Below are 57671 nucleotides of genomic sequence, written 5' to 3'. Positions count from 1 at the left end.
ACAAAGCTGTTGAAATTATTGACTTCGTTCAATTAGACGATATCGATCCCATCTACTTTAGTAAAAGCTACTACTTATCCCCTAATGAAGGTGGATCAAAAGCTTATGCGTTACTAAGAGAGGCGCTTAAAGACACTCAAAAAAATCGGCATCGCCAAAATGATGATCCGATCAAAAGAGCAACTTGCTGTTATCCGTGTTTATCAAGGCGCTCTCGTTGTCGAAACCATTCACTTCCCTGATGAAGTGCGGTCTACAAAAGACGTCCCTAACATTCCTGAACAAAGTGAAGAGATCGGAAAGAAAGAACTCGATACAGCGAAATTACTCATTGAACAACTCACCACAGAATTTGAACCAGAAAAGTATCAAGACGATTACAGAATCAAATTAGAAGCACTAATTGCAGAAAAGCTTTCCGCTGAAGAAGTAACTGTATCAGAAGAACAAAAATCAACACCTGATAACGTCACCGATATCATGGAAGCACTCGAGAAGTCCATTAATCGAGCAAAGAAGAATCAACCGAAACCAAAAACAAAGAAAAAAAGCCGCTGCCAAAAAGCCAGCGACTACAAAGACATCAACAACGAAGAAAAAAAAGCAACATCTTAAAGTTGAACACAAAAAAACAGCCAGTAAGGAGAACCCTTTCTGGCTGTTTCGAGTCGGTTGCTTAACGTTTTGAGAATTGTGGTGCACGACGTGCAGCTTTAAGACCGTATTTTTTTACGCTCTTTCATTCTTGAATCACGAGTTAAGAAGCCTTTTTCTTTAAGTGTACTGCGGTATTCTGGGTCAACTTCAAGAAGTGCGCGTGAAAGACCGAGTTGGATCGCTCCCGCTTGACCTGTGAATCCACCACCATGAACATTAACTTTAATGTCATATTGGTTCTCTGTTCCTGTTTCAACAAATGGTGCGCGAACAACCATCTTGAGTGTTTCGTAATCGAAGTACTCATCCATGTCACGCTTGTTGATCGTTACTTTACCGCTGCCCGGTGTGACGAATACACGAGCAGTTGAGTTCTTACGACGGCCTGTACCGTAATATTGCAAAGCTGTCAATTCAAACCCTCCTCTTAATTATCCACGTAGCTCGTAAGCTTCTGGTTTTTGTGCTTCGTGCTTATGCTCTGGTCCTGCGTATACGTGAAGCTTCTTGATCGTTTGACGACCGAGTGCGTTCTTTGGAAGCATTCCGTGTACTGCAAGTTCAATAATCTTCTCTGGCTTGCTTTGACGCATGTCGATCGCGCGAGTTGATTTAATCCCTCCGCGATAGCCACTGTGACGATAGTAAACTTTGTCTGTCCACTTCTTACCTGTAAGTTCGATTTTCTCAGCATTGATGATGATGACATTGTCACCTGTGTCAACGTGTGGAGTGAACTCAGGTTTGTTTTTACCGCGTAGGATTGAAGCAACTTCACTAGCCAAACGTCCGAGAGTTTGACCTGCAGCATCAATCACGTACCATTTACGTTCGATTTCATTTGCTTTAGCCATATAAGTTGTACGCATGGTGGAACCTCCTCGTTCAAGATCATTCATTTATTTAACAATCAGTTTGTTGTTCTCGTTTATTTCATTCTCCGGGGCAGTGGAGTTTGAAATGCCAACTAACATCATATAATAGTTCTGGCCCAAAGTCAATTATTATAAGCAAAATTGACAAAGAAAAACCACCTCTTATGAGATGGCTCAAAACCCGTTTCTATAAAGGCTTCACGCTGATTGGTTGACCCTTAAAAACTCGACTTGGGTTTCCTGTAAAGATCTGGTTTAATGTCTTAACTGAAACACCGGACTGTTGTAAGTCTGGTAAGATCTTTTCGAATAGATGACTTACATGCCACTTTTCTAAAACTTTCATCATGAAATCGCTTTCAGGAAATCGTCTACCCCGCCAATAATTCACGGTATCATGGGAGAGAATGATTTGATCTTCATAGCCCATCGCAAGTAACCCTAAAAGAGTCGCTTTTCTTTCCTCATCACGAGGTGTACCTACTAGACCTTCCAAGCCAAAACGATCAAATCCAATTGTCACGCCCCGCTCTAATACTCGCAAATGATCACGAATGTTCGTCGTACCATCCATATGACCAATTACAATCTTTGCAGGATCTGCTCCGTGCGCAACAAGAAGCTCGATTTGCTCATAGCCCATTGTTCCCTCTTGCGTATGCGTCATAATCGGAATGCCGGTTTCCTTTTGAATTCGTGCGGCTTGCCTGAAAAACATCTGCTCATATTCTGTAATCACACCTCGACTGGAACCTACCTTAATAACTCCTGGCTTGATACCAGTCCCAGCGATGCCATCTGTGACTTCCTCATAGAACATCTCGTAAATCTCTTCTTCGGCATTGCTTAATCCCACTCGTGCTTTGAAGTAGCTGCGCCCCTTCACCTTCATAATAATAACCACTTGCACAGACGATGTTCATTCCTGTGCGCAGAGAAATTTCTTTAAGCATCTCTGGATCACGCCCACAATCGTTTGGCGTCGGATCCACCACGGTGTTCACCCCAAATTGTTGCAACTTCTCACATACCTCAATACCAACTCGTAATGCTTCTTCACGGTCGTAACGCCCGAGCGTCACGTCACCCTAAAAGCCTGGGTAGCCAAAGATGAAATGTTCATGCATCATCGTCTTACCTAGATCTCCAATTGCCAATCGACCTGTGACCGTTTCTACATGTGAATTCATCACTACTCCCCTTTTCGATTACGACTTTGATTTTTGAAGTTCAGCGTCTTGCAGTTTTCTCCAAAGAATCTTTCCGCTGCCTGAAACGGGCAGTTCTTTTGTGAATTCAATAACTCGAGGGTACTTATAGGCTGCCATCTTTTCCTTCGCCCAATCAATGATCTCTTGCTCGGTCGTTGATTCATAACCGTCATTTAAGATAATGACCGCTTTCACCGTTTCTCCTCGTCTTGCGTCAGGTGTGCTGATAATGCAGCATTGTTGCACCGCTGGATGAGCGTACATTTTGGACTCTACTTCTGCAGGCCAGACTTTGAATCCCGAAGAATTAATCATCCGCTTTACACGATCGACAATATAGAAGTATCCATCTTCATCGTACGTCACAATGTCACCTGTTCTAAAAAAATGTCTTGCCATCAAGTTCGACAAAGACTTGAGCCGTATCTTCTGGCCGATTCCAATACCCTTTAAACACTTGAGGGCCATTCACGAGAAGTTCGCCTTCTTGTCCTGGACCTAATTCTTGTAATGTAAGTGGTTCGACAACTCGACTATCGACATCAAAGCTCGGAATGCCTAGGCATTGTAACTTCGCTTTACCGATCGGATTCGAATGCGTCGTTGAGATCGTCTCAGTAAGACCATACCCTTCTGCATAACGCAACCCAGTTACTTCAAAGAGCTTCTCACCGACAGCTTTCGGAAGCGCTGCACCGCCTCCATTCACTGCTAACAAACTACTTAAGTTATAATTTGATAAGTTGGGGTTGGCTAAAAAATCAACGACCATCGTCGAGATATTCGTCCAGTTTGTACACTCGTGTTTCTCAATTAACCTCCCAGCAACGTCTCGGTTCCAACGGGTCATCAACACGACTGTTCCCCCTAAATGAATCGGAACAAACATACAATGAACGAGTCCTGTTACGTGGAACAACGGTAGTCCACCTAGTGCTACTGCCTCTGGTGATCCATTGCCCCAATGGCTACCTGACATGACATTCGCTTGTACGGTTTTGTGTGTATGCTTGCAGCCTTTTGGCAATCCCGTCGTTCCCGACGTATAAGGGAGTACGGCCAAATCACCTGATTCACCTTTATATGCAAGAGGTGCTTGATCGTACCTCAGTACTTCTTGCCAAGAAATATGGTTCGTGTCCTTCCCAATCGGTGGTGCCTTTACAACATCAGGCAACTCATACTCGCAAGACTCTGGTAAATACTCAGAATAAGCAGCAAGAATGACGTGCTTTAAAGGCGTCATGTTAAGTAGTGGTTTAATACGCTCAAACAACTCCTGACCGACAAATGCAACGGTCGCCTCACTATCTTCGATCGGAAACTTCACTTCTTCTGTTACCATCATCGGATTAATTGGCACTGCAATCGCCTCTGCACGCAAAATAGCGTGGATCGCAATGACATATTGCGGGCTATTCTGCATGTAAATCAGAACACGATCACCTTTTTTTCACACCGAGCTCGTGTTGCAAATAACCCGCTACTCGCTTTTGCTCTTCGTACAGCTGTTGATAGGTAATTTCTTGATCGTAGTAAATAATTGCTCGTTTATTCGGGTAACGCCTCGCACTAATAGCTAGATTATCCAAAAGAGTTGTTTCAGGAATGCTCAAGCGCTTTGGTGTACGTTCTGGCCAGTGATCATAGTGTCTAGTAAACATAAAATGAACCACCTCACCCTAAATTAGATTATAATCTTACGTAAGTAACCAACCACCATCAACGAGTAAATCGCTACCTGTCATATAAGAAGCTTCACTTGAAGCGGCAAAAGCAATGACATTCGCAATTTCATCAGCCGTTCCGACTCGTGAAAGGGCAGTGTTCTTCTCAATTGCTTTAACAAAGCGATCATTCGTTAACCCTGCACTCGTAAGGTCTGTACGAGCAAAACCTGGAGATACACTGTTTACTCGAATTTGATAAGGAGCGAGTTCATAAGCAAGTGCTCTTGAGAAATTCATGACCGCAGCTTTCGCAGCACTATAGTGTGGAATGTGCGCACCCGCTTTATGCCCAGACAAAGACGCCACATTGACGATCGCACGATCTTTCTGATCATCATTGTTCTTCATAAGTTGTCCGATGCTCTTCGATACGAGGAACACACTCTTTAAGTTTACATCTTGGGATTTCACCCAATCGTCTTCACTCATTTCAAAGATGTTCGTCTTGTTTGATGATCCACCTGCATTGTTAACGAGCACATCAACTGAACCATATCGCTCTTGCAAAACGGACGTTAACGCTCAATGTCTTCTGACTTCGTGACATCTGCTCGATGCACTACTGCACGACCCTCACCTACTTCTTCGCGAATGGCGTTGGCCACGTTCTCAAGCTTAGACTCTGTACGTCCAACTAGTACGACCGTCCCCCCGTCTCTCGCAATAATCTTAGCTAATGCTCCCCAATTCCACTTCCTGCTCCCGTTATGACTGCAACTTTATGATTAAATCGTGACACACGGACTCTCTCCCTTCCTTGTGAGCGCTTACAATTTTATATTTATATAAGACTAAATATTCTAATATCTAAATTATATACTACAGTTCTCTACTCCACAACAGAATCAACAAAAAAACAGACTGTTCGACAGCCTGTTTTTGCTATACATCTTTATAGTAAACATCCCATAAATAAAGACCGTGACCTGGTGCTGTCTTTCCAGCAAACCTTCGATCCCGTGCATTACGAATCGTAACCATCTCACCTGCATCTTTTTCACCCGTACCAACGGCTAACACAGTTCCGGTTATAATCCGCACCATGTTATACAAAAACCCGTTGCCCCGAAAAACGAACACAAGCTGATCGTCTGCATTGCGCTCAACCCTCGCCTCAAAGAGGGTACGAACTTTGTCGACGACATTCGTATTGCTCGCGCAAAAAGAAGAGAAATCAAACGTCCCAACTAAATGATCCAATGCTGATTGCATCGCTCTTTCATCAAGCTGTTTGTAAACGTGGTGAGCATAGTGTCGCGAAAATACATCCCGCTCTTGACCACATCGCACAAAATAACGATATTCCTTTGCGGCCGCATCAAAGCGCGCGTGAAAACCCGCAGATACCGGGACAGACTCGATGATTTGAATATCATCTGGTAAGTGGGCTCCCAATGCTTTTGACCAGCGATCAGCCGGTATTTGTAACGGAGAATCAAAGTGAATGATTTGTCCTTTAGCGTGCACACCGGCATCTGTTCGTCCCGATGCCGTGACGTTCACCTGCTGACCTTGATGAATACGTGCCAATGCTTGATTGATTTCCCGTTGAACCGTTCGCTTTTCAGGTTGCACCTGCCATCCAGAGAATTCGGTGCCGTCATAAGCGATTTTCACTTTCCATCTTTGCATCTTTTTCTCACCTCTTACACGTAACGGAGCATACCAAGGTACACCCGAATAACACAATCAAAACAATGGCAACTGTATCTTTTCCTTGCCATTTGAGAACACGCAGCTTCGTGCGCCCCTCGCCACCTCGATACCCCCGAGCATCCATCGCTGTCGCCATGTCTTCTGCACGTTTGAATGAACGGACAAACAGTGGAATGATAAACGCTGTCATCGTATTTAACCGCGTTTTTAAAGAACCTTTCGTAAAATCTGCTCCTCGAGCAGATTGCGCTTTAAGGATCCGATCCGCTTCTAACAATAACGTCGGAATCAGTCTTATGCTAATCGCCATCATCAATGCGATTTCGTGCGAAGGTACTCCAAACCGTTTGAATGGTCTCAAGTAAGCTTCAAAACATCGGTCAAATCGATGGGAGACGTCGTTAATGTTAACAGTGATGCAATGACGACGAGTGCTCCTATACGAATCGCAATAAACAAACCTTGGATGACTCCCCCGCTATAGACAGAAAACCCAAGTACCGTAAAGAGAACTTCTCCTTCATTCGTAAATAACGCATGCAAAATGAATGTAAAAGCAATCAATATGAAAATGGGGAGCATGCCTTTTATGAAGAATCGAAGAGGTACTTTGGATAACAAGACGAGCAAACTCACAAATGTAACGAGAATCGCATTTGTCATCACATCATTGGCTAAAAAGACAACAACGGCCATGAGTAGGACCGCTAAAATCTTTGAGCGAGCATCCAACCGATGAATCGGGGACTCAACAGGAACATATTGACCAATTACGATATTTTGGAGCACACTAATGTCCCCCTTTTTCTGGCCAATTTGTCATCAACTGCTCAGCGAGTTGTTCTGACGATTGGTTTGTAACATCTATCGACCAGTTGGAACGCCGAAGCGCCATCCCAATTCGAACAGCAGGTGGTACTGCTAAGTTCATAGCCGTAAGCGATTCAACTTCTCGGAACACATCGATTGGTTTTCCTTGTAACTTTACGCTGCCTTCATTCATGACAATGACGTCATCCGCATAATTCGCTGCATCTTCCATGTCATGGGTAACGAGTACCGTCGTTAATCCGTGTTCCTCATGCCAACTTCTAAACAATTGTAATAACGCTCGGTGACCCGAAGGATCAAGCCCAGCAGCTGGCTCATCTAATATTAATACCTCAGGTTCTGTTGCGAGCACACCTGCAATGGCTACCCGTCTCATTTGCCCACCACTTAATTGAAATGGAGACTCGTGAAGATAATCTTCGTGTAATCCGACCAAGTTTAAGAGCTCCGGAAGTCGCCTTTTTACCCGCTCTACCGACATCCCATGTTGAATGGGACCGAAGAGAATATCCTCTTCAACCGTTGAACCGAACAATTGGTGTTCTGGGTATTGAAATACCATTCCGACTTTTTTTTCGTAGTGGCTTAATTACTTTTCGCTTTACTCCTGGTTGCAAGACCGTAGAGCCTACGGTAACTTGTCCGCTCGTTGGGACAAGAAGACCATTGATATGTTGCATTAACGTCGACTTTCCAGATCCTGTGCTACCAACGACCGCAGTAAAGGAGCCTGAAGAAATGGAGACGTCAACGCCATTAAGTGCTCTCTTCTCAAACGGAGAGCCAAGCATATATGTATACGTTACATCCTCGAATTTGATGTGCACAGTGACTTCACCCACTCGTCTTCATCTAACAAATAGTTCGTTTGAAAGCCGTTCTCTACAAGATGTTTTTGAACTTGTAAGAAGTAAGGCAAATGAAAATCACGTTCAACGAGAAATTCTGGCTTTTGAAAGAACTCCTCTGCCTTAGAATCATTGATAATTTTCCCATGTTCCATGAAGACGACCCGGTCCGATTTGAGTGCTTCTTCAAGCTCATGAGTAATCATTAAAATCGTGATACCTCGTTCATGCAACTGCTTCATCGTTGCCATCACTTCTTTACGTCCTTTAGGATCAAGCATCGCAGTTGCTTCATCAAAGATCATAATATCCGGTTGTAAAGCAAGCACACCTGCAATAGCGGCTCGTTGCTTTTGTCCACCTGATAAACGATGAGGTTCCGCGGAAAGCAGTTCATCGACACCTACACGCTCACTAGCTGAGGCAATACGCTTAAGCATTTCATCACGATCAACTCCAGCATTCTCTAAGCCAAAAGCAATGTCATCTCGAACAGTCGCTGCAACAAATTGATGATCCGGATTTTGAAAAACCATACCGGCTTTCTGACGAATATTCCATATTTCACCTTCATCGTCTGTTGATTTACCTGCTACAGTAACCGCCCCTGAGGTAGGAGTTAAGAGTGCGTTGATCAACCTAGCTAGCGTTGATTTTCCCGAACCATTCGTACCTAAAATTGATACCCATTCTCCTTGTTTAATTGTAATGGAGAGATCTTGAATAATCCAATCTTGCTCGTCTGTATATTTGAAAAAAAACATTCTTACACTCAATTGTAGACAAACACTAATCCCCCCTTTTGTAATCAATAAAGAAAGTGTATCGATAAAAACGGTGCGAAGCAATCATGAACCCAAAGTAAATAAAAAAAAGGCAGTGACGAAGTGGTCCCCGTCCTGCCCCAAAACGAATGTTATACGAGTTCGATGACTGCCATCGGTGCACCGTCACCTTTACGTGGTTCCATCTTAACAATACGAGTGTAACCACCTTGACGATCTTCGTAGCGTGGACCAATTTCGCTGAACAATTTCTGAACTGCGTTTTGGCTATCACTTTCTTCGCTAACGTTCTCATTACGAATGAATGATGCCGCTTGACGACGAGCATGAAGATCTCCGCGTTTACCAAGTGTAATGACTTTCTCTACAATCGGGCGTAAAGCTTTCGCCTTCGATTCAGTCGTAACAATCTTTTCGTTGATAAGCAAATCGGTTGCAAGATCGCGGAAAAGAGCTTTACGAGCAGAGCTGTCACGTCCTAGTTTTGCGTATGCCATAATCGTTTCCCTCCTTCAACTGAGCCTATATCTTCTGTTTAGAAAGAGTTAAGCATTGCCCAATACTTTTACTCATTCTAAACAACGTGGATCCTTAATCTTCGTTACGTAAACCGAGACTAAGTTCACCAAGCTTTTCTTGTACTTCTTCTAGAGACTTACGTCCAAGGTTACGCACTTTCATCATGTCTTCTTCAGACTTCTGAGTGAGCTCTTGAACCGTATTGATGCCAGCACGCTTCAAACAGTTGTATGAGCGAACAGACAAATCGAGTTCTTCGATTGTCATTTCTAGCACTTTCTCTTTTTGGTCTTCCTCTTTTTCCACCATAATCTCCGCATTCTGTGCTTGATCGGTCAAGCCAATGAAGATGTTAAGATGCTCGTTCATAATCTTCGCACCTAGAGAAACGGCTTCTTCAGGACGGATGCTACCATCTGTCCAAACATCAAGTGTCAATTTATCGTAGTTGGTAATTTGACCAACACGAGTGTTTTCAACTTGATAGTTTACACGAGATACCGGTGTAAAAATCGAATCAATCGGAAGGACTCCGATTGGTAAATCTTCATGATTGTTTCCTTCAGCAGGAACATAGCCGCGTCCGCGTTTTGCTGTCATACGCATATGCAACTGTGCACCCTTTGTTAAAGTAGCAATGTGAAGATCCGAATTTAAGATATCTACGTCGCTGTCATGGTTGATGTCACGTGCAGTGACGACACCTTCTCCATTTGCGTCAATTTCAAGCACTTTTTCTTCATCCGAATGAATGTTCAGAGCTAGTTTTTTTCAAGTTCAAAATGATTGTTGTGACATCTTCAACAACGCCCTCAATCGTTGAGAACTCGTGAAGAACACTGTCAATTTGAACATTGGTAATCGCAGACCCTGGGAGGGAGGATAATAGGATTCGACGTAAGGAGTTCCCTAATGTCGTACCATAGCCACGTTCCAAAGGCTCCACAACGAATTTGCCGTATTTAGCATCCTCGCTGACTTCGATCGTTTCAATGCTTGGCTTTTCGATTTCAATCATATTATTTCCTCCTTAAAAACGTCGGAATCCGAAAAGGCGTGCATCGCACGTCTCTTCGCTTTTTCCTGAAAAGGCAGTGATTAACACTGTACACCATGCTTGTGGTTCCCACATCTAACCATTATAGTCACATTCCGGTTATTTAAACCTCTATGGTGTTAAACTCTCCGACGTTTCGGGGGACGACAACCGTTATGAGGTACCGGCGTCATATCACGGATGACATTAACTTCAAGTCCAGTTGCTTGTAAAGAACGAATTGCTGCTTCACGTCCAGCTCCAGGTCCTTTAACGGCAACCTCAACACTCTTCATACCGTGCTCCATCGCTGATTTCGCAGCGCTTTCTGCAGCCATTTGTGCAGCAAAAGGTGTTGACTTACGAGAACCTTTGAAACCAAGGTTACCCGCGCTTGCCCAAGAAAGTACATTTCCTTGAAGATCCGCGATCGTTACAATCGTGTTGTTAAATGTTGAACGAATGTGCGCAACTCCAGCATCTACTTGCTTACGTTGACGACGTTTGCGAGATGTTGTCTTAGGTTTAGCCATTTTAGTTTACCTCCTTATCCATTACTTCTTCTTGTTTGCGATCGTCTTACGAGGACCCTTAACCGTACGTGAGTTGTTCTTCGTTCGTTGTCCACGAGCAGGAAGACCACGACGGTGGCGGATTCCACGATAAGATCCGATCTCAATTAAACGCTTGACGTTAAGTGACTTTTCACGACGAAGGTCACCTTCTACGTTGTAGTTACCTACGACAGTACGAATACGTCCAAGCTCTTCATCAGTAAGATCACGTACACGTGTCTCAGTAGAAACTTCTGCTTCTTCAAGTACTTTTTCAGCAGTAACTTTACCGATACCGTATACATAAGTGAGTGAAATCACAACGCGTTTATCGCGAGGGATATCGACACCAGCTATACGTGCCAAATTCAAGCACCTCCTTGATATTTATCCTTGTTTTTGTTTGTGCTTCGGATTTGAACAGATCACCATAACCGAACCGTTACGGCGGATGACCTTACAGCGTTCACAGATCGGTTTGACGGACGGTCTGACTTTCATCCTGTTTCCCTCCTTCATGATCGGCATCCTTTGGGAGGCCCACGTCTGCTAAACTGTGACGTTTATTTATAACGATACGTAATTCGCCCACGTGATAAGTCATACGGAGATAACTCCACAGTGACTTTATCTCCAGGCAAGATACGAATAAAGTGCATTCGAATTTTACCAGATACGTGCGCGAGGATCTTGTGTCCATTTTCTAACTCGACACGAAACATCGCGTTTGGTAGCGGCTCAATGACTGTGCCTTCTACTTCGATAACATCATCTTTGGCCATGGATTACTCTCCTTCCTTTATTATAACAGGTTTCTCCCTGCAATACTGAATCAACCCGTGACGGATTTTGGCATTGGTCACTGAATCTGTCTGCTCGAGGCTTTTCTTAACCTCAGAAGAGATATACCCCATCTTCCGTAAATGGCGTACGTTCTTCTTCTTTGCAGTCTGAAACCTACGACCATCACCATCTGCGACACGAACAAAGTGAACATCGAGAATCGACACGACAATGTAATGATTGCCAGCATCTTTTCCTTTCAAGGCGCAAACAACCTCACCGAGATGATAAGCTGTTTCGTCCATCATGAACTCCTTTGTTAGGCTAGAGTCAATATCTCATAGCCTGTATCTGTAATAGCAATGGTGTGCTCAAAGTGTGCGCAATTCGCACCATCTGAAGTGACCACGGTCCATTGATCGTCGAGGGTATGAACATAACGTTCTTGCATGTTAATCATCGGTTCTACTGCCAACACCATACCAGGCTTAAGACGAGGTCCTTTACCTGGTGGTCCGTAGTGTGGAATTTGCGGCTCTTCATGCAAGTTTTGCCCAACACCGTGTCCCACATACTCTCTGACTACCGAGAACCCATGCTTTTCGACGTATCTTTGAATTGCATGAGAGATATTGGAGAGCCTTTCCTTGGGTTTTGCTTCTGCAAGACCCTCGTACAAGGCATCCCGGGTGACATCCAAAAGTTTTTGGTCTCGCTCATTGATCGTACCTACTGGGTACGTCCAAGCAGAGTCACCATGATACCCTTGGTATTTCGCACCAATGTCGATGGAGATAATGTCTCCATCTTTCAAAACACGCTTTCCCGGAATCCCGTGAACGAGTTCTTCATTGACAGAAGTGCATATACTCCCAGTAAACCCATGATACCCTTTAAATGATGGTTCTGCATCACGTGAACGAATGTAAGAATCGGCAATTCTATCCAACTCGGCAGTGGTAATTCCAGGTTGGATATGCTCTTTCAGTACAGCATGTGTTTCAGCAACGATTTGACCAGCAATTCTCATGATGCCAATCTCACGTTCAGTCTTCGTTATAATCATGCACGAAGACCTTTCAAGAGCTTATCGATTTGTTCATAGACAACATGAATGTCTTGATCGCCATCGATGTCCTTAAGGTAGCCCTTATTCGTGTAGAAATCTTTCAATGGTTGTTGCTGTTCAATGTTCACATCAAGACGTTTTTCAACCGTTTCCGGTTTGTCGTCTTCACGTTGAATCAATTCACTGCCGTCCACATCACAAACGCCATCGACTTTCGGTGGGTTGTAGATCACGTGATACGTTCTCCCTGAAGTAGGTGAAACACGACGACCCGCAAGACGCTCAACGAGCTTTTCTTTAGGGACATCAATGTTTAGAACGTAGTCGAGCGACCGGCCAAGGTCAGAAAGAATGTCTTCAAGCGCTTGTGCCTGTACTGGCGTACGTGGAAAGCCGTCAAGAAGAAATCCATCTTTGCAATCGTCTTGAGAAAGACGTTCTTTTACAATACCGATCGTCACATCATCGGGAACCAATTCCCCAGCATCCATAAAACCTTTTGCCTTCACTCCAAGTTCAGTTTGCTCTTTAATAGCAGCGCGGAACATATCACCAGTTGAAATATGAGGAATGTCATATTCACTCTTAATTCGATCGGCTTGTGTTCCTTTTCCTGCACCTGGAAGACCCATTAAAATTAAATCCATACTACCTCTCCTATCCGCTTGTCACTCTATACTTATTTAATGAAGCCTTTATAACTTCGTTTAATAAGCTGACCTTCAATTTGCTTCATCGTATCAAGGGCAACGCCCACGACAATGAGAAGCCCTGTTCCTCCAATTTGAATCTGCTGTGGTAAACCGAGCTGATTCGTAAAGAAGATCGGTATAATCGAAACTGTGGCCAAAAATAGAGCGCCGACGAAAGTGAGACGGTACAAGATTCGACGAATCGTAAGTTCCGTAGCTTTACCAGGCCGTACTCCAGGAATATAGCCACCTTGCTTTTTCAAGTTCTCGGCCATCGTTTCAGGATTCACTTGTACAAACGTATAGAAATACGTGAATGCAATAATGAGTCCTACATAAAAGATGAGCCAATTGGGTTATTATAGTTGAAGTTTTCAACGACCCATTGTGCAGCACCATTGCTGTCTGCAAAAAAAGCCAGCAACAGTAGGCGGGAAAATAAACAAAGCCATCGCGAAGATGACCGGTATTACCCCGGCAGAGTTAACTTTTAAAGGTAAGTGGGTAGACTGAGCTCCAGCAGTATTGCCTTGCCCTACAACCCGTTTAGCATACTGAATCGGTACTTTTCGAATCGCCTGTTGTACGAACACAACACCAACGATAATGAGTAAAACGCTAGCGCCAATAGAAGAATCGTGACGATCCCCATAAACATCTGATCGCCTTGATCTTGAATCTGCGTTGCGTATATCATGTTCACGCCATTTGGTATCCCCGCAGCAATACCTGAGAAAATAAGAATCGAGATTCCGTTTCCAACGCCTTGTGCAGTGATTTGCTCACCAAGCCACATCAAGAACGTTGTACCAGCCGTCATAATCAACGCAATCATTAAGTACGTTGTAATACTAGGATCTGGTATTAATCCAGGAAACTGTGTGTTGAAACCAATAGACATGGCCAATGCTTGGACAAAGGCTAACACAACGGTAAAATATCGTGTAAACTGCGCAAGCTTCCTACGCCCTGCTTCACCTTGCTTCGACCACTCTGTGAATTTCGGAACGACGTCCATCCTAAGAAGTTGAACGACGATCGACGCAGTGATGTATGGAAATACACCCATCGCGAAGATCGAAAAGTTCCCGAGCGCCCCGCCCCCGAACGTATCGAGGAAGCCAAAAGCACTTGCTTCGTCCTGAAACGATAACACATCACTATCTGCCCTGGTACAGGAATAAAAGTTCCCATACGATAGACGACAAGCATCAACAAGGTGAAAAGAATCTTACGGCGCAGATCAGCGACTCGAAATATATTGGCGAGCGCCTTAAACATTAGACCACCTCTGTTGTACCGCCGGCTCCTTCAATCACCTTAGTTGCAGATGCAGAGAACTTGTTGGCCTTTACGGTAAGTTTTTTTATCTAGACTACCGTTACCAAGAACTTTGATCCCATCGTTAGCTTTCTTTACGATTCCTTCTTCAATAAGAAGTTCCGGAGTTACTTCCGTACCTTCAGCAAATTGATTCAGGCTTTCTACATTAACAATGCTGTAAGTTTTACGAGTAGGGTTTGTGAATCCACGTTTAGGCAAACGCTTGTAAATCGGATTCTGACCACCTTCAAAACCACGTCTTACGTTACCGCCAGAACGAGATTTTTGACCGTGCTCACCACGACCCGCTTTGTTTCCACGTTTAGCACTGTATCCGCGACCAACGCGAATGCCAGATTTACGTGAACCCTCAGCTGGTTTTAACTCATGTAGTTTCATCCATGCGCACCTCCTGTCTTATCACCTGTGATTTATTGGTTGATCTCTTTAACGCTCAAAAGGTGGGATACTTTGTTAACCATCCCTCTGATCGCTGGATTGTCTTCTTGAACGACAGTATGATTGACTTTACGAAGTCCAAGCGTCTTTACCGTTACACGTTGGTCTTCAGGACGTCCGATCAAACTACGCTTGAGGGTGATTTCTAGCTTATTTGCCATGTCATTTCCCTCCTTATCCTAGCAATTCTTCGACGCTTTTACCTCGAAGCTTCGCTACATTTTCTGCTGTTTTAAGAGAAGTTAAACCTTCTAACGTCGCACGAACCATGTTAATCGGGTTGTTAGAACCGTGTGATTTAGAAAGAATATCTCCAACTCCACCTAGCTCGAGTACTGCACGTACAGGACCCCCTGCAATGATTCCAGTACCTTCGCTCGCTGGCTTAAGAAGTACTTTACCTGCGCCAAAACGTCCGATTAATTCGTGAGGAATTGTTGTTCCAACACGTGGCACGCTTACTAAGTTTTTCTTTGCGTCTTCAATCGCTTTACGGATCGCTTCTGGTACTTCGAGAGCTTTACCCATACCAAAGCCTACGTGTCCATTACGGTCTCCGACAACAACGACAGCTGCAAAGCGAAAACGACGACCACCTTTAACAACCTTCGCAACACGATTGATCGCTACTACTTTTTCTTCAAGATCCAGTTTGTTCGGATCGATCATAAATTTTCCCTCCTTCGACCTTTAGAATTTCAGACCTGCTTCACGTGCTGCATCTGCAAGAGCAGCTACACGTCCGTGGTATACATAACCGCCGCGGTCAAAAATGACGTTTTCGTATCCTTTTTCAATGGCACGCTTTCCTACAAGTGTTCCGACTTCTGTAGCAGCTGTAACGTTTCCACCGTGGTCAACGTTCACATCTTTATCAAGCGTAGAAGCAGCAACAATTGTTTCGCCCTTCACATCGTCGATCAATTGAGCGTAGATGTGGTTTGAAGAACGAAATACGTTTAAACGAGGACGCTCAGTCGTACCTTTGATCTTCAAGCGGATGCTTTTTTTGACGACGTTGACGTGCAACGTTTTTTGATGTTTTCGCCATGAGAATGTATCCTCCTTTCGTGCCGTTCGATCCATGAGTACGAGTCTTTCCAAAAGAAAGATCAAGTACCATTTACATTTACTTACCAGTTTTACCTTCTTTACGACGCACTTGTTCGCCAGTGTAACGAATTCCTTTACCTTTGTAAGGCTCAGGCTTACGTACTGAACGAATGTCAGAAGCGATCGCTCCAACTTTTTGCTTATCGATTCCACGAACGATTACTTTGTTGTTCGCTGGAACTTCGATTTCAATACCTTCGATTGCATCGAATTCAACTGGGTGAGAGTAACCAACGTTAAGAACGAGTTTGCTACCTGACTTTGAAGCACGGTAACCAACACCGACAAGTTCTAATGACTTTTCGAAACCTTGAGTTACACCTTCAACCATGTTACCGATCAAGCTACGCGTAGTACCGTGAAGTGAACGGTGTTCTTTATGATCAGAAGGACGGCTTGTTGTAAGCACATCATCTTCGATTTTAATTGCGATAGCTGGGTTAAATGTGTATGACAATTCGCCTTTAGGACCTTTAACGTTCACATGACTTCCGTCTAAAGTGATTGTTACATCTTTAGGAATTTCTAAAGGACTTACACCGATACGTGACATTCTGTCGCACCTCCATTCATGTCTAGCTTTTTTACCAAACGTAAGCGAGTACTTCGCCTCCGACTTTCTTTTGACGAGCTTCTTTGTCAGTCATAACACCGTTAGATGTTGAAATAACTGCAATACCAAGTCCGTTTAATACACGTGGAACTTCATCTGCTTTCGCATAAACACGAAGTCCTGGCTTACTAATACGCTTCAAGCCTGTGATTACACGTTCGTTTTGCTCTCCGTACTTCAAGAAAATGCGAAGAACTCCTTGCTTTTTATCATCAACGAATTCTACGTCGCGTACGAAACCTTCACGTTTAAGAATCTCCGCTACCTCACGTTTAACGTTAGAAGCAGGAAGTTCCAATTTATCGTGGCGCACCGTGTTCGCATTGCGAATTCTTGTTAACATATCTGCAACCGGATCTGTCATTACCATAATGTTGGACCTCCTTCCTTATCTAAGGATCTTACCAGCTGGCTTTTTTTTCACACCAGGAATCTGGCCTTTATATGCAAGCTCTCGGAAACAAATCCGGCAAAGCTTAAATTTACGAATAACCGAATGTGGTCTTCCACAACGTTCACAACGAGTATATTCACGAACTTTATACTTCTGAGTGCGTTGTTGTTTTGCGACCATTGATTTTTTTCGCCAAGAGTATTTCCCTCCTTCGACTTTTGTGACGCTATCCTCGTTACTTTTGGAAAGGCATGCCGACTTCTTTAAGAAGTGCGTGCGATTCTTCGTCTGTCTTAGCAGTTGTAACGATAACGATATCCATACCACGTACTTTATCTACTTTGTCGTACTCAATCTCAGGGAAAATTAATTGTTCTTTAACGCCAAGTGTGTAGTTTCCACGTCCGTCAAACGCTTTGTTTGAGACACCGCGGAAGTCACGTACTCGTGGTAAAGAAACGTGAACCAATTTCTCGAGGAAGTCATACATACGCTCACCGCGTAGTGTAACTTTCGTTCCGATTGGGTTTCCTTCACGAAGTTTGAAACCAGCGATTGATTTCTTAGCTTTAGTAATAACTGGCTTTTGACCAGCGATTTGAGCAAGCTCTTCAACCGCGCTATCAAGTGATTTCGGGTTGTTTACAGCTTCACCGACACCCATGTTGATGACGATTTTCTCGATCTTAGGCACAGCCATGACCGACGAATAGTTAAACTGCTCGTGTAAACGAGGCACGATTTCTTGTTTATAACGATTTCTTAAAGCGTTCATGATCAAAGACCTCCTTTCAGCAGGTGTTACTTATCGATGACTTCACCTGATTTTTTCGCAACGCGTACTTTCTTTCCGTCTTCTACTTTGTATCCAACGCGAGTTGTTCGCCGCTTTTCGGATCGATAAGCATAACGTTTGAAACGTGAATTGCTGCTTCCTCGTTAAGAATTCCACCTTGTGGGTTTTCTTGTGTAGGTTTCGCATGCTTTTTCACAACGTTGACACCTTCAACGATCACCCGCTCTTTAGCTGGAAGAGACTTAAGGATTACGCCTTCTTTGCCTTTATCTTTACCAGAGATAACTTTAACCTTATCTCCTGCTTTTACGTTCAATTTCGGCTGCGCCATTCATTCGCACCTCCTTGGTTCTAAGTGGCGATATATTATTTAAAGTACTTCTGGTGCTAGAGATACGATCTTCATATATTGCTTATCGCGAAGTTCACGAGCAACTGGTCCGAAAATACGTGTACCTCTTGGTCCTTTGTCGTCACGGATAATAACTGCTGCGTTCTCATCAAATTTGATGTAAGAACCGTCGTTACGGCGTACTCCACTACGTGAACGTACGATTACCGCGCGAACAACCTCACCTTTTTTTAACAACGCCACCTGGTGTTGCATTTTTGACGGTACACACAATTGTATCACCGATGTTTGCAGTCTTGCGTCCAGTACCACCGAGTACTTTAATGCAAAGAACTTCACGAGCACCAGAGTTGTCAGCAACTTTGAGTCTTGATTCTTGTTGGATCATTACGTTTGCCTCCCTTCAATCAAAGAAGTGTGTTAAATGATTACAGACTCTTCAACGATCTTAATGAGGCGGAAGTACTTATCTTTTGAAAGATGACGCGTCTCCATGATACGGACGATATCGCCGACTTTCGCTTCATTGTTCTCGTCATGAGCTTTGTATTTTTTTAGAGTAACGTACACGCTTGCCGTATAATTTGTCACGTTTGTACGTTTCAACAACGACAGTGATTGTTTTATCCATTTTGTCTGAAACAACGCGTCCAGTTAACTCTTTACGGTTATTACGTTCAGTCATTACGTTTGCCCCTCCTTTATTATCCACGAGTAATGCCGAGTTCTCTTTCACGAAGAACTGTGTTGGCTCTAGCAATTTCTTTACGTACGTGACGGATGCGGGCAGGATTATCCAACTGTCCAGTGGCTAACTGGAAGCGAAGGTTGAACAATTCCTCTTTTAGAGTCTTTGTTTGTTGTTCGATTTCAGTTGTTGTAAGATCTCTAATCTCTTTAGCTTTCATTTGCCTCACCACCCATATCTTCACGTTTTACGAATTTACATTTGATCGGAAGTTTGTGCGACGCTAGACGCAAAGCTTCACGTGCAACCTCTTCGTTCACACCTGCAATTTCAAACATGATTTTACCTGGCTTTACTACTGCTACCCAGCCTTCAGGAGCACCTTTACCGGAACCCATTCGAACTTCTAGAGGCTTTGCAGTGTAAGGCTTATCAGGGAAGATCTTAATCCATACTTTACCGCCACGTTTCATGTAACGAGTCATCGCGATACGTGCCGATTCAATTTGACGGTTTGTAACCCAAGAAGCTTCGAGAGCTTGAAGGCCATACTCGCCAAAGTTCACTTCAGTCCCGCCTTTTGCACGACCTTTCATGCGGCCGCGGAATTGACGGCGGTATTTCACGCGCTTAGGCATTAACATAATTAGTTGCCTCCTTCCTGTTTGCTCTTACCTTTCGTGGGAAGGACCTCTCCACGGTAGATCCAAATTTTAACACCGATTTTACCAAACGTAGTATCTGCTTCAGCAGTTCCGTAATCGATATCAGCACGTAGTGTGTGAAGTGGAACTGTACCTTCGCTGTAGCTTTCAGAACGAGCCATGTCAGCTCCGCCTAGACGTCCGTTAACTTCTGTACGGATTCCTTTAGCTCCAGAACGCATTGTACGTTGGATCGATTGTTTCATTGCACGACGGAATGAAACACGGTTTTCGAGTTGACGAGCGATATTTTCTGCTACGAGACGAGCATCCATATCTGCTTGCTTAATCTCTGAAATGTTGATGTGTACACGCTTGCCAGTCATATCGTTGAGCTTCTTACGAAGAGCTTCAACTTCTGAACCACCTTTACCAATAACCATTCCTGGCTTGGCAGTGTGAATGTTGATGTTCACACGACGTGCAGCACGTTCGATTTCAATTTTAGAAAGTGACGCGTCTTTAAGACGCTCTTCTAGGAATTCACGAATCTTTACATCTTCGTGTAAAAGATCAGCGTAGTCCTTTTCTGCATACCATTTAGACTCCCAGTCACGAATGACTCCGATTCGAAGACCGACAGGATTTACTTTTTGACCCACGTTCTATCCCTCCTTCTTCTCAGAAACAATAATAGTGATATGGCTTGTGCGCTTGTTAATACGTGAAGCACGTCCTTGTGCTCTTGGACGGAAACGTTTTAAAGTAACGCCCTCATCTACGTAAGCCGCACTAACATATAAGTTTTCTGCGTCGAGTTCGTAATTGTGCTCAGCGTTTGCAATAGCAGAGTTGAGGACTTTCTCAACGATCGGTGATACACCTCTTGGTGTATGACGAAGAATTGAGATCGCTTCTCCAACTTCCTTACCACGGACAAGATCAATAACCATCCGAGCTTTACGAGGAGCAACACGAACTTGTTTAGCAACTGCTTTAGCTTGCATGAGTGAACCTCCTCTCTAATTAACGGCGCTTCGTTTTTTTGTCGTCTTTATCGTGTCCACGATACGTTCTAGTTGGCGCGAATTCACCGAGTTTGTGACCGACCATATCTTCTTGGATGTATACTGGCACGTGCTTACGACCATCGTATACAGCGATCGTGTGTCCGACGAATTGCGGGAAAATCGTAGAACGACGAGACCAAGTTTTAATTACTGTTTTGCTATTCTCATCCATCGCTTCTACCTTCTTAAGCAAATGACTGTCAGCAAAAGGTCCTTTTTTTAAGGCTGCGTCCCATGCGAAAGCCTCCCTTCAAATGTGTAAAGTGACGATGATAGCGCCCCAGTTAAAGAAGTAGTTCTTACCACCGTCAGGCGCTTATTCGTCTTGTTCTCCGATTACTTACGCTTATGGTTGCGACGGCGAACAATATATTTATCTGAGTCTTTCTTGCCTTTACGAGTCTTGTAACCGATCGCAGGTTGTCCCCAAGGTGAAACTGGAGCCACACGTCCGATTGGTGCACGACCTTCACCACCACCGTGAGGGTGATCAGCTGGTTCATTGCAGAACCACGAACGACTGGACGTTTGTTCATCCAACGGCTACGTCCTGCTTTACCAATGTTAATGAGCTCGTGCTCAAGGTTTCCAACTTGACCGACTGTCGCACGGCAAGTAGAAAGAATCAAGCGGTTCTCGCCTGAACGTAGACGGATAAGAGTGTACTTACCTTCACGTCCAAGAATTTGAGCTTGCGCACCTGCAGCACGTACGAGTTGAGCACCAGCACCAGGCTTAAGCTCGATGTTGTGTACGTTCGTACCTACTGGAATGTCTCTAAGTTCAAGCGCGTTTCCTACTTTAATATCTGCATCAGAACCAGAGAAGAGTTTATCTCCTACTTTAAGTCCTTTTGGCGCGATGATATAACGCTTTTCACCATCGATGTAGTTAATCAAAGCGATGTTCGCAGAACGGTTCGGATCGTACTCAATAGTTGCTACACGACCTTCGATGTGATCCTTGTTACGCTTGAAATCGATGATACGGTATTTACGCTTATGACCGCCACCTTGATGACGAGTCGTTAAACGACCGTGATTGTTACGTCCAGCACGCTTCGATAAAGGAGCGAGCAATGTACGTTCCGGTTTATCCGTTGTAATCTCAGAGAAGTCTTTCCCTGTCATGAAACGACGACCGTTAGTGGTCGGTTTATAACGTTTTACTGCCATTTTGGTTTCCCTCCTTACTTATTTGATCTTAAGCTTCGCCGAAGATTTCGATCTCTTCGCTGTCTGCTGTAAGCGTAACGATCGCTTTTTTTCTTCGCTGGCTTAAAGCCTTCGAAACGTCCAAAACGACGATACTTTTGCTTGTATTTAATCGTGTTGACTTTCAAAACATCAACTTCGAAGATTTCTTCGATCGCTTGTTTGATTTGAGTCTTGTTCGCTCTAACGTCAACCTCGAATGTGTACTTCTTATCTTCCATCTGCTCAGTAGAGCGTTCCGTAATGACCGGGCGCTTGATTAAATCGCGTGCATCCATTAGCTCAGCACCTCCTCTACTCTCTCAACAGCTTCCTTCGTGATAATCACTTTGTCGTAGTTGATAACGTCAAGTACGTTTACGCCAGTGGCAGTAATTGTTTTGACGTTAGGCAAGTTGTTAGCAGACTTTTCAACGTTAGCGTTACGCTCTGCTGTAACGACAAGAGTTTTCTCAGCTGAAAGACTGGAAAGAATGTTGATCATATCCTTTGTCTTTGGAGCATCTAAGCTTAATTCATCTAATACGATAAGTGCATCGTTTTGAACTTTATCAGATAGAACTGATTTCAAAGCAAGACGACGAACTTTCTTCGGTAACTTGTAGCTGTAGCTGCGTGGTGTTGGTGCGAAAATCACACCACCGCCCTTCCAAATTGGGGAACGGCTTGAACCGTGACGTGCACGACCAGTACCTTTTTGACGCCAAGGTTTCGCTCCTCCGCCTCGTACTTCAGAACGTGTTTTTGCTTTTTGAGTTCCTTGACGAAGAGAAGCTTGTTGCATCACAACAGCGTCGTGAACAACATTTTCGTTCGGTGTAATCCCGAAAACGGCTTCAGCGAGTTCAACGTCGCCTACTTGTGATCCGCTTTGATTAAATACCGTTACTTTCGGCATGATAAGACTCCTCCTTTCCTCAAAACATTAGTTGCCTTTAATAGCACTCTGGATTTTGACGTAGCTCTTTTTAGCTCCTGGTACGTTTCCTTTAATAAGAAGCAAGTTGCGCTCTTCGTCCACTTGAACAACTTCAAGGTTCTGAACAGTAATTTGGCCGCCACCCATTTGACCTGGGCCTTCCATGCCTTTAATTACTTTTGCATCTTGCATCGTACCAAGTGAACCTGGACGACGATGGTAACGTGAACCGTGGCTCATAGGTCCGCGGGCTTGGTTATGGCGCTTAATTGCACCTTGGAAACCTTTACCCTTTGAAGTTCCAGTTACATCGATGATGTCGCCAACTTCAAATGTATTTACGCTGACCGTTTGACCGATTTCATGACTCGCAACATCGATATTGCGGAATTCACGAACGTAGCGCTTGGGCGCCGTGCTTGCTTTATCAGCATGGCCTTTTTCCGGTTTAGTAGAGCGTACAGGTTTCTTGTCGTCAGCTCCTAACTGAACCGCATCGTAACCATCATTTCCTTGTGTTTTCAACTGCATGACAACGTTTGGATCTGCTTGAACGACTGTTACTGGTACTACTTCTCCGTTCTCGCTAAAAATCTGTGTCATGCCGATTTTTCTACCCAAGATTCCTTTGGTCATCAGTCACACCTCCTGTAATAAATTACTTTAATAATTGTTTGTCCAAATAGACATCCTAACTAAAACGTTGATTAGAGTTTGATCTCAATGTCAACGCCAGATGGTAAATCTAAGCGCATAAGAGCGTCCACCGTTTGTGGTGTTGGACTGATAATATCGATAAGACGCTTGTGTGTACGCATCTCAAATTGCTCACGAGAGTCTTTGTACTTATGAGTCGCACGAAGGATCGTGTAGACAGAGCGTTCTGTTGGTAATGGGATCGGTCCGGATACGTTAGCACCTGAACGTTTCGCAGTATCAACAATCTTCTCTGACGACTGATCTAGAATGCGGTGATCATACGCCTTTAATCGAATACGAATTTTCTCTTTTGCCATGTTTAGCCCTCCTTTTTATCGCCTGATTTTCAGACCTACTCCGCAGAAATCCCACACACCCATCATGGCAAAGGGGCCGGGTGTGTCAGCAACCTTCTGCATCATCGCAATGACAACATAAAAACAGGAAATCCCGTGCGGATCTCCAACTTTGTCACACTTTTACTATTATAAAGGCTTTGCGCCTTGAATGCAAGGGGATTACGAAAGGAATTTCTTGCCTTGTTGTATCATTCAACAGACTTTGTTTGGTTTTCAATCACCAAACTTCATTATAACAAAAACAAACCACTAATGGAAGTATTCATTAGTGGTTTGTTTTTATTTCAGGATGGTGTTTCATCATCTTTAAAAATCATGTCAACGAGCTGTTGGAAACCGTCAATTTGATCTGTAATTAAAAAAAGCCGGCAAAAGTAAAACTGCTAACACTAACGCAGAACTAGACAAGATAACTCTTGTAACCATCTTTTTCATGATCTTCAAGACTGTTCCCTCCCTTTGGGTAAACAACATTATACTCTCACTATTCAAAATAGCAAGAGTAAATGTGTCTAACTTGTGACAGGGGGATTTAATAAAAAAAAGCACCCGCAAATGCGAGTGCTTTCGTAGCATTACTTAGTGATTGTAGAAACAACACCAGAACCTACAGTACGTCCACCTTCACGGATTGAGAAACGAGTACCGTCTTCAATCGCGATTGGAGAGATTAATTCAACTTCCATTTCAGTGTTATCTCCAGGCATAACCATTTCGATGCTTTCTGGAAGATTTACAACACCTGTTACGTCAGTTGTACGGAAGTAGAACTGTGGGCGGTAGTTGTTGAAGAATGGCGTGTGACGGCCACCTTCTTCTTTTGAAAGAACATAAACTTCAGCTTTGAAGTTCGTGTGTGGAGTGATTGTACCAGGCTTAGCTAGTACTTGACCACGAGTGATGTCCTCACGGTCAACACCACGAAGAAGTGCTCCAATGTTGTCACCAGCTTCAGCGTAGTCAAGAAGTTTATGGAACATCTCAACACCTGTTACTGTTGATTTTCTAGACTCTTCAGTGATACCGAGGATTTCGATCTCGTCACCTACGTTAAGAACTCCACGCTCAACACGGCCAGTCGCTACTGTACCACGACCAGTGATTGAGAATACGTCCTCAACAGGCATCATGAAAGGCTTATCTTTGTCGCGCTCAGGAGTTGGGATGTAAGCATCCACTTCGTTCATAAGCTCAACAATTTTCTCTTCGTAAGAAGCGTCGCCTTCAAGTGCTTTAAGTGCAGAACCAGCAACAACTGGAATGTCGTCTCCTGGGAAGTCGTACTCAGAAAGAAGGTCACGTACTTCCATTTCTACAAGCTCAAGAAGCTCTTCGTCGTCTACCATGTCAACTTTGTTAAGGAAAACAACCATTGAAGGTACACCTACGTTACGAGAAAGTAGGATGTGCTCGCGAGTTTGTGGCATTGGGCCATCAGCCGCAGATACTACAAGAATCGCTCCGTCCATTTGTGCAGCACCAGTGATCATGTTTTTAACATAGTCAGCGTGACCTGGGCAGTCAACGTGTGCATAGTGGCGGCTTTCAGTTTCGTACTCAACGTGAGAAGTTGCGATTGTGATTCCACGCTCTTTCTCTTCTGGAGCACCGTCAATTGCGTCATACGCCATTGCAGTACCTTTACCAGATTTTTTTATGAAGTACAGTTGTAATTGCAGCAGTTAGTGTTGTTTTACCGTGGTCGACGTGTCCAATTGTACCAATATTGGCATGCGTCTTGGAACGGTCAAATTTTTCTTTAGCCATTTGAGGATATCCTCCCTTAAATTAGTATATTTATAAAGCAAGAAAGGCTTAGGTGCTAACTAAAGCACGCTGCACCCTTCAAACTATTTAACTTGTTGGTGATTACTCACCAGTGTTTTTCTTGATGATCTCTTCAGAGATACTCTTAGGAACTTCTTCATAGTGATCGAAGAACATAGAGTACGTTCCACGTCCTTGCGTGTTTGAACGAAGTGCTGTCGCATACCCGAACATTTCAGCAAGTGGAACGAACGCGCGGATAGTTTGAGCGTTACCGCGTGCTTCCATACCGTCAACACGTCCACGACGTGAAGTGACATCACCCATAACGTCTCCCATGTATTCTTCTGGAACAACAATCTCAACTTTCATGAGTGGCTCTAGAAGAACTGGAGAACATTTCGATTTAGCTTCTTTGAATGCCATTGATGCAGCAATCTTAAACGCCATCTCGTTTGAGTCAACATCATGGTAAGAACCGTCAAAGAGACGAGCTTTAACGTCAATTACAGGATAACCTGCAAGAAGACCATTTTGCAATGATTCTTCAATTCCTTGTTCAACAGACGGAATGTATTCACGTGGAACTACACCACCAACGATGCCGTTCTCAAATTCAAAGCCTGCGCCCTCTTCATTAGGAGAGAACTCAACTTTAACGTGACCATACTGTCCACGACCACCAGACTGACGTACGAACTTCCCTTCAACTTCAGCAGCTTGGCGAATTGTCTCACGGTAAGATACCTGAGGAGCACCTACAACTGCTTCAACTTTGAATTCGCGCTTCATACGGTCAACGATGATGTCAAGGTGAAGCTCACCCATACCAGCGATAACAGTTTGACCTGTTTCTTCGTCAGTATACGTTTTGAATGTTGGGTCCTCTTCAGCAAGCTTACCGAGGCAACACCCATTTTGTCTTGATCGGCTTTAGACTTAGGCTCAACAGACAATGAGATTACTGGTTCTGGGAAGTCCATTGATTCAAGAATCACTAGGTTCTTCTCATCACAGAGTGTATCTCCTGTTGTTGTATCTTTAAGACCTACACCTGCAGCGATGTCTCCAGAGTAAACCGTTTTGATTTCCTCACGAGTGTTCGCATGCATTTGAAGGATACGACCGACACGCTCACGCTTGTCTTTAGAAGCATTCTTAACGTATGAACCAGAATCTAATGTTCCAGAGTACACACGGAAGAATGTCAATTTACCAACGTAAGGGTCTGTCATAACTTTAAATGCAAGAGCAGAGAAAGGACCGTTGTCGTCAGCTTCACGTACAACCTCTTCGTCGCTGTCTACTTTGTGTCCTTTGATCGCAGGAACATCAGTAGGAGCTGGAAGGTAGTCAATAACCGCATCGATCATTGGCTGAACACCTTTGTTCTTAAATGCAGAACCACAAAGAACTGGGTAGAATTGTACAGTAAGTGTTGCTTCACGAATTGCAGATTTGAGTTCTTCGTTGCTGATTGTGTCACCATCAAGATAACGCATCATTAACTCTTCATCAAATTCTGCTACCGCTTCAACTAGTTTCTCACGGTATTCATCTGCTAATTCACGGTGATCTTCAGGGATTTCACGAGTTTCCGTGTTTTGCCCTAAATCATCAAGATAATAGTAAGCTTTCATCTCAACAAGGTCGATGATTGCTTCAAAATCATCCTCAGCACCGATTGGTAGCTGAATTGGATGCGCATTTGCATCTAGACGATCATTTAGCGTCCCTACAGAGTATAGGAAGTCTGCACCCATCTTATCCATTTTGTTTACGAATACGATTCGTGGAACGTGATAAGTGGTTGCTTGACGCCAAACTGTTTCTGTTTGTGGCTCAACGCCTGATTGAGCATCTAGAACCGCAACAGCGCCGTCAAGAACACGTAGCGAACGCTCTACTTCAACAGTAAAGTCTACGTGTCCTGGTGTATCAATGATGTTAATACGATGATCTTTCCAAGAAGCAGTTGTCGCAGCAGAAGTAATTGTAATTCCACGCTCTTGCTCTTGAGACATCCAGTCCATCTGTGATGCACCTTCGTGTGTTTCACCAATTTTATGAGTACGACCTGTATAGAACAAGATACGTTCTGTAGCAGTCGTTTTACCGGCATCGATGTGAGCCATGATCCCGATATTACGTGTTTTCTCCAAGGAGAATTCTCTAGCCATGGTTTACACTTTCTCCTTTCAGCTAAATTCAGCTGATATTTATTTTTACCAGCGGTAGTGAGCGAACGCTTTGTTCGCTTCAGCCATACGGTGCGTGTCTTCACGTTTCTTAACAGCAGCACCTGTGTTGTTTGAAGCATCAAGAATTTCATTAGCTAGACGCTCTTCCATTGTCTTTTCTCCACGTAGACGAGCATAGCTTACTAACCAACGAAGACCAAGAGTCGTACGACGGTCAGGTTTTACTTCGATTGGAACTTGATAGTTTGCACCACCTACACGGCGAGCTTTAACTTCAAGTACTGGCATGATGTTCTTTAGTGCTTGATCAAAAACTTCAACTGGATCTTGACCACTGCGTTCACGGACGATGTCAAATGAAGCGTAAAGAATGTTTTGCGCTTTACCTTTTTTACCATCAACCATGATGCGGTTAATCAAACGCGTTACCAATTTAGAGTTGTAGATCGGATCGGCAAGCACTTCACGACGAGGTACAGGACCTTTACGAGGCATAACCAACCCTCCTTTCTGTCTCTATAGACGGGTTAAATCCCATTTAAATGTATTACTTCTTAGAACGTTTCGTACCATATTTAGAGCGACCTTGTTTACGGTCTTGGACACCAGCAGTATCCAATGCACCACGAACGATGTGGTAGCGTACACCTGGTAAGTCCTTAACACGACCACCACGGATGAGCACAACGCTGTGCTCTTGTAGGTTGTGTCCGATTCCTGGAATGTAAGCCGTAACTTCAATTCCGTTCGTCAAACGCACACGAGCATATTTACGAAGAGCCGAGTTCGGTTTCTTCGGTGTCATCGTTCCAACACGAGTACAAACCCCTTGTTTATGAGGAGAAGCTAAGTCCGTTTGAACCTTCTTAAAGCTGTTGTAGCCTTTGTTCAAAGCTGGAGCATCAGACTTCTTTGTTTTGCTTTTACGTCCTTTACGAACGAGTTGATTCATAGTTGGCATGATGTTTCCTCCTTCCTTCTATACTTCTCATGCAGCTTGCAAGATGAACCCTTCTAAATCAGCATTTTATAAGACCACTGTTCCAGGTGTTCACGTATGGGCAAAAGTAATGTTCTTACTAGCGGGAAACATGCACCCGCCAGTAAAAACATCGTTACTTTTTTTATCGCTACAGCCGCAGCATTGACCTCAATACCACAAGCTTTGCCGAGCTTTCTCATTGATGAAACGGTTGTTAAAGGCGTTCGCTTTCGTTTCGCTATGTCGATGACTTGCTTCGTTACTAAAACATCCGCATCAGCGGCAATGTAAGCTTCTTCAGCCAGTTCGGCTGATATTGCTTTCACTGTCGCTTTGACACCTACATAACGCTCACTTGCGTCCGCAATTCTATGATACGACATATCTTCACCTCAACACCGGTGAAATACGCGCACTTTGACATCTTATCAAACACGTCCTTAAGTGTCAACAGCAATTATATCAATCGTAACCTACTGTCTCTACTTCAGGTGCTGTTTCTTTTTCACTATCAGGTGTCTCGCCTTTTAGGCTACGGTATCTTTGCATACCTGTACCGGCAGGAACGAGCTTACCGATAATAACATTTTCCTTAAGTCCTAGCAATGCATCTTTACGTCCTTTAATTGCAGCATCTGTAAGGACACGAGTTGTCTCTTGGAATGAAGCTGCCGATAAGAAGGAATCCGTCTCAAGGGATGCTTTCGTAATTCCGAGAATAACAGGTGTTCCAACAGCAGGACGCTTACCTTTACGAAGTACATCGATATTCGCCTTATGGAACGCGTTAACTTCAACGAGTGTTCCTGGTAATACATCTGTATCTCCAGAATCCATAACACGGATCTTTCTAAGCATTTGACGAACCATAACCTCGACGTGCTTATCTCCGATTTCTACCCCTTGCATACGGTATACTTTCTGCACTTCTTTCAAGAGATACATTTGAACTTCATCAATACCCGTTACTTGAATTAACTCTTTAGGGTCAATTGAACCTTCAGTTAATGCTTCGCCAGCTTCAACTCGATCACCCTCAGCAATACGTACACGAGCACCATAAGCTGTCGTATAAGAACGAGTTTCGTATTCTCCACGAATAACGACTTCTTTCTTATCTCCAGCATCACGAATCTCTTCCACTGTACCACTAAGCTCAGTAATTAATGCCTGACCTTTCGGGTTACGAGCTTCAAATAACTCTTGAATACGCGGAAGACCTTGAGTGATATCGTCCCCGGCTACACCACCTGTGTGGAATGTACGCATTGTAAGCTGCGTACCTGGCTCACCGATTGACTGAGCAGCGATGATCCCGACTGCTTCCCCAACCTCAACATCACTACCTGTTGCAAGGTTGCGTCCGTAACATTGGTTACATACACCGTGTGACGTATCACACGTAAATACTGAACGGATCTTAAGTTCTTTAACACCTGATTCTACGATAGTCTTTGCAAGCTCTTCATGAATTAATTCATTCGGCTTGACAAGTACATCTCCAGTTTCAGGATGCTTTACTGTTTGGAATGAGAAACGTCCAACGAGACGATCGTATAGATTCTCAATCTCTTCTGTTCCATCACGCAATGCTGATACGACAAGCCCACGGTCTGTTCCACAATCATCTTCACGAACGATAACGTCCTGTGCAACGTCAACGAGACGACGTGTAAGATAACCTGAGTCAGCCGTTTTAAGTGCTGTATCGGCAAGTCCTTTACGGGCACCGTGCGTCGAGATAAAGTACTCGAGTACAGTTAAACCTTCACGGAAACTAGATTTGATTGGAAGTTCAATAATACGTCCAGACGGGTTTGCCATCAATCCACGCATACCTGCAAGTTGCGTAAAGTTTGAGGCGTTACCACGCGCTCCAGAATCACTCATCATGAAGATCGGGTTAGACTTATCCAGCGTCTTCATCAGACGTCCTTGAATGTCGTCTTTTGCGTCACTCCAGATTGAGATAATCTTGTCGTAACGTTCTTCTTCCGTAATTAAACCACGGCGGAACTGCTTAACGACCTTAGATACTTGCTCTTCTGCAGCATCAAGGATCTCTTGTTTTTCAGCTAAAACAACAATGTCAGCGACACCAACAGTAAGGCCTGCTTTCGTTGAATAGAAGAAACCGAGCTCCTTCATGCGGTCTAGCATTCGTGATGTTTCAGTGACTTGGAACTTCTTAAATACTTCTGCGATTACATCACCAAGGAAGCCTTTCTTAAACGGTGACACGATTGGGCGCTCTTGGAATGTTTTCTTTACGTCGGTTCCTTGAGGAACAAAATACTCAAGTGGCGTCGCTTGTTCTAAGTTCTTCGCTGATGGTTCATTAATATAAGGGAACGATTCAGGAAGAATTTCGTTGAACATAAGCTTACCGATACTCGTTAAAAGCAAATGACCTTTCGCTTCTTCAGGGAACGTCGTCTTTTCAATCGCGCTGACTGGAATCGCAATACGGGAATGCAAATGCACATAACCGTTTTGGTATGCAGTCAATGCTTCGTCACTATCTTTAAATACCGAACCTTCTCCAACTGCATTTTCACGCTCAAGAGTGAGGTAGTAGTTTCCGAGTACCATATCTTGTGATGGTGTTACTACTGGCTTGCCGTCTTTCGGGTTCAAGATGTTTTGAGCAGCTAGCATGAGTACACGTGCCTCGCTTGCGCTTCTGCCGATAGTGGTACGTGGACCGCCATTTGGTCACCATCAAAGTCGGCGTTGTATGCCGTACATACGAGTGGGTGTAGTTTAATCGCACGTCCTTCTACTAACGTAGGTTCAAATGCTTGAATCCCTAGTCTATGCAGTGTAGGTGCGCGGTTTAGAAGAACTGGATGCTCTTTAATTACTTCTTCTAATACGTCCCAAACTTCTGGTTGTACACGATCAACTTTACGCTTAGCACTCTTAATGTTGTGTGCTTGCCCTTTAGCGACGAGCTCTTTCATAACAAACGGCTTAAATAGTTCAAGCGCCATCTCTTTCGGGAGACCACATTGATACATTTTAAGGTTTGGACCTACAACGATTACCGAACGGCCAGAGTAGTCAACACGTTTACCGAGAAGGTTTTGACGGAAACGTCCTTGCTTACCTTTCAGCATGTGAGACAGTGATTTAAGAGGACGGTTACCCGGTCCTGTTACTGGACGTCCACGACGACCGTTATCAATCAATGCATCAACAGCTTCTTGGAGCATACGCTTCTCATTTTGTACGATGATGCTTGGTGCACCAAGGTCAAGAAGACGCTTCAAACGGTTGTTACGGTTAATTACACGACGATACAAATCATTAAGGTCTGATGTCGCAAAACGACCACCATCTAATTGCACCATCGGGCGAAGTTCTGGTGGGATTACTGGAAGAACATCTAAAATCATCCATGAAGGCTCATTCCCAGAGTTACGGAATGCTTCGATCACTTCAAGACGCTTAATTGCACGCGTACGACGTTGTCCTTGTGCTGTTTCTAATTCTTCTTTTAACATCTTCACTTCTTTATTTAAGTCAAGATCAGAGAGAATTTTACGGATCGCTTCAGCACCCATTTGCGCTGTGAAAGAACGACCGTACTTATCGTAGTACGCTCGGTATTCTTTTTCTGAAAGCAATTGCTTGTATTCAAGTGGTGTATCCCCTGTATCTGTAACCACGTAAGAAGCAAAGTAAATAACTTCTTCTAATGAACGTGGTGACATGTCGAGGACTAGACCCATACGACTTGGAATACCTTTAAAATACCAAATGTGTGAAACAGGAGCCGCAAGCTCAATATGTCCCATTCGCTCACGACGCACTTTCGCACGTGTTACTTCAACACCACAACGGTCACATACAACACCTTTGTAGCGAACACGCTTATATTTCCCACAATGACATTCCCAATCTTTTTGGGGTCCGAAAATACGCTCACAAAACAAACCGTCTTTTTCAGGTTTAAGAGTACGATAGTTAATCGTCTCCGGCTTCTTCACTTCACCACGAGACCAGCTGCGGATCTTATCCGGTGAGGCTAGACCTACTTTCATGTATTCAAAATTATTGACATCGATCAAAGGGTGACCCTCCCTTTCCTGCGCTCTGTTGTCAAAGGGGCTAAATGGCGATAGTAAACATCAAACGTGCAAAAGAAAGATCCAGCTTTGGAACTTTCTTTTGCAACTTCCCTTTAAGCGTTCTCCGTAGATTCTAACTTAAGTTCATTCGATCGTTTGATTGTTCTTCTTCGTCGTCCAGCTCTTTCATTTCAATCTCTTCTTCATTGCTTGAAAGCATTTTTACATCCATACCTAAACTTTGAAGCTCTTTAATCAATACTTTAAATGATTCAGGAACTCCTGGTTCTGGTACGTTTTCACCCTTAACGATGGCCTCATACGTTTTAACACGTCCGACAACATCATCTGATTTCACCGTTAAGATTTCTTGCAACGTGTATGCAGCGCCGTATGCTTCAAGCGCCCATACCTCCATCTCACCGAAACGCTGACCACCAAATTGAGCTTTACCTCCAAGTGGTTGCTGTGTAACGAGAGAGTAAGGTCCAGTTGAACGAGCGTGTAGCTTATCGTCAACCATGTGTGCAAGTTTAATCATATACATGACACCGACAGATACTCGGTTATCAAAGGCATCTCCTGTACGACCATCGTAGAGAATTGTTTTACCATCTCGAGCCATACCCGCTTCTTCTAACGTCTCCCAAACATCTTCCTCACGCGCACCATCAAATACTGGTGAAGCAACATGAATACCAAGCTGACGTGCAGCCATTCCTAAGTGCATTTCAAGCACTTGTCCGATATTCATACGCGATGGTACCCCAAGTGGGTTAAGCATGATGTCAATTGGTGTTCCGTCAGGCATATATGGCATATCTTCTTCTGGAAGAATTCGAGAGATAACACCCTTATTACCGTGACGACCGGCCATCTTGTCACCTTCGTTGATCTTACGCTTTTGAACGATATAGACACGAACAAGTTGGTTTACGCCTGGTGGTAATTCATCGCCATCTTCACGGTTAAAGATCTTCACGTCAAGGATGATTCCATCCCCACCGTGCGGAGCACGAAGTGACGTGTCACGCACTTCACGAGCTTTCTCACCGAAGATTGCATGAAGTAAACGCTCTTCTGCTGTTAGTTCCGTCATCCCCTTAGGAGTGACTTTACCAACGAGAATGTCGCCGTCTTTGATCTCAGCACCGACTCTAATGATTCCTCGCTCATCAAGATTACGAAGTGCATCTTCACCGATGTTTGGTATATCACGAGTAATCTCTTCTGGTCCGAGCTTCGTATCACGTGATTCCGATTCGTATTCTTCAATGTGAATCGAAGTAAAGACATCGTCTTTAACGAGTCGTTCACTAAGGATAATGGCATCCTCATAGTTGTAACCGTCCCAAGTCATAAAACCTACGAGTACGTTACGTCCAAGGGCCATTTCCCCTTTATCCATAGAAGGACCATCTGCTAGAACTTCACCACGATCAACAACGTCACCTTCAGCAACGATTGGACGTTGGTTATAACTCGTTCCTTGGTTAGAACGGATATATTTAGACATGCGGTACACGTCATCATCTGTTTCAACTTCTTTACCTTCAACGTCAACCAAGCGACGAATTCGAACTTCACGAGCAGTTACTCGCTTAACGACACCACGGTGCCTTGAAACAACTGCTGCTCCGGAGTCTTTAGCAGAAACATATTCAATACCCGTACCAACTACTGGCGCTTCTGGCTCTAGTAACGGAACCGCTTGACGCTGCATGTTCGCTCCCATTAAGGCACGGTTCGAGTCATCATTCTCTAAGAATGGAATCGAAGCCGTTGCGGCAGAAACGACTTGCTTTGGTGATACGTCCATGTAGTCGATGCGATCTTTACTTACGATCGTATTTTCTTCACGGAAACGAGCAATAATGTTATCATCCACGAACGTTCCATCATCTTGTAACTTCGCATTCGCTTGTGCAACGACGTAATTATGCTCTTCATCAGCAGTCAGGTAATCAATTTGTGCAGTTACTCGACCTGTTTCAGGATCAACACGGCGATACGGCGTTTCCATAAAGCCAAACGCGTTCACTTTTGCATAACTGGAAAGTGAGTTGATCAAGCCGATGTTCGGACCTTCCGGCGTTTCAATTGGACACATACGACCGTAGTGAGAATAGTGAACGTCTCGAACTTCCATTCCTGCACGCTCACGAGTAAGACCACCTGGTCCAAGCGCTGATAAACGACGCTTATGCGTCAACTCAGCTAATGGGTTCGTTTGATCCATAAACTGAGACAACTGTGAACTACCGAAGAACTCTTTAATTGACGCGATCACCGGGCGAATGTTGATTAACGCCTGTGGTGTAATTTGACTAGGGTCTTGAATCGACATACGTTCACGTACGACACGCTCCATACGGGAAAGACCAATTCGGAATTGGTTTTGTAGTAATTCTCCAACTGAACGAAGACGACGGTTTCCTAGGTGATCGATATCATCTGTGTTTCCAACCCCATGTAAGAGGTTAAAGAAGTAACTGATTGACGCAATAATGTCTTCAGCAGTAATGTTCTTAATGCTTCGGTCAATCTCACCGTTACTGATCACCTGAATTGTTTGCTCACCTTCAGGATCATTCGGTGCATAAATCTTAATTGATTGAACGGTAATATCTGTATCTTCAACGACACCATCTGCAACAGTGTACGTTTTAAATCCTAGATCATTTTCGAAGTAAGGAAGTAGACGATCCAACGTACGACGATCGATTAATGAACCTTCCTCTGCAATCACTTCACCAGTTTCAGGATCTGCTAGTGTTTCAGCCAACACTTGATTAAAGAGACGATCTTTAATGTGAAGTTTCTTATTGATCTTATAACGACCTACATTTGCAAAGTCATAACGTTTCGGATCAAAGAAACGGGACTCTAAAAGACTACGAGCATTATCTACTGTTGGTGGCTCACCAGGACGTAGACGCTCATAGATTTCTAGTAAAGCTTTCTCCGTGTCTTCGGTATTATCTTTCTCTAATGAGTTACGCAAGTATTCGTTCTCACCAATAAGATCAACAATATCTTGGTCCGCACCAAATCCGAGTGCACGCAACAATACAGTAACAGGAATCTTTCTTGTACGATCGATTCTTACGTATACGATGTCTTTTGCATCGGTTTCTAATTCAAGCCAAGCACCACGGTTCGGAATGACAGTTGCAGTGAAACCTTTCTTGCCATTCTTATCGGTCTTACGGCTATAATATACACTTGGAGAGCGGACGAGCTGGGAAACGATGACACGTTCGGCACCATTAATCACAAATGTACCTGTATCCGTCATTAATGGGAAATCGCCCATGAATACTTCTTGTTCTTTAACTTCTCCTGTTTCTTGATTCATCAAACGAACCTTTACTCTAAGTGGTGCAGAGTACGTGACGTCTCGTTCTTTAGAATCCTCTACAGAATATTTCGGTTCACCTAAGCTGTAATCAATGAATTCCAGCACGAGGTTACCCGTAAAATCTTCAATTGGTGAAATGTCTTGAAACATCTCACGAATTCCTTCGTCAAGAAACCATTGATAGGAAGCTGTTTGAATCTCAATGAGATTAGGAAGGTCTAATACTTCACTAATCCGCGCGTAGCTTCTTCGCTGGCGATGGCGTCCATACTGAATGAGTTGACCTGTCAACGAATTCACCCCTCAAATCCGCGTATTTTTTTAACTGAAAATATCCCTTTAGTCCCGGCATGACTGTACCATTCATTGTGAAAATGGGGGATGTAATCAAACACATCAATGTGATTGATGCCGAAGTTCATTTAAGAAACTTCGTGAATGCACAAAAAGGCTCATACTTAATAGGATAAAAATACCAACCTTTTTTTCTCGTATTCACTTATTGTTCCCGTTCATCATAACCTTTATACTTCCTTTTTTAACAACTTTTTTTGTTCTAAAAAAAGTACGGTTATACGCATTAGATGATATTATCACAAACCGAGTTCAAGGTCAAATATTTTTTTCATTTATTTATAGCATCGATAGAGAGAGTAACCTTTGCTCTTCCCTTCTTCTACGACTTCTTTGAACAACTCTTCTAATTTCTTTTTCGTAGAAGGGGCACCTTGCTTTTTCTGAATAACGACCCAGAGTTCCCCTCCATCAACTAATCGTTTGTGGGCTTCTTCAAAAAAAATGATGCACAACCGCTTTCCCCGCTCGAATAGGAGTTTGTGACGATCGATGCAAATGTTTTCTCTTCCGGAATCGCTTCATACCCCGACCCATGAACGATTGTTACCTGTTTCTCTACGTGATTGCGAGCCGCATTATCTTTCGAAAGCTGGACTGCGCGTTCATTCACATCAGTCATCCAAATTTCTCTACCTGTATCGCTTGCAATCGATATACCTAGCGGACCATAGCCACAACCAACATCTAATACCGGACCATCAACTGCAGGGGCTTGATACGTATCTGCCAAGAACATACTGCCAAAATCGACGCCACCTTTAGAAAAAACCCCTCGATCTGTTAAAAACGTATAGTCTTTCTCTTTAATTGTAACCCCAACCGTTTGTCGCTCACTACTTACCGTTGGTTTTTTATCATAATAATGCGCGGACAACTACTTCACCTCTTCTCTTAGAAACTTCTATTAAGAATCTTTTCTTTAGAAATTACGTTATTTAAACGAAAAGACTCCCCCACATATCGCAGGGAAGTCTTTTCATATAGAAGTCAAATTACTTGATTTCTACTTGTGCACCAGCTTCTTCAAGTTGGCTCTTCATGTCTTCAGCTTCGTCTTTGCTTACGCCTTCTTTAAGTGTCTCAGGGGCACCGTCAACAAGCGCTTTTGCTTCTTTAAGACCAAGACCTGTGATTCCACGAACAACTTTGATAACGCCGATCTTAGAAGAACCAGCAGAAGTAAGAACTACGTTAAATTCTGTTTGCTCTTCAGCAGCACCTGCGTCTCCTCCACCAGCTACTGCAACTGGAGCTGCAGCTGTTACACCAAACTCGTCCTCGATTGCTTTAACTAGGTCGTTCAACTCAAGAACTGTCATGCTCTTGATTTCTTCAATAATTTGCTCTTTAGCCATTGTATATTCCTCCTTCAGGAATGTTAAAAATTAGGTGCTTACGCACTTTCTTCTTTTTGATCTGCGACTGCCTTAGAAGCCAATGCAAAGTTTCTGATTGGCGCTTGTAGTACGCTGAGTAGCATAGATACAAGTCCTTCGTAAGAAGGAAGTTCAGCAATCTTCTTAATGTCTTCAACAGAAGTTACGCTACCTTGAATAACACCCGCTTTAATTTCTAAAGCTTCGTTTTCTTTCGCGAACTCGTTTAAGACTTTCGCTGCTGCTACTGCATCTGTTTTGCTCGTAGCAATCGCTGTTGGACCTACAAGTGTTTCGTCAAGCTCTGTAAGGCTTGTCTCAGCTGTTGCGCGACGAGTCAATGTGTTTTTGTACACTTTGAGCTCAACGTCTGCAGCACGGAGTTTGTTACGCAATTCCGTGTCTTGACTCACGCTTAGACCACGATAATCAACAAAAATGATTGACTCACTGCTGTTAAATTTCTCGACGATCTCATCAACAACTGCTTGTTTTTGTTCGAGTACACTGCCCATTGTTCCACCTCCTGAAAAATTTGCCGTTCAGAGGATCAAAAAAAACTCCCCTGTCCATGAAGCACACAGACAGAGGAGATTCCGAATGACACGCAGTGTCATTTTATAGGATCGATACCTCGGCAGGATTTACGCACAATCGTGCACCTACTGTCTGCGGCAGTATATTTAGCTATTAACCGTTTTTAATTATATAAAACGGTTACCCAAAAGTCAATACGGCAAAATTAGCCAGAGATTCCAGCAGTACTTACTTTAACACCAGGTCCCATAGAAGAAGAAACCGCGATGTTTTTCATGTACGTACCTTTTGCTGCAGAAGGCTTAGCTTTTGCAAGGATATCAACAATTGTCTTGAAGTTTTCGAGCAATTGCTCTTCTGTAAATGACACTTTTCCAATTGGAACGTGTACATTTCCAGCTTTTTCAACGCGGTACTCAACTTTACCCGCTTTGATTTCATTGACAGCTTGTGTAACATCCATTGTTACAGTACCCGTCTTAGGGTTTGGCATAAGGCCTTTTGGTCCAAGAACACGACCAAGCTTACCAACTTGCGCCATCATGTCTGGTGTCGCAACAACAACGTCAAAGTCCATCCAACCTTGTTGATTTTGTTAACGAGTTCTTCTTCACCTACAACGTCTGCGCCAGCTTCTTCAGCTTCTTTAGCCTTTTCACCTTTAGCGAAAACGAGTACACGTTGAGTTTTACCAGTTCCGTTTGGAAGGACAACAGCGCCACGGATTTGTTGGTCCGCTTTACGAGGGTCTACTCCAAGACGTACTGCAACCTCAACTGTTTCATCAAAGTTTGCCGGAGCAATCTTTTTCACAAGCTCAATGGCTTCGCTTGCATTGTATTCTTTATTTACATCGACTTGTTTCTTAGCGTCTGCATATTTCTTACCGTGTTTTTTTAGCCATTTCTAACAACTCCTCTTTTTGTGGTTTTAACGGTTTGACCTCCCACGCTTAATCGCTAGAGAAGATTCATTCCTTTTAGAAAGACGACTGCTTCGTAACAACAATCAAGGTTGCAAATGACCCGTTAGAAGGCTCATCGCAACCTGTCTTGATCATTTTATAAGGATTAATTATCCTTCAACAGTGATACCCATGCTGCGTGCTGTACCTTCGATCATCTTAACAGCAGCATCAATATCAGCAGCGTTCAAGTCTCCATCTTCGTTTCAGCGATTCCACGTACTTGCTCAGCAGTTACTGATGCAACCTTCACTTTGTGTGGTTCTCCAGAACCAGACTTAACGCCAGCTGCTTCTTTAAGAAGAATTGCTGCTGGTGGAGTCTTTGTCACAAACGTAAATGAACGGTCTTCATAAACAGTAATCTCTACAGGAATGATAGTTCCTGTTTGCTCCTGTGTACGTGCGTTGAACTCTTTACAGAAGCCCATGATATTTACACCAGCCTGACCAAGGGCAGGACCGACCGGTGGTGCCGGGTTAGCTTTACCTGCAGGAATCTGTAGCTTAACTACGGTTTCAACTTTTCTAGCCACGCGACACACCTCCTTCGTTCGTAATGTGGTGTTTCGGGTTGTTACACCCTCCCACTTATTGACCAACTGTCAGCAAGACAGTTGAAGCAAACATAAAAATCTTATCACTTATACTTGCCTTTTTCAAGTGGAAAATCCAGTTATGAAAGTTTTTCGACTTGATGGAACTCAAGTTCAACAGGAGTCTCTCGTCCAAACATGTTGACGTGGACTTTGACTTTTTGCTTCTCGAGACTAATCTCTTCCACTGTACCTGTAAAGTCTGTAAATGGTCCTTCTTTAACTTTCACCGACTCTTTAATTTCAAGATCTACTTCAGCTTTCGGTGCTTCAACACCCATTTGACGTAGAATCGAGTCAACTTCATCTGGCAAAAGCGCTGTCGGTTTCGAGCCAGCACCTGAAGAGCCAACAAAACCTGTTACTCCTGGTGTGTTTCGAACGACATACCATGAGTCATCGGTCATGACCATTTCTACAAGCACGTACCCAGGGAACGTCTTACGATTTACCGTTTTTGTCTTTCCGTTCTTCGTTTCTGTTTCTTCTTCCACAGGAACGAGCACACGGAAAATCTTATCGAGCATTTCCATTGACTCGACACGTTTCTCTAGGTTTGCTTTAACTCTGTTTTCATACCCAGAATACGTATGAACAACATACCAATTCTTCTCCATAGGTAGTCAGCCTTTCAGGCTGCCGCCCTCCTCTCTATACAACAAAAATACGCTTATAGGAACAGCCTAACAAGTTCCGAGAAAGCAAAATCAACAATGGCAAAGAAGATTGACATGAAAATTACCGTTACGAGGACAATCTTCGTATATTTAAAAAGCTCACTCGGCGTCGGCCAAGTTACTTGTTTCATTTGTTTGCCGACTTCTTTTAGAAATTGCACTGGATTGGTCACTTGCAGGACACCCCCCGAAAATATGAAAACGTAGTTTCAAGCGTATCAATATTTCTGAACATAAAAAAAACAACCGTATCGACGGCGTTTTGAGTGGATTGCTTTCATCTATCATTATAGCCAAAAATCTCAATCTACTATACAGTCGCAGAATATCATAGAACGAAACAACTGTCAATGAAGCACAAGGCCACACGACCTTGCACCACAGCTAAATCTCAAAACCAATAGAAGATTCTGCTATTTTAAATTGTAAAAATATTAAGTGTGTACGTATCTTTTCTCAACGTAACGTTCGAGCTTACGCTTCACTCGTTGTAATGCGTTATCAATTGATTTCACGTGACGATTCAAGTCAATCGAAATCTCTTGGTACGATTGTCCTTCCAAATATAACCTTAATACCTGTTGCTCAAGTTCACTTAGCACTTCGCTAATCTTCAATTCAATGTCTGTTAGTTCTTCTTGATTAATGAGCATTTCTTCGGGGTTACTAATTAACGAACTGCAAACCACATCCATTAATGTACGATCCGACTCTTCATCATACATCGGCTTGTCCAATGAAACATATGAATTCAACGGGATGTGTTTCTGACGAGTGGCTGTCTTTATAGCCGTTATAATCTGACGTGTAATACAAAGTTCTGCAAATGCCCGGAACGATGAAAGCTTGTCCCCATTAAAATCTCGAATGGCTTTGTAGAGGCCGATCATTCCTTCTTGAACAATGTCTTCATGATCTGCACCGATTAAGAAATATGACCTTGCTTTCGCACGTACGAAATTCTTGTACTTGTTGATTAATTGTTCCAAAGCAGTGGAGTTCCCGTAACGAACAGCTTCTACGAGTCTTTCATCTTCGCTGATTACATCCTTGTTCTCTGATCTAACAACCGTCTGATTGTTTTCTAAGACGTATGCGCTCATGACAATCCCTCGCCCTCGACTTCGGTGTGTGTGAACTAAGTATATAGCAGTCCAGGACGAGAATCAATAAGTCAATGACCTTTTCGACGCCATTTGTCAAAGAATTCAGCAACTTCTTCACTAAGCGCAATGTTCCCTTTTTTTGAGGTTGACTCGACATCTTTTACGGCTTGTCCAATCGTACGTTCGACATCTTCAACTTGAAGTCGCAACTCTCTTGCTGAAGTACGTAACGCACCATTAGCAAAGATAACCCGCTGCTCTACGTGATCTGACGTTGCGACATAGATTTGCGTGTTCACGTTCTTCAATTGTTTTGCTAGCCGTTCAATCCGCTCATCAGCCGTTTCTTTTTGCCTCGTATAGATGACTTCAACTCGGTAGAGGTGATCTTTCGCACCGATTCCTTTTACAAGGTGTGCATCAAACACAATGATGACATTGCGCCCAGTGATCGCCTGGTATTCAGCCATCTTTTCAATGAGCGCATCTCTTGCATCAATCAACGATTGTTTTTTTAGTTTAACGAGTTCCGGCCAATCTCCGATAATATTATAGCCGTCAACAATCACATACTCTTTCATCATCACCGCACCCCTACGAGCGCTTTCTTTGAACTTCGTACATAAAAAGACTTCCGGCAACCGCTGCATTGAGCGAGGTAACTTGTCCCATTAGAGGGATGCTATACAAAAAAATCACACGATTCTTTTACGAGACGGCTCATTCCCTTGCCTTCACTTCCAATAATTAGACCGAGTGGCATGGAAGCATCCAATTGCTTAAAATCTCCGTCGCCTTTTGCATCACTACCAATCATCCATAATCCACGTTCTTTGAGTTCAGCAATCGTTCTAGCCATATTCGTTACTTTGACGACAGGTACGTGAGCAATTGCTCCCGCTGAAGCTTTCGCAACTGTAGACGTAAGCCCGCTCGCTCCACGCTTTGGAATGATCACCCCATCTGCACCTGCTGCATCTGCCGATCGAAGAATAGACCCTAAGTTCTGTGGATCTTCAATGCCATCAAGCAAAATAAAAAAAGGCGCGGTGCCTTTCGCTTCTGCACGTTGGAATAACGTTTCCATGTCCGAATAGTTGTGCGCTGCAATGGAAGCGATAATGCCTTGATGGTTTTTATGGCCCACAAGTGTATCGACTTTTTGTTTAGGAACAAAATTCACGACGATGTTTTGCTCTTTAGCCTTTTGAGTAATCTCATGAATGGACGCCTTTTTGACTCCTTCAGCTACCCAAATCTTTTGCACTGATTGCGAAGAACGTAACGCTTCAGTAACCGCGTTTCGTCCCGCCAACCATTCATCTTGTTGTTCTTTCATCATGATTCCTCCTCATCAGTCCTAGCAATCGCCTCGTTCATCAATTGTTCCAAACGGGTCTTATCACACGCAAGGTGCACATAACCAATCAACGCTTCAAAGCCTGTACTATATCGATACGTTTGAACGTCTGTGTTCTTCGGCAAACTTCCCGATTTCGCATTACGCCCTCTGCGGACAATTGCTTCTTCTTCTTCGGTTAATTGCTCATTTTCTAACCAGTAATGAAGCGCACTCGCCTGTGCTTTTGCACTCACATATGACGTTGCCGCTTTGTGCAGTTCATTCGGTTTTGCCATTCCCCTTTGTACGAGGAAAGAGCGTACATGCAGCTCATAAACTGCATCGCCGATGTACGCTAATGTTAATCCGTTTAACTGTTTATACTGTGAAGATTGCATCGTTTAAACCCTCTTCCATCTCGTCCCTTGAGCCGTATCTTCCAACAGAATGCCACGCTCTTTTAAATCATCACGAATTCGATCTGACTCTTGGAAATTACGCTCACTTCTTGCTTGAATCCTTTGTTCAATTAACGTCTCAATCTCATCATCAAGAAGTTCCGCTTCTGGTACAAACGATACGCCAAGTACTGTGCCCCACTCTTTTAGTGTTGTCATCATTAATTCTAATACACGTTTAGAAGTGTTTGGTTCCTGTAGGTAGCGATTTCCTTCTCGAACAAACTCAAAAACATTCGTAATCGCATTCGCAGTATGGAAATCATCATCCATATCATCAATAAAACGCTTTTTAAATTGCTCAATGCGATTTTCCATCACATCTGATTCACCTAAGTCAGCCGTTTCTTGGATTCGATGTTGAACGTTTTCAGCAAACGTGTGGATTCTTACTAGACCTGACTTCGCTGATTCAAGTAACTCGTTGTTAAAGTTTAACGGATGGCGATAATGCGCTTGTAAAATGAAGAATCGAATGACACTAGGATCATACGCTTTAATCAGATCATTTACTAACACAAAATTACCGAGTGACTTTGACATTTTTTTCGTTATCGATTTGAATGTAACCATTGTGTAACCAATAGTTCGCCATCTTCTTTTCATTAAGGCTTCTGATTGAGCCACTTCATTTTCATGGTGTGGAAACGCAAGGTCTTGACCCCCCGCATGGATGTCAATTGTGTCACCGAGGTATTTCTTAACCATTGCTGAACACTCAATATGCCAACCCGGTCTCCCCGAACTCCACGGCGCTTCCCAATTCACTTCCCCATCCTTTGCCTTCTTCCACAATGCAAAGTCTAACGGATCACGCTTTTGTTCACCTACATCAATACGTGCACCTGAACGAAGGTCATCGATCGATTGACCTGACAACTGCCCGTATGAAGGGAACGCTTTTGTATGGAAGTAAACGTCTCCGTCCGCTTCATAAGCATAACCTTTATCAACTAACGCTTGAATAAACTCTATAATCTCAGGCATCGTCTTCGTTACACGCGGGTGTTCGTCGGCTTCTTTCACACCGAGCGCTTTCGTATCCTCATGGAATTTCTCAATAAAACGTTCCGCTAGCTTAAAAGCATCTTCTCCATTTTCTTTAGCAGCTTTAATAATTTTATCATCAACATCTGTAAAGTTTGATACGTATTCCACTTCGTATCCTTTATATTGTAAATACCTGCGCACCATGTCAAATACGACGACAGGACGTGCGTTCCCAATGTGAATGTAATTGTATACCGTAGGTCCACATACATACATTTTCACTCGCCCTTCTTCTAAAGGACGAAACTCTTCTTTACTACGAGTTAACGTATTGTACATATGAATAGCCATCGGCTTCACTCTCCTTTATGCTCTTGCTTCAACTCTTTTAACTCTCGGCGCAAGCGTTCAACCTCTTTTTCGAGTAATCGAAAACGCTCGTTCTCTGGATCGGGTAATTGATGGTGATCCAAGCTATCGCTCACACGCACTCCATCTTGGACAACAACACGTCCTGGAATCCCAACTACCGTACTGTTTTGAGGCACTTCATTTAAAACGACTGCTCCAGCTCCAATGTTGGAATTGCGACCAATTGTCATCGATCCTAGCACCTTTGCGCCAGATGCAAACAAAACATGATCTTCCACTGTAGGATGCCGTTTTCCTTTTTCTTTCCCTGTTCCACCAAGAGTTACTCCTTGGTAAATCGTTACATCATTGCCAATTTCACACGTTTCCCCAATCACCACACCCATGCCGTGATCAATAAACACACGCTGACCAATTTGTGCGCCCGGGTGTATTTCAATTCCTGTAAAGAAGCGACTAATTTGAGATAAGACTCTTGCAAACAAAAAGAGTTTCTTTCCCCAAAACCAATGCGCAATCCGATGAAGCCAAATCGCATGAACCCCAGAATACGTTAGAATGACTTCGAATCGACTTCTTGCTGCAGGATCTCTCGTAAACACAACATCAATGTCGTTTTTGAATGTCCGCCACATGGCCTCCCCCTCATTCTTTCCAATCGTTTATGTTTATTCCTATTCCATTAAAAACACGGTCATTTTTTTCTTAGCTTACCCTAATCGGTTACGTACTAAGCTCTACTGTAACAAACATTGCTTTATCTGACGAAAGAAATGATTCCAAAATAAAACGCCCCTGTGCTAAGGCACAGAGACGCATTCCACGTGGTTCCACTCTGTTGAGGCACGTCTTTCTATACCCCACTCATTCGTTAATAACGGCTCTTCACCGCTTTTGCCTACTTGATGTTCCCTTTCAGCAAAAGACTCCGAGGTGCATTTCAGCAAGGTGACGATTCAGCCTTTCCCACCAACCGGCTGTCTCTGGAAATCGCCGCTCTTGCTTACTTTCCTCATCTACATGTTTTACATATGTTATTGTTGTGCTGCTTTTTGAACTCTCTTTAAAACCGTTTCTTTTCCAATCAGTTCAATTGCTTTTGGCAATTCTGGTCCATGTGTTTGACCACTAACAGCGACACGGATTGGCATAAACAATTGCTTGCCTTTGTAGCCTGTTTCCTTTTGAACGGCTTTAATCGATTTTTTTAATTGCATCCGCTTCAAATACATCCAGCGACTCGATTTGTGTTGCAAAAGCATTCATAACTGCGGGCACATGCTCAGAAGCAATGACTTCTTTCGCTTCTCCATCATAGTCTACGTCTTCTTTGAAAAAGAGTTCCGTTAGCTCTACAATTTCTGCAGCGTAGTGCATTTGCTCTTGATACATGCTCACGAGTTCAGTGACCCACTTGTGGTCGTCATCAGACAACGTCTCTGAAATTTTGCCTGCTTTTTGCAAGTACGGAATACAAAGCTCCGTAACACGCTCTAAGCTTGCTGCTTTCATGTATTGATTTCCTACCCATGCAAGCTTCGCTTCATCGAAGACAGCAGGTGCTTTCGATACACGGTCTAAGCTAAACTGCTCTTTTAATTCGTCGAGAGTGAAGATCTCTTCTTCACCTACTGGAGACCAACCAAGTAACGCTAAGAAGTTCACAAGCGCTTCTGGTAAGTACCCGTAATCTTGATATTGCTCAACAAACTGCATAATCGACTCGTCACGTTTGCTCATCTTCTGACGATCTGGATTTAAAATAAGTGGTGCATGTGCGAAGGTCGGTTGATTCATTCCTAGTGCGTTAAAGACCATGACTTGTCTCGGCGTATTGGACAAGTGCTCTTCGCCACGAATGACATGAGAGATCTTCATTAAATGATCATCAATCGCAACCGCAAAGTTGTACGTTGGAACACCGTCTGTTCTTGCAATAACAAAGTCACCAATTCCATTCGCTTCAAAAGTTACTTGTCCACGGATTGCGTCATCAATGACAATCGTTTCACCTTCAGGCACTTTAAAACGTACGACAGGTTCAATACCCTTCGCTTCGTATTCGGCACGTTGTTCTTTCGTTAAGTTACGATCACGACCGCTATACTTCGGCATTTCACCGCGCGCAATTTGCTCTTCTCGCTCTTTCTCAAGTTCTTCGGTCGTCATATAACAGTAGTATGCTTTGTCTTCCTCAAGAAGTTGATTTAGATACTTCGTGTACGTATCCATTCGCTCCATGCTTCGGTAAGGACCGTAAGGACCGCCTTCATCTGGACCTTCTTCCCAATTCACGCCTAGCCACTTCATACTGCGAAGAAGCTTGTCCGTTGCCACCTCGATGTTTCGAGCTTGGTCTGTATCTTCAATACGGATAATAAAGTCGCCATTATGTTTCTTTGCAAATAGATAATTAAACAGAGCTTGTCTTGCGCCACCAATGTGCAAATGTCCAGTTGGACTTGGTGCAAAACGTACACGTACATCTGCTGTCATTAAAAACACCGTCCTATTTAGTTCTTATCGTTAGTATAGCATGCAAATGCCTAGATTCATGCATTAATCTTCAATGAGTAATACCGTCGCAAGCGAAGCAATTCCTTCTTTTCTACCTGTAAATCCAAGCTTCTCGGACGTCGTTGCTTTCACATTCACTTGACCAATCGTTACCTCTAATAGCTCACTAATTCGTGTGCGCATGTCTTGAATATGTGGTGCCATCTTCGGCTTCTCAGCAATAATCGTACAATCAAGGTTCCCAAGCTTTAAACCTTTGTCGGTAACAAGCTTGTACACCTCTTGTAGTAATTTAGCCGAGTCAGCCCCTTTATAAGCCGGGTCTGTATCAGGAAAGTGCTTACCAATATCTCCTTCTGCGACCGCTCCAAGTAGCGCATCTGAAATTGCATGGAGCAATACATCTGCATCTGAATGTCCTTTTAGGCCAAACTCATAATCAATCTTCACCCCACCTATGATGAGGTCTGTATCTCTTTCCAATGCATGGACGTCAAACCCTTGTCCTATTCTCATTCTGAATCTCCCCTTCCTTGTCGCTGACGTAAAATAACATTCGCTACTGCTAAATCAAAAGGCGTTGTTAATTTAATATTGTCCTCACTACCAAAAACGACGGTCACTTCTTTCCCCATATACTCAACAAGGCTTGTGTCGTCTGTTCCGACAAATTGACTCGTAAAAGCATTTTGGTAGGCTTCATAAATCATTGGATATGTAAATGCTTGTGGAGTTTGCACAGCAACTAGCGGTTTTCTCGGTACAGTTTCTACAATGTTCCTATGCTCATCAACACGCTTGATCGTATCTGTAACTGGAGTACCTAATACGGCTCCTTGCTCGGCGGTTACGTGAGTTAATAACTCATGTATTTGTTCAACTTCGATAAAAGGTCTCGCTCCGTCATGAATGATAACCATCCCTTCACGATCGTCTACCGCTTTAATCCCTTCAAACACACTTTCTTGCCGTTCCGCTCCGCCTTCAATGACTTTATCGACTTTCTTTAACGCATATTGTTGGAATAAAGCTTCCATTTGTGTAATTTCTTGATGATTAGCAACAACAATCACTTGCTTACACATTGGGTCTCTTTCAAACACTTGTAATGTATGAATAATTACAGGGCGATCATTTAGTTGTAGAAATTGCTTATTCTTTCCCGCTTTCATACGTTTTCCCTGACCTGCTGCAGGAATGATCACGGTATACGTCATAATCGCTCTGCCCCCTTTATTCAAAGTAAAAAGGTCGTACAAAGACGACCATTCTTAATCATACAACTAGAGAACCGCATAAGGCAACTGTCTCAACTGCCATCATTTACGGTTCTCTCGTTAATAAACTTATAATGCTTTTTCTTTCTCGACAATCTTTGGTTTTGCAAAGATCATGCGACCTGCACTCGTTTGTAAAACACTCGTCACGATGACTTCAAGATGCTCGCCAATATAGGAACGACCTTCTTCAATCACAATCATCGTACCGTCATCGAGATAGCCGATACCTTGTTTTTCTTCCTTGCCATCTTTAATGACCTGAACGTGCATTTCTTCTCCTGGTAATACTACCGGTTTCACAGCATTAGCCAGATCGTTAATATTCAGAACAGAAACACCTTGTAAATCACACACTTTATTCAAATTAAAATCATTCGTTACGACAATCCCATTTGTCTTTTGTGCCAACTTTACAAGCTTACTATCGACACCTTGAACATCATCAAAGTCAATGTCTTCAATTTTCACTTGAACTGGGAGTTCCTTTTGAATTTGATTTAGAATATCTAACCCTCGTCGACCACGATTACGCTTTAATGCATCCGAAGAATCTGCAATATGCTGTAATTCATCAAGAACGAATTTTGGAATCACAACGGTTCCTTCAAGAAACCTCGTCCGACAAACATCCGCGATTCGACCATCGATAATAACACTCGTATCAAAAATCTTAATCGGTACTGCTGAATCCGATGAAGACTGTTCATCTCGTTTCTTATCTTTATTACTCATCTTCCCAAAACTCGATACTAAAGAGACGAGCTCATCCCGTTTTTGTGACCCGATTCTGTAACCAAAATACCCAAACAAAATGGTAATAAAGATTGGGAGAACCTGACTTAAGATCGGAACTGAAAATTCACCAATCGGAATACCAATGAGGTAAGCCACCGTCAAACCTAACACTAAACCAATCGTACCGAACAATACATCGGTAATTGGAGCTTTCACAATCGCTTCTTCCACAATACTCATCGCTCTAGCAATTGGTCCTGCTAACCATAAGCTTAACAAGAAGAATATCCCTGCCCCAATTAACCCGCCCACATAATCACTCGCTATCCAGCCGGGTAGCTCTAGGGATAAAATTGAAATAAGTTCGGGATAAAAAATAAAGCCGAGCGCACCGCCAAGAATAACAAAGAACACTTGGACGATTCGTTTTAACATAACTTCCACCTCCTACCACTCATTATGGACAACGTTTGAGTCTTCTATCTTCGATCTGAGAAATTCATAGAATCATTTCTTAGAGGTGAAGATTACTATACATTGTAACCCTTACAACGGCGTATCAATCACATTAAATATGACGATCAATAAACAACTGTTCTTGAACCCTCTCTAACCCTTCAACGACTAGTCTTGCACGGGTTTCGCCAATTCCTTCTACATTTTCCAAGTCTTCCAAAGTCGCCTCTGTCATCGCGCTAATTGTCTCGAAATATTGGACAATGTTGTCAATTACAGCCGATGGCAATCTCGGTATACGATGTAAAAGACGGAATCCCCTTGAATGTAAAACTGGGTCTTGTTCCCTCCGTAGCTTCAATCCAAGTAACTTACGAATGTATTCATCTGTAAAGGAATGTTTAGCACTACTTTGTTGCAACGCATGGAACGCCTCTTCAGCTTTGATCTCATCCTCATTTACATAGTCTTTAAAGAGTAGAAGAGCTTCTTTTTCAACGTTTGTGAGCAACTCATTTAATTGCATTGTAATAAGACGACCTTCATTCCCTAGTTCATGTACGTAAGTAATGAGTTCACGTTTCACACGTAAAACCATTTCGATACGGTGAATGACAGGTGCTACATCTTGGAATGATACAAGTCCTTCAAACTCTAATGCACCAAGGTTTGTCATGCTTTGGTCTAAAACCGCTTTATATTTTTCGAGTGTCTGGATCGCTTGGTTTGCTTTCGTTAAGATAACACCCATTTCTTTTAACGTATATTTAAATTCACCTTGATATAGCGTAATGACATTTCTTCGTTCAGATACAGCGATGACTAACTCCCCAGTTTGCCTTGCCACTCGTTCTGCTGTGCGGTGACGCATGCCGGTTTCATCAGAGAACACTTTATTGTCAGGGATTAACTGTACGTTTGCATAGAGGATTTTTTTGGATGTCTTTACTTAAAATAATCGCACCATCCATTTTTGCAAGTTCGTACAATTGGGCTGCAGTATAAGGTGCTTGGATATGAAAGCCTCCATCAACAACCTTTTTTTACACTGTCGGTATACCCAACGACAATGAGCCTCCAGTCCCTGCACGCAAAACATTATCAATTCCATCTCTTAATGCTGTTCCTGGGGCCAAAAAAAGGGAATACATTTTCAATAAAATGATTGCGACTAATCTCTGACATTACGATTCTCCTTTACTTGCTATCTTCTTTTTGCTCGCTCGCCTAACATGACGGCAAGTGCTTCGTCTAAAGAATGTACTCCGATCACTTCAACCCCTTTCGGAACGGTCCAATCACCGAGGTTTTTAGCTGGTACAATACAACGTTTGAATCCAGCTTTGCACACTCTTTCACACGCTCTTGAATTCTTGATACCCGTCTAATCTCTCCGGTCAAACCTACCTCACCGATGGCGACATCTGTAGGCTTTGTAATTTCATTTCGAAAGCTCGAAGCAATACTAATCGCAATCCCCAGGTCAACGGCAGGCTCATCAAGCTTCACGCCACCCGCAACGTTGATATACGCATCCTGATTTTGTAATAACATCCCGACTCGTTTTTCTAGCACAGCCATCAAGAGCGATACCCGGTTATGGTCGACGCCTGTTGCCGTTCTTTTCGGGTTAGCATAGCTTGAAGGGGCAACTAATGCTTGTAGTTCTACGAGTACTGGTCTTGTCCCTTCTAAGGAAGCAACAACAATTGCTCCTGCTACACCGTTGGTCCTCTCCTCTAAGAATATCTCAGATGGATTTAACACTTGGCGGAGTCCTTGCTCTTTCATCTCAAAAATCCCAATTTCATTCGTCGATCCGAAGCGGTTTTTTACCGCTCTTAAAATCCGATACGTATGATGACGCTCGCCTTCAAAATAAAGAACTGCATCAACCATATGTTCAAGCATTTTAGGGCCTGCAATCGCTCCTTGCTTCGTCACATGACCAACGACAAAAACAGCAATCCCTTTTGATTTTGCCATCTTCATAAACATACCCGTTGATTCTCGTACTTGAGCTACACTTCCAGGAGCTGACGTAATGTCAGGTGTTTGCATCGTTTGTATCGAGTCAATCACAACAACTTCAGGACTCACTTGATCAACAGCTAACTCGATCGCTTGAGTATCGGTTTCAGTATAGACGTACAACTGATCTGATTGGGCATGAAGACGCTCAGCGCGCATCTTGGTTTGTTTAACGGACTCTTCACCCGATATGTAAAGAATCTTTCGCTTGTTTTCAGCAAGGATGGCCGACAGTTGCAAAAGTAGCGTCGACTTCCCAATTCCTGGGTCACCACCGACGAGTACAAGTGAACCTGGAACAATGCCACCTCCGAGTACACGGTCTAACTCTGACAAGTTCGTTGACATTCTCGGTTCATCTTCTCGCGTTACTTTTGTAATGACTTCTGGCTTCGACTTTGTGCCAGACAATCCCGCCATCGTAGCGGTTGATCTAGATTTTTTTAGGAGTTTCTAATTCTTCAACTAACGTATTCCAGTTCTGACAGCCTGGGCATCTGCCCATCCATTTCATGGACTCGTAGCCACACTCTTGGCAGACGAACTTTGTTTTTGTTTTTGCCATAATTCCCTCCCTTTATTTGTCGTGTTTTATCGAATAACGTTACATGTACAGAAAGAGCCGGGAAGTGTCCCGGCTCTTCTCGCAATTACGTGGTTGCCGTTTCTTTAAGCTCGACGACAAACTCACCATCTTTATAGTCGATGACCGCTGTTTCACCTTTTTTTAATGCGTCCTCTCAGAAGTTCTTCAGAGAGTCGGTCTTCCACTTGTTTTTGCAATGCACGACGAAGTGGTCTAGCCCCGTATTCTGGATCAAATCCTTCATCTGCAATCTTTTCTTTTGCTACTTCAGTTAGTGAGAAGTTAATTTCTTGTTCGGCAAGACGCTTTTGTAATTCCTCTGCCATGAGACCAACAATTTCTTTAATGTGTTTCTTCTCAAGACTATGGAAAACAATTGTCTCATCAATACGGTTCAAGAACTCTGGGCGGAACGTTTTCTTCAGCTCTCCCATAACCTTGCCTTTCATATCTCCGTATTTCGCATCTTCCGATTGTGTCGTAAACCCGACATATTTGTTTTCTTTTAATGCACTAGCACCAACGTTTGAGGTCATAATGATCGCGGTATTTCTAAAGTCGACTTTACGCCCTTTAGAATCCGTTAAGTGACCGTCTTCAAGTACTTGTAGCAAAATGTTAAACACATCCGGGTGTGCTTTCTCAATCTCATCGAGCAAAATGACTGAGTAAGGCTTTTGACGAACCTTCTCTGTTAATTGCCCACCTTCATCATACCCTACGTAACCTGGAGGAGAACCAACGAGACGACTTGTCGAGTACTTCTCCATGTACTCAGACATATCTACACGAAGAACTGCATCTTCGTCACCAAATAACGTCTCAGCTACTGCTCGAGCAAGTTCAGTTTTACCAACACCTGTAGGCCCTAGGAAAATAAACGAACCAATTGGTCGCTTTGGATCTTTAAGCCTGCGCGCGCACGGCGAACTGCTTTCGAAATAGCTACAACGGCTTCATCTTGACCAACGACACGATTGTGAAGAATATCTTCCATTCGAAGTAATCGTTCGGTCTCTTCTTCAGCCAGCTTAGCAACAGGAATTCCCGTCCAGCTCGCAACCACCTCAGCGATGTCATTCATTGTAACTTCGGTATTCTCTTGCCCTTGTTGCTCTTTCCATTCATCTTTTAATTGGTCCAGCTCTTCACGCAAACGTTGTTCACTATCACGTAATGAAGCGGCTTTTTCAAATTCTTGACTTTGAACAGCTGCATCTTTTTCCTTACGTGTTTCATCGAGCTTTTGTTCCATATCTTTTAAGTTTGGTGGTGCTGTATAGGAACGTAGTCGAACCTTTGAAGCTGCTTCATCGATCAAATCAATCGCCTTATCTGGTAAGAAGCGATCAGAGATGTAACGGTCACTCATTTTAACCGCTTCTGAAATGGCTTCATCAGTAATTGTCACACGGTGATGTGCTTCATAGCGATCTCGTAATCCAAAGAGAATTTGCTCAGATTCATCAAGTGTCGGCTCATTTACATGAATCGGTTGGAAGCGGCGTTCAAGTGCTGCATCTTTCTCAATGTAACGACGATACTCATCTAATGTCGTCGCACCAATGCATTGCAGTTCACCTCGGGCAAGGGATGGCTTCAAGATATTCGAGGCATCAATCGCACCCTCTGCGCCACCTGCACCAATTAGTGTATGCAACTCATCAATGAAGAGAATGACGTTTCCAGCTTGACGGATCTCTTCCATAACCTTCTTCAAACGATCTTCAAATTCACCCCGGTATTTCGTTCCGGCTACAACAGTACCCATATCAAGCGTCATCACACGCTTGCCACGAAGCGTCTCAGGAACTTCATTTGCTACGATGGCTTGCGCAAGCCCTTCTGCTACTGCTGTCTTACCAACCCCAGGCTCGCCAATTAACACTGGGTTGTTTTTCGTTCTTCTTGATAACACTTGGATTACACGTTGGATCTCAGTTCCGCGTCCAATGACAGGATCCAAGTTTTCCTCTTTAGCAACGTTTGTTAAATCTCTTGCGAGACTATCCAGTGTTGGTGTGTTGACATTTCCGCCAGCTACACCTCCGCCTTGTTGTGTACCGCTGCTTGAAGACTCGTTACTACCTAGAAGTTGTAACACTTGCTGGCGTGCTTTATTCAGACTCACCCCAAGATTATTTAGCACGCGAGCGGCTACTCCTTCACCTTCACGAATGAGACCAAGTAAAATATGCTCTGTACCTACGTAAGAGTGGCCAAGTTTTCTGGCTTCATCCATAGATAGTTCAATGACTTTTTTTAGCACGTGGTGTATAGTGAGGCGTTTCTTGTACCGTGGATTGTGAGCTTTCCGAACCAATTAGGTTCTCCACCTCCACTTGTACTTTCTCTGCACCTAAATTGAGTGCTTGCAAGGCTTTAGCAGCAATCCCGTCTCCTTCACGAAGAAGTCCAAGAAGGATGTGCTCCGTTCCTATATTCGTATGACCAAGTCGCACGGCCTCTTCCTGTGCAAGTGCGAGCACTTTTTGAGCGCGCTCTGTAAATCGGCCAAACATCATGGTCACTCACCTCCGTCTAATATGTTTTCTAGCCTTAATCTTTCGCGAATCAACGACGCACGTCGTTCATCACGTTGTTCTGTCGTTAGTGCTTTCTTCGCGTACTGTTGAAGAAACGCTGGTTGAATAAGAATCATGAGTTCATTGAGAATCTTCGCGTCGATGCCTTCAATTAAGTCAAGATCAATGCCAAGTCTTACATTCGATAAATGCGATGCCGCTTCTACTGATTCTATGATACGACTGTTCGCAAGGATACCGAAAGATCGATAAACTTGATCAATCATTTGTAATCTCTTGGACTCAAGCAGCTTTTCTCGTGCAATTCGTTCTCGCTCAATCAACTGCAAAACGACACTCCGCAAATCATCAATGATATCTGCTTCCGTCTTTCCAAGTGTCATCTGATTGGAAATTTGAAACAGATTCCCTTTAGTTTCGCTACCTTCACCGTATATTCCTCTAACGACAAGACCAATTTGATTAACTGCAGGAATAATTCTTGATAATTGTTTTGTAGTTACGAGTCCCGGAAGGTGCATCATCACCGATGCGCGAAGCCCTGTTCCTACGTTTGTAGGGCAACTCGTTAAATAACCGCGCTTTTCATCATATGCATAATCAACGTTTGCCTCAACCCAATCATCCAAAGCATTTGCAGCTTCAAATGCTTCACTAAGTTGCAACCCTGGATATAGACATTGAATGCGTAAATGATCTTCTTCGTTCACCATAATACTTATGGATTCATCATCACTGAGTACGACCGCCGCTTCTTCGGAACCTTCCGCAAGCTGAGGACTCGTTAAATGTTTTTCAACGAGGACGTGTCGCTCAATGTCTGACATGTTCTTTACTGCAAACCAAGATAAGTTTCCGATTCCATCAAGCGTCGTTTCAGATAGATTCTCGTGTAAATAGCTGTACACCGACTTTGCATCTTCATTAGAGGCTTTAAATGGAAACGAGTAATTAGAAAGGTTTCTTGCTAGACGAACACGACTACTTAAAACGATTTCATCATTTGGACCCGGCTGATTCATCCAAGGGCTAATCGCTTCAGAAATAAATTGTTCAAGCGACATCATTCATTGCCCCCTTCATCGTTTTGTTCACGTTGTAGAGCACGAATTTCATCTCGGATGATCGCAGCTTCCTCAAACTCTTCGTTTTGAATATAGAACTGCATCTTTTCCTTTAACTTTGTAACCTTACGCTTGTGCTCAAGCTTTCCCCCTATACGCTTTGGAATTTTGCCTCTATGAACATGATTGCCACCATGGACACGTTTTAGTATGGGATCGAGCTTTTCTTCAAAAGCTTGATAACAATGTGAACATCCAAATCGACTATTTTGTACAAATGCTGAATAGCTCAACTTACATTTCGGACAGCTTAATTCTGCCTTTGGCTTTTTAAAATGGATTTGACCTAACGGAGGATTAGAAGAATCTAAATTCAACATTCCAGACAATAAATCATGAATGGAATAGTTGTTGTTCCCAGGTAATGCTTCACCTTGCTCTTTAGCACAATGTTCGCAGAGATGCTTCTCTGTTTTTTTGCCATTTACGATCTTCGTAAAACGAAGCGTTGCTTTTCGCTCATTGCAATGTTGACAAAGCATTTGCACACCCCCTCTACCTACACCTTATACTTCAAACTACTTAACATCGCTTTTAAAATGTTTGCACGCAATACATCTCGATGTGCCGCTTGGTTTAATGCAAGCACTTGACGATCAATCGTTGCTTTCATTAGTAGAAACTCACGTTTCGTAATAACTTTCTCTTCTAGTAGACGGCTAATAACACTCATAGCCCCTACTTGGTCTACTTGCTTGCCAATCAATTTAAGAAGATGATCAATTAATTCAAGATCATCTGAATGGGACACTTTCTGAATACGAATGTATCCGCCCCCACCTCTTTTACTTTCCACAATATAACCTTTTTCAATCGTAAATCTCGTACGAATGACATAATTTATTTGTGAAGGGACACATTCAAAGTGTTTCGCAAGCTCACTTCTCTTTATTTCTATTCGATTACGTTCCTCGTCTGTAAGAATTGATTTAAGATATTGTTCAATAACATCTGAAATGTTATTGCTCATCATCCACACCCCTTGACCTTGACTATCTTTGACTATAATATAATACATTTATCTCTAACATGCAAGTAAGAAGGCTTGTATTATTTTTACAAACAAAAAAAAGACAAGCATAGGCTTGTCTTGAATCGTTTATGTATGGTGGAGCCTAGCGGGATCGAACCGCTGACCTCCTGCGTGCAAAGCAGGCGCTCTCCCAGCTGAGCTAAGGCCCCAAGTGCTATGATTTGAAGATGGTGGGCCTGAGTGGACTCGAACCACCGACCTCACGCTTATCAGGCGTGCGCTCTAACCAGCTGAGCTACAGGCCCATCTTGCAAATTACAACGGTTGTCCGCTGAAAACTGAATGAAAATCAAGCGTTTTCCTGCCCTCTCGAAAA

The 57671-nt window shown here is 43.4% G+C and carries 45 protein-coding genes, 2 tRNA genes, 28 pseudogenes and 2 other annotated features (1 of these 77 running past the window's edge); of the genes and pseudogenes, 1 reads left to right on the top strand and 74 read right to left on the bottom strand.

Annotated features, from left to right (window positions below):
• Window positions 1–615: pseudogene (locus JCM19055_RS18525) on the top strand (Ku protein); it begins 263 nt to the left of the window's first position.
• A 61-nt stretch (window positions 616–676) separates the two neighbouring features.
• Here the strand turns inward: JCM19055_RS18525 and rpsI are convergent.
• The 74 genes and pseudogenes from rpsI to JCM19055_RS18170 all read right to left on the bottom strand — a co-directional run bounded on the left by rpsI (window position 677) and on the right by JCM19055_RS18170 (window position 57600).
• A pseudogene (gene rpsI, locus JCM19055_RS18520) lies at window positions 677–1070 on the bottom strand (30S ribosomal protein S9).
• Between the two features lie 18 nt (window positions 1071–1088).
• Entirely contained in the window at window positions 1089–1526 is a 438-nt protein-coding gene (gene rplM, locus JCM19055_RS18515) for a 50S ribosomal protein L13 (protein ID WP_042360803.1), read from the bottom strand.
• A 193-nt stretch (window positions 1527–1719) separates the two neighbouring features.
• A complete protein-coding gene (locus JCM19055_RS32215; RefSeq protein WP_370543222.1) occupies window positions 1720–2352 on the bottom strand; it encodes a hypothetical protein in 633 nt (210 codons plus the stop codon).
• The gene (locus tag JCM19055_RS32210) at window positions 2342–2614 is read right to left on the bottom strand and encodes a hypothetical protein (RefSeq protein WP_370543221.1); all 273 of its coding nucleotides are present in this window, start codon (window positions 2612–2614) and stop codon (window positions 2342–2344) included. The genes JCM19055_RS32215 and JCM19055_RS32210 overlap by 11 nt, the downstream gene beginning before the upstream one ends.
• A gap of 126 nt (window positions 2615–2740) precedes the next feature.
• Window positions 2741–4407: pseudogene (locus JCM19055_RS18505) on the bottom strand (long-chain fatty acid--CoA ligase).
• Between the two features lie 36 nt (window positions 4408–4443).
• A pseudogene (locus JCM19055_RS18500) lies at window positions 4444–5212 on the bottom strand (SDR family NAD(P)-dependent oxidoreductase).
• A gap of 143 nt (window positions 5213–5355) precedes the next feature.
• Window positions 5356–6105, bottom strand: coding sequence for a tRNA pseudouridine(38-40) synthase TruA (gene truA, locus JCM19055_RS18495; protein ID WP_042360802.1), 750 nt, complete (start codon window positions 6103–6105; stop codon window positions 5356–5358).
• Window positions 6106–6112: 7 nt separating this feature from the next.
• Window positions 6113–6918 (bottom strand): annotated as a pseudogene (locus JCM19055_RS18490) (energy-coupling factor transporter transmembrane protein EcfT).
• 1 nt (window position 6919) lies between these two features.
• Window positions 6920–7787: pseudogene (locus JCM19055_RS18485) on the bottom strand (energy-coupling factor transporter ATPase).
• Complete coding sequence (locus JCM19055_RS18480; RefSeq protein ID WP_052366520.1) at window positions 7763–8572, bottom strand: energy-coupling factor transporter ATPase; 810 nt, start codon at window positions 8570–8572, stop codon at window positions 7763–7765. The pseudogene JCM19055_RS18485 and the gene JCM19055_RS18480 overlap by 25 nt, the downstream one beginning before the upstream one ends.
• Window positions 8573–8724: 152 nt before the next feature.
• The gene (gene rplQ / locus JCM19055_RS18475; protein WP_042360801.1) at window positions 8725–9090 is read right to left on the bottom strand and encodes a 50S ribosomal protein L17; all 366 of its coding nucleotides are present in this window, start codon (window positions 9088–9090) and stop codon (window positions 8725–8727) included.
• A 94-nt stretch (window positions 9091–9184) separates the two neighbouring features.
• Window positions 9185–10130, bottom strand: a pseudogene (locus JCM19055_RS18470) (DNA-directed RNA polymerase subunit alpha).
• A gap of 158 nt (window positions 10131–10288) precedes the next feature.
• On the bottom strand, window positions 10289–10681 hold the full coding sequence (gene rpsK / locus JCM19055_RS18465) for a 30S ribosomal protein S11 (protein ID WP_042360800.1): 393 nt from the start codon (window positions 10679–10681) through the stop codon (window positions 10289–10291).
• A gap of 21 nt (window positions 10682–10702) precedes the next feature.
• Window positions 10703–11068 carry a 30S ribosomal protein S13 gene (gene rpsM, locus JCM19055_RS18460; protein ID WP_042360799.1) on the bottom strand — a complete coding sequence of 122 codons (366 nt, stop codon included), beginning with the start codon at window positions 11066–11068 and terminating at the stop codon, window positions 10703–10705.
• Window positions 11069–11089: 21 nt separating this feature from the next.
• The gene (rpmJ, locus tag JCM19055_RS25825) at window positions 11090–11203 is read right to left on the bottom strand and encodes a 50S ribosomal protein L36 (protein ID WP_081831858.1); all 114 of its coding nucleotides are present in this window, start codon (window positions 11201–11203) and stop codon (window positions 11090–11092) included.
• 62 nt (window positions 11204–11265) lie between these two features.
• Entirely contained in the window at window positions 11266–11484 is a 219-nt protein-coding gene (gene infA, locus JCM19055_RS18455; protein ID WP_042360798.1) for a translation initiation factor IF-1, read from the bottom strand.
• A 3-nt stretch (window positions 11485–11487) separates the two neighbouring features.
• On the bottom strand, window positions 11488–11790 hold the full coding sequence (locus JCM19055_RS18450) for a KOW domain-containing RNA-binding protein (protein WP_081831857.1): 303 nt from the start codon (window positions 11788–11790) through the stop codon (window positions 11488–11490).
• Window positions 11791–11804: 14 nt separating this feature from the next.
• Window positions 11805–12551 carry a type I methionyl aminopeptidase gene (map, locus tag JCM19055_RS18445; RefSeq protein ID WP_042360796.1) on the bottom strand — a complete coding sequence of 249 codons (747 nt, stop codon included), beginning with the start codon at window positions 12549–12551 and terminating at the stop codon, window positions 11805–11807.
• Entirely contained in the window at window positions 12548–13201 is a 654-nt protein-coding gene (locus tag JCM19055_RS18440) for an adenylate kinase (RefSeq protein ID WP_042360795.1), read from the bottom strand. The genes map and JCM19055_RS18440 overlap by 4 nt, the downstream gene beginning before the upstream one ends.
• Before the next feature lie 32 nt (window positions 13202–13233).
• Window positions 13234–13839, bottom strand: a pseudogene (locus JCM19055_RS30305) (preprotein translocase subunit SecY).
• Entirely contained in the window at window positions 13782–14402 is a 621-nt protein-coding gene (locus JCM19055_RS30300) for a preprotein translocase subunit SecY (protein WP_265182336.1), read from the bottom strand. The pseudogene JCM19055_RS30305 and the gene JCM19055_RS30300 overlap by 58 nt, the downstream one beginning before the upstream one ends.
• A 124-nt stretch (window positions 14403–14526) precedes the next feature.
• Window positions 14527–14968: pseudogene (gene rplO / locus JCM19055_RS18430) on the bottom strand (50S ribosomal protein L15).
• A gap of 32 nt (window positions 14969–15000) precedes the next feature.
• Window positions 15001–15189 (bottom strand): 50S ribosomal protein L30, encoded by a 189-nt coding sequence (rpmD, locus tag JCM19055_RS18425; protein ID WP_042360793.1) that lies wholly within the window; start codon window positions 15187–15189, stop codon window positions 15001–15003.
• Window positions 15190–15202: 13 nt separating this feature from the next.
• A complete protein-coding gene (gene rpsE / locus JCM19055_RS18420) occupies window positions 15203–15697 on the bottom strand; it encodes a 30S ribosomal protein S5 (RefSeq protein ID WP_042360792.1) in 495 nt (164 codons plus the stop codon).
• 21 nt (window positions 15698–15718) lie between these two features.
• Window positions 15719–16079: pseudogene (rplR, locus tag JCM19055_RS18415) on the bottom strand (50S ribosomal protein L18).
• Between the two features lie 78 nt (window positions 16080–16157).
• Entirely contained in the window at window positions 16158–16694 is a 537-nt protein-coding gene (gene rplF, locus JCM19055_RS18410) for a 50S ribosomal protein L6 (protein ID WP_042360791.1), read from the bottom strand.
• Between the two features lie 31 nt (window positions 16695–16725).
• The gene (gene rpsH, locus JCM19055_RS18405) at window positions 16726–17124 is read right to left on the bottom strand and encodes a 30S ribosomal protein S8 (protein WP_042360790.1); all 399 of its coding nucleotides are present in this window, start codon (window positions 17122–17124) and stop codon (window positions 16726–16728) included.
• Between the two features lie 31 nt (window positions 17125–17155).
• Window positions 17156–17328, bottom strand: a pseudogene (locus tag JCM19055_RS18400) (type Z 30S ribosomal protein S14).
• A 55-nt stretch (window positions 17329–17383) separates the two neighbouring features.
• Window positions 17384–17923 carry a 50S ribosomal protein L5 gene (gene rplE / locus JCM19055_RS18395; RefSeq protein ID WP_042360788.1) on the bottom strand — a complete coding sequence of 180 codons (540 nt, stop codon included), beginning with the start codon at window positions 17921–17923 and terminating at the stop codon, window positions 17384–17386.
• Window positions 17924–17949: 26 nt separating this feature from the next.
• Window positions 17950–18275: pseudogene (gene rplX / locus JCM19055_RS18390) on the bottom strand (50S ribosomal protein L24).
• 39 nt (window positions 18276–18314) lie between these two features.
• Window positions 18315–18684: pseudogene (rplN, locus tag JCM19055_RS18385) on the bottom strand (50S ribosomal protein L14).
• A 32-nt stretch (window positions 18685–18716) separates the two neighbouring features.
• A pseudogene (gene rpsQ / locus JCM19055_RS18380) lies at window positions 18717–18981 on the bottom strand (30S ribosomal protein S17).
• Window positions 18982–19000: 19 nt separating this feature from the next.
• Window positions 19001–19204, bottom strand: coding sequence for a 50S ribosomal protein L29 (gene rpmC, locus JCM19055_RS18375; RefSeq protein ID WP_042360785.1), 204 nt, complete (start codon window positions 19202–19204; stop codon window positions 19001–19003).
• On the bottom strand, window positions 19194–19628 hold the full coding sequence (rplP, locus tag JCM19055_RS18370) for a 50S ribosomal protein L16 (RefSeq protein WP_042360784.1): 435 nt from the start codon (window positions 19626–19628) through the stop codon (window positions 19194–19196). Before rplP ends, rpmC begins: the two co-directional genes overlap by 11 nt.
• Before the next feature lie 2 nt (window positions 19629–19630).
• Window positions 19631–20290 (bottom strand): 30S ribosomal protein S3, encoded by a 660-nt coding sequence (gene rpsC, locus JCM19055_RS18365; protein ID WP_042360783.1) that lies wholly within the window; start codon window positions 20288–20290, stop codon window positions 19631–19633.
• Window positions 20291–20293: 3 nt separating this feature from the next.
• Entirely contained in the window at window positions 20294–20635 is a 342-nt protein-coding gene (gene rplV, locus JCM19055_RS18360) for a 50S ribosomal protein L22 (protein ID WP_042360782.1), read from the bottom strand.
• Window positions 20636–20654: 19 nt separating this feature from the next.
• Window positions 20655–20924: pseudogene (gene rpsS, locus JCM19055_RS18355) on the bottom strand (30S ribosomal protein S19); the annotation flags it as partial.
• A gap of 110 nt (window positions 20925–21034) precedes the next feature.
• Window positions 21035–21873: pseudogene (gene rplB / locus JCM19055_RS18350) on the bottom strand (50S ribosomal protein L2).
• A 28-nt stretch (window positions 21874–21901) separates the two neighbouring features.
• Window positions 21902–22190 (bottom strand): annotated as a pseudogene (gene rplW, locus JCM19055_RS18345) (50S ribosomal protein L23).
• Window positions 22190–22810, bottom strand: coding sequence for a 50S ribosomal protein L4 (gene rplD / locus JCM19055_RS18340; RefSeq protein ID WP_042360780.1), 621 nt, complete (start codon window positions 22808–22810; stop codon window positions 22190–22192). Before rplD ends, rplW begins: the two are co-directional and overlap by 1 nt.
• A 27-nt stretch (window positions 22811–22837) precedes the next feature.
• Window positions 22838–23467, bottom strand: a complete 630-nt coding sequence (gene rplC, locus JCM19055_RS18335; RefSeq protein ID WP_042360779.1) for a 50S ribosomal protein L3 — start codon at window positions 23465–23467, stop codon at window positions 22838–22840.
• 71 nt (window positions 23468–23538) lie between these two features.
• Entirely contained in the window at window positions 23539–23847 is a 309-nt protein-coding gene (rpsJ, locus tag JCM19055_RS18330; protein ID WP_042360778.1) for a 30S ribosomal protein S10, read from the bottom strand.
• 617 nt (window positions 23848–24464) lie between these two features.
• Window positions 24465–25656, bottom strand: a pseudogene (gene tuf / locus JCM19055_RS18325) (elongation factor Tu).
• Window positions 25657–25758: 102 nt separating this feature from the next.
• Window positions 25759–27836 (bottom strand): annotated as a pseudogene (gene fusA, locus JCM19055_RS18320) (elongation factor G).
• Window positions 27837–27881: 45 nt separating this feature from the next.
• Complete coding sequence (gene rpsG, locus JCM19055_RS18315; protein ID WP_042360777.1) at window positions 27882–28352, bottom strand: 30S ribosomal protein S7; 471 nt, start codon at window positions 28350–28352, stop codon at window positions 27882–27884.
• A 52-nt stretch (window positions 28353–28404) separates the two neighbouring features.
• A complete protein-coding gene (gene rpsL, locus JCM19055_RS18310) occupies window positions 28405–28818 on the bottom strand; it encodes a 30S ribosomal protein S12 (RefSeq protein ID WP_042360776.1) in 414 nt (137 codons plus the stop codon).
• Window positions 28819–28871: 53 nt separating this feature from the next.
• Complete coding sequence (locus JCM19055_RS18305) at window positions 28872–29222, bottom strand: ribosomal L7Ae/L30e/S12e/Gadd45 family protein (RefSeq protein WP_081833822.1); 351 nt, start codon at window positions 29220–29222, stop codon at window positions 28872–28874.
• A gap of 79 nt (window positions 29223–29301) precedes the next feature.
• Window positions 29302–32912, bottom strand: a pseudogene (rpoC, locus tag JCM19055_RS18300) (DNA-directed RNA polymerase subunit beta').
• A 133-nt stretch (window positions 32913–33045) separates the two neighbouring features.
• Complete coding sequence (gene rpoB / locus JCM19055_RS18295; RefSeq protein WP_042360775.1) at window positions 33046–36564, bottom strand: DNA-directed RNA polymerase subunit beta; 3519 nt, start codon at window positions 36562–36564, stop codon at window positions 33046–33048.
• A 338-nt stretch (window positions 36565–36902) separates the two neighbouring features.
• Window positions 36903–37504, bottom strand: a pseudogene (locus JCM19055_RS18290) (class I SAM-dependent methyltransferase).
• Window positions 37505–37622: 118 nt separating this feature from the next.
• On the bottom strand, window positions 37623–37985 hold the full coding sequence (gene rplL / locus JCM19055_RS18285) for a 50S ribosomal protein L7/L12 (protein ID WP_042360774.1): 363 nt from the start codon (window positions 37983–37985) through the stop codon (window positions 37623–37625).
• A 38-nt stretch (window positions 37986–38023) separates the two neighbouring features.
• Window positions 38024–38521, bottom strand: a complete 498-nt coding sequence (gene rplJ, locus JCM19055_RS18280) for a 50S ribosomal protein L10 (protein ID WP_042360773.1) — start codon at window positions 38519–38521, stop codon at window positions 38024–38026.
• 30 nt (window positions 38522–38551) lie between these two features.
• Window positions 38552–38699: a sequence feature (ribosomal protein L10 leader region), on the bottom strand.
• Window positions 38700–38748: 49 nt separating this feature from the next.
• Window positions 38749–39443, bottom strand: a pseudogene (gene rplA, locus JCM19055_RS18275) (50S ribosomal protein L1); the annotation flags it as partial.
• Between the two features lie 174 nt (window positions 39444–39617).
• Window positions 39618–40042: pseudogene (gene rplK, locus JCM19055_RS18270) on the bottom strand (50S ribosomal protein L11).
• 140 nt (window positions 40043–40182) lie between these two features.
• Complete coding sequence (gene nusG / locus JCM19055_RS18265) at window positions 40183–40719, bottom strand: transcription termination/antitermination protein NusG (RefSeq protein ID WP_042360771.1); 537 nt, start codon at window positions 40717–40719, stop codon at window positions 40183–40185.
• Between the two features lie 53 nt (window positions 40720–40772).
• On the bottom strand, window positions 40773–40952 hold the full coding sequence (secE, locus tag JCM19055_RS18260) for a preprotein translocase subunit SecE (RefSeq protein ID WP_042360770.1): 180 nt from the start codon (window positions 40950–40952) through the stop codon (window positions 40773–40775).
• 261 nt (window positions 40953–41213) lie between these two features.
• The gene (gene sigH, locus JCM19055_RS18255) at window positions 41214–41882 is read right to left on the bottom strand and encodes an RNA polymerase sporulation sigma factor SigH (protein WP_042360769.1); all 669 of its coding nucleotides are present in this window, start codon (window positions 41880–41882) and stop codon (window positions 41214–41216) included.
• 71 nt (window positions 41883–41953) lie between these two features.
• On the bottom strand, window positions 41954–42466 hold the full coding sequence (locus JCM19055_RS18250; RefSeq protein WP_042360809.1) for an NYN domain-containing protein: 513 nt from the start codon (window positions 42464–42466) through the stop codon (window positions 41954–41956).
• Between the two features lie 13 nt (window positions 42467–42479).
• Window positions 42480–43224, bottom strand: a pseudogene (gene rlmB, locus JCM19055_RS18245) (23S rRNA (guanosine(2251)-2'-O)-methyltransferase RlmB).
• A complete protein-coding gene (locus JCM19055_RS18240; protein ID WP_042360768.1) occupies window positions 43224–43625 on the bottom strand; it encodes a Mini-ribonuclease 3 in 402 nt (133 codons plus the stop codon). Before JCM19055_RS18240 ends, rlmB begins: the two are co-directional and overlap by 1 nt.
• 3 nt (window positions 43626–43628) lie before the next feature.
• Window positions 43629–45026 (bottom strand): cysteine--tRNA ligase, encoded by a 1398-nt coding sequence (cysS, locus tag JCM19055_RS18235; protein ID WP_265182335.1) that lies wholly within the window; start codon window positions 45024–45026, stop codon window positions 43629–43631.
• 5 nt (window positions 45027–45031) lie between these two features.
• Complete coding sequence (gene cysE / locus JCM19055_RS18230) at window positions 45032–45682, bottom strand: serine O-acetyltransferase (RefSeq protein WP_042360767.1); 651 nt, start codon at window positions 45680–45682, stop codon at window positions 45032–45034.
• 171 nt (window positions 45683–45853) lie between these two features.
• Window positions 45854–46075: a binding site (T-box leader), on the bottom strand.
• A gap of 6 nt (window positions 46076–46081) precedes the next feature.
• Window positions 46082–47543: pseudogene (gene gltX, locus JCM19055_RS18225) on the bottom strand (glutamate--tRNA ligase).
• Between the two features lie 63 nt (window positions 47544–47606).
• Window positions 47607–48080 (bottom strand): 2-C-methyl-D-erythritol 2,4-cyclodiphosphate synthase, encoded by a 474-nt coding sequence (gene ispF / locus JCM19055_RS18220; protein ID WP_042360766.1) that lies wholly within the window; start codon window positions 48078–48080, stop codon window positions 47607–47609.
• Entirely contained in the window at window positions 48077–48781 is a 705-nt protein-coding gene (gene ispD, locus JCM19055_RS18215) for a 2-C-methyl-D-erythritol 4-phosphate cytidylyltransferase (protein WP_042360765.1), read from the bottom strand. Before ispD ends, ispF begins: the two co-directional genes overlap by 4 nt.
• A 129-nt stretch (window positions 48782–48910) precedes the next feature.
• Window positions 48911–50014: a PIN/TRAM domain-containing protein gene (locus tag JCM19055_RS18210; protein ID WP_042360764.1), complete on the bottom strand. Its 1104-nt coding sequence runs from the start codon at window positions 50012–50014 to the stop codon at window positions 48911–48913.
• Window positions 50015–50147: 133 nt separating this feature from the next.
• Window positions 50148–51186, bottom strand: a pseudogene (gene disA, locus JCM19055_RS18205) (DNA integrity scanning diadenylate cyclase DisA).
• A 53-nt stretch (window positions 51187–51239) separates the two neighbouring features.
• A pseudogene (gene radA / locus JCM19055_RS18200) lies at window positions 51240–52631 on the bottom strand (DNA repair protein RadA).
• An 85-nt stretch (window positions 52632–52716) separates the two neighbouring features.
• Window positions 52717–55177 (bottom strand): annotated as a pseudogene (gene clpC / locus JCM19055_RS18195) (ATP-dependent protease ATP-binding subunit ClpC).
• 2 nt (window positions 55178–55179) lie between these two features.
• A complete protein-coding gene (locus JCM19055_RS18190) occupies window positions 55180–56262 on the bottom strand; it encodes a protein arginine kinase (protein WP_042360808.1) in 1083 nt (360 codons plus the stop codon).
• Window positions 56262–56804 (bottom strand): UvrB/UvrC motif-containing protein, encoded by a 543-nt coding sequence (locus JCM19055_RS18185; protein ID WP_042360763.1) that lies wholly within the window; start codon window positions 56802–56804, stop codon window positions 56262–56264. Before JCM19055_RS18185 ends, JCM19055_RS18190 begins: the two co-directional genes overlap by 1 nt.
• 17 nt (window positions 56805–56821) lie before the next feature.
• On the bottom strand, window positions 56822–57292 hold the full coding sequence (locus tag JCM19055_RS18180; RefSeq protein WP_042360762.1) for a CtsR family transcriptional regulator: 471 nt from the start codon (window positions 57290–57292) through the stop codon (window positions 56822–56824).
• Window positions 57293–57428: 136 nt separating this feature from the next.
• Window positions 57429–57504 (bottom strand) — tRNA-Ala (locus JCM19055_RS18175).
• A 19-nt stretch (window positions 57505–57523) separates the two neighbouring features.
• Window positions 57524–57600: transfer RNA gene (locus tag JCM19055_RS18170), tRNA-Ile, on the bottom strand.
• Window positions 57601–57671 lie beyond the last annotated feature (71 nt).

This window comes from Geomicrobium sp. JCM 19055, assembly GCF_000698185.1.
Lineage (GTDB): Bacteria > Bacillota > Bacilli > Bacillales > Marinococcaceae > Geomicrobium_A > Geomicrobium_A sediminis.
This window is presented reverse-complemented; position numbering and strand designations above follow the sequence as displayed.

Bases quoted from the DNA above. Each gene is read 5' to 3' on its own strand.
- rplQ (WP_042360801.1), bottom strand. From the start codon at position 9,090: ATGGCATACGCAAAACTAGGACGTGACAGCTCTGCTCGTAAAGCTCTT.
- JCM19055_RS18480 (WP_052366520.1), bottom strand. From the start codon at position 8,572: ATGTTTTTTTTCAAATATACAGACGAGCAAGATTGGATTATTCAAGAT.
- cysS (WP_265182335.1), bottom strand. From the start codon at position 45,026: ATGGCTATTCATATGTACAATACGTTAACTCGTAGTAAAGAAGAGTTT.
- rpsK (WP_042360800.1), bottom strand. From the start codon at position 10,681: ATGGCTAAACCTAAGACAACATCTCGCAAACGTCGTCAACGTAAGCAA.
- rpsH (WP_042360790.1), bottom strand. From the start codon at position 17,124: ATGGTAATGACAGATCCGGTTGCAGATATGTTAACAAGAATTCGCAAT.
- rpsJ (WP_042360778.1), bottom strand. From the start codon at position 23,847: ATGGCAAAAGAGAAAATTCGTATTCGATTAAAGGCGTATGATCACCGC.
- JCM19055_RS18250 (WP_042360809.1), bottom strand. From the start codon at position 42,466: ATGAAAGAGTATGTGATTGTTGACGGCTATAATATTATCGGAGATTGG.
- nusG (WP_042360771.1), bottom strand. From the start codon at position 40,719: ATGGAGAAGAATTGGTATGTTGTTCATACGTATTCTGGGTATGAAAAC.
- JCM19055_RS18185 (WP_042360763.1), bottom strand. From the start codon at position 56,804: ATGCTTTGTCAACATTGCAATGAGCGAAAAGCAACGCTTCGTTTTACG.
- ispD (WP_042360765.1), bottom strand. From the start codon at position 48,781: ATGACGTATACCGTGATCATTCCTGCAGCAGGTCAGGGAAAACGTATG.
- rpsE (WP_042360792.1), bottom strand. From the start codon at position 15,697: ATGATCGATCCGAACAAACTGGATCTTGAAGAAAAAGTAGTAGCGATC.
- JCM19055_RS18450 (WP_081831857.1), bottom strand. From the start codon at position 11,790: ATGGACGAAACAGCTTATCATCTCGGTGAGGTTGTTTGCGCCTTGAAA.
- rplJ (WP_042360773.1), bottom strand. From the start codon at position 38,521: ATGGGCAGTGTACTCGAACAAAAACAAGCAGTTGTTGATGAGATCGTC.
- JCM19055_RS18180 (WP_042360762.1), bottom strand. From the start codon at position 57,292: ATGAGCAATAACATTTCAGATGTTATTGAACAATATCTTAAATCAATT.
- JCM19055_RS18440 (WP_042360795.1), bottom strand. From the start codon at position 13,201: ATGGATTTAATTTTAATGGGTCTTCCAGGTGCAGGAAAAGGAACACAA.
- cysE (WP_042360767.1), bottom strand. From the start codon at position 45,682: ATGTGGCGGACATTCAAAAACGACATTGATGTTGTGTTTACGAGAGAT.
- rpmJ (WP_081831858.1), bottom strand. From the start codon at position 11,203: ATGAAAGTCAGACCGTCCGTCAAACCGATCTGTGAACGCTGTAAGGTC.
- rplP (WP_042360784.1), bottom strand. From the start codon at position 19,628: ATGTTAATGCCTAAGCGCGTGAAATACCGCCGTCAATTCCGCGGCCGC.
- rpsG (WP_042360777.1), bottom strand. From the start codon at position 28,352: ATGCCTCGTAAAGGTCCTGTACCTCGTCGTGAAGTGCTTGCCGATCCG.
- map (WP_042360796.1), bottom strand. From the start codon at position 12,551: ATGATTATAACGAAGACTGAACGTGAGATTGGCATCATGAGAATTGCT.
- JCM19055_RS18190 (WP_042360808.1), bottom strand. From the start codon at position 56,262: ATGTCGCTTGAACAATTTATTTCTGAAGCGATTAGCCCTTGGATGAAT.
- rplC (WP_042360779.1), bottom strand. From the start codon at position 23,467: ATGACCAAAGGAATCTTGGGTAGAAAAATCGGCATGACACAGATTTTT.
- rplV (WP_042360782.1), bottom strand. From the start codon at position 20,635: ATGCAAGCTAAAGCAGTTGCTAAACAAGTTCGTGTTGCTCCTCGTAAA.
- rplM (WP_042360803.1), bottom strand. From the start codon at position 1,526: ATGCGTACAACTTATATGGCTAAAGCAAATGAAATCGAACGTAAATGG.
- JCM19055_RS18305 (WP_081833822.1), bottom strand. From the start codon at position 29,222: ATGTCGTATCATAGAATTGCGGACGCAAGTGAGCGTTATGTAGGTGTC.
- ispF (WP_042360766.1), bottom strand. From the start codon at position 48,080: ATGAGAATAGGACAAGGGTTTGACGTCCATGCATTGGAAAGAGATACA.
- rplF (WP_042360791.1), bottom strand. From the start codon at position 16,694: ATGTCACGTATCGGTGTAAGTCCTTTAGAAATTCCTAAAGATGTAACA.
- rplL (WP_042360774.1), bottom strand. From the start codon at position 37,985: ATGGCTAAAGAGCAAATTATTGAAGAAATCAAGAGCATGACAGTTCTT.
- rpmC (WP_042360785.1), bottom strand. From the start codon at position 19,204: ATGAAAGCTAAAGAGATTAGAGATCTTACAACAACTGAAATCGAACAA.
- truA (WP_042360802.1), bottom strand. From the start codon at position 6,105: ATGCAAAGATGGAAAGTGAAAATCGCTTATGACGGCACCGAATTCTCT.
- JCM19055_RS18240 (WP_042360768.1), bottom strand. From the start codon at position 43,625: ATGCAATCTTCACAGTATAAACAGTTAAACGGATTAACATTAGCGTAC.
- JCM19055_RS18210 (WP_042360764.1), bottom strand. From the start codon at position 50,014: ATGTTAAAACGAATCGTCCAAGTGTTCTTTGTTATTCTTGGCGGTGCG.
- JCM19055_RS32215 (WP_370543222.1), bottom strand. From the start codon at position 2,352: ATGTTCTATGAGGAAGTCACAGATGGCATCGCTGGGACTGGTATCAAG.
- rplE (WP_042360788.1), bottom strand. From the start codon at position 17,923: ATGAACGCTTTAAGAAATCGTTATAAACAAGAAATCGTGCCTCGTTTA.
- rpmD (WP_042360793.1), bottom strand. From the start codon at position 15,189: ATGGCAAATAAGCTAGAAATCACCCTCAAGCGTAGTTTGATCGGACGT.
- infA (WP_042360798.1), bottom strand. From the start codon at position 11,484: ATGGCCAAAGATGATGTTATCGAAGTAGAAGGCACAGTCATTGAGCCG.
- rplD (WP_042360780.1), bottom strand. From the start codon at position 22,810: ATGCCGAAAGTAACGGTATTTAATCAAAGCGGATCACAAGTAGGCGAC.
- rpsL (WP_042360776.1), bottom strand. From the start codon at position 28,818: ATGCCAACTATGAATCAACTCGTTCGTAAAGGACGTAAAAGCAAAACA.
- sigH (WP_042360769.1), bottom strand. From the start codon at position 41,882: ATGAGCGCATACGTCTTAGAAAACAATCAGACGGTTGTTAGATCAGAG.